General features: G+C 41.2%; 52 protein-coding genes (2 of these 52 running past the window's edge). 18 read left to right on the forward strand and 34 right to left on the reverse strand.

Going from position 1 to position 57,671, the window contains the following annotated elements; all coding sequences use genetic code 11:
* The 3 genes from ACFQ3S_RS12350 to ACFQ3S_RS12360 form a co-directional block, all read right to left on the reverse strand.
* A protein-coding gene (locus ACFQ3S_RS12350) for a glycosyltransferase family 4 protein (protein WP_377164822.1) crosses the window boundary here: on the reverse strand, positions 1-472 show its start. Its footprint begins 1,805 nt before the window's first position; only the first 472 of its 2,277 coding nucleotides appear in the window; the start codon lies at positions 470-472; its stop codon lies beyond the left edge, outside the window.
* Between the two features lie 436 nt (positions 473-908).
* Positions 909-1,826, reverse strand: coding sequence for a methionyl-tRNA formyltransferase (gene fmt, locus ACFQ3S_RS12355; protein ID WP_377164824.1), 918 nt, complete (start codon positions 1,824-1,826; stop codon positions 909-911).
* A gap of 89 nt (positions 1,827-1,915) precedes the next feature.
* Positions 1,916-3,178 (reverse strand): exo-beta-N-acetylmuramidase NamZ family protein, encoded by a 1,263-nt coding sequence (locus ACFQ3S_RS12360; RefSeq protein WP_377164826.1) that lies wholly within the window; start codon positions 3,176-3,178, stop codon positions 1,916-1,918.
* Positions 3,179-3,278: 100 nt separating this feature from the next.
* Between ACFQ3S_RS12360 and ACFQ3S_RS12365 the strand changes: the two genes are divergently transcribed.
* Complete coding sequence (locus tag ACFQ3S_RS12365) at positions 3,279-4,499, forward strand: ABC transporter permease (protein WP_377164828.1); 1,221 nt, start codon at positions 3,279-3,281, stop codon at positions 4,497-4,499.
* Positions 4,500-4,503: 4 nt separating this feature from the next.
* On the opposite strand, the gene ACFQ3S_RS12370 is transcribed toward ACFQ3S_RS12365, so the two are convergent.
* The 7 genes from ACFQ3S_RS12370 to ACFQ3S_RS12400 all read right to left on the reverse strand — a co-directional run bounded on the left by ACFQ3S_RS12370 (position 4,504) and on the right by ACFQ3S_RS12400 (position 10,604).
* Positions 4,504-5,934 carry a hypothetical protein gene (locus ACFQ3S_RS12370; protein ID WP_377164830.1) on the reverse strand — a complete coding sequence of 477 codons (1,431 nt, stop codon included), beginning with the start codon at positions 5,932-5,934 and terminating at the stop codon, positions 4,504-4,506.
* Entirely contained in the window at positions 5,927-6,481 is a 555-nt protein-coding gene (locus tag ACFQ3S_RS12375; protein ID WP_377164832.1) for an RNA polymerase sigma factor, read from the reverse strand. Before ACFQ3S_RS12375 ends, ACFQ3S_RS12370 begins: the two co-directional genes overlap by 8 nt.
* A 42-nt stretch (positions 6,482-6,523) precedes the next feature.
* Positions 6,524-6,961, reverse strand: a complete 438-nt coding sequence (locus tag ACFQ3S_RS12380; protein WP_377164834.1) for a hypothetical protein — start codon at positions 6,959-6,961, stop codon at positions 6,524-6,526.
* A gap of 69 nt (positions 6,962-7,030) precedes the next feature.
* Positions 7,031-7,834, reverse strand: a complete 804-nt coding sequence (gene mazG / locus ACFQ3S_RS12385; protein WP_377164836.1) for a nucleoside triphosphate pyrophosphohydrolase — start codon at positions 7,832-7,834, stop codon at positions 7,031-7,033.
* 217 nt (positions 7,835-8,051) lie between these two features.
* Positions 8,052-8,729 (reverse strand): tRNA (5-methylaminomethyl-2-thiouridine)(34)-methyltransferase MnmD, encoded by a 678-nt coding sequence (mnmD, locus tag ACFQ3S_RS12390; RefSeq protein WP_377164838.1) that lies wholly within the window; start codon positions 8,727-8,729, stop codon positions 8,052-8,054.
* A 9-nt stretch (positions 8,730-8,738) separates the two neighbouring features.
* Positions 8,739-10,148, reverse strand: a complete 1,410-nt coding sequence (locus ACFQ3S_RS12395; protein ID WP_377164840.1) for a rhodanese-like domain-containing protein — start codon at positions 10,146-10,148, stop codon at positions 8,739-8,741.
* An 81-nt stretch (positions 10,149-10,229) separates the two neighbouring features.
* Positions 10,230-10,604, reverse strand: coding sequence for a type II toxin-antitoxin system VapC family toxin (locus tag ACFQ3S_RS12400; RefSeq protein ID WP_377164842.1), 375 nt, complete (start codon positions 10,602-10,604; stop codon positions 10,230-10,232).
* 325 nt (positions 10,605-10,929) lie between these two features.
* Here ACFQ3S_RS12400 and ACFQ3S_RS12405 point away from each other — a divergent pair, with 325 nt between their 5' ends.
* Positions 10,930-11,442: a hypothetical protein gene (locus ACFQ3S_RS12405; protein ID WP_377164844.1), complete on the forward strand. Its 513-nt coding sequence runs from the start codon at positions 10,930-10,932 to the stop codon at positions 11,440-11,442.
* A gap of 207 nt (positions 11,443-11,649) precedes the next feature.
* Here ACFQ3S_RS12405 and ACFQ3S_RS12410 read toward each other — a convergent pair whose 3' ends face one another.
* Positions 11,650-11,850, reverse strand: a complete 201-nt coding sequence (locus tag ACFQ3S_RS12410; RefSeq protein ID WP_377164846.1) for a hypothetical protein — start codon at positions 11,848-11,850, stop codon at positions 11,650-11,652.
* 350 nt (positions 11,851-12,200) lie between these two features.
* On the opposite strand from ACFQ3S_RS12410, the gene ACFQ3S_RS12415 reads away from it, so the two are divergent.
* The 4 genes from ACFQ3S_RS12415 (at position 12,201) to prmA (ending at position 15,384) form a co-directional block, all read left to right on the forward strand.
* Positions 12,201-12,449, forward strand: coding sequence for a type B 50S ribosomal protein L31 (locus ACFQ3S_RS12415; RefSeq protein WP_377164848.1), 249 nt, complete (start codon positions 12,201-12,203; stop codon positions 12,447-12,449).
* A 60-nt stretch (positions 12,450-12,509) separates the two neighbouring features.
* A complete protein-coding gene (locus tag ACFQ3S_RS12420) occupies positions 12,510-13,691 on the forward strand; it encodes a putative sugar nucleotidyl transferase (protein ID WP_377164850.1) in 1,182 nt (393 codons plus the stop codon).
* 7 nt (positions 13,692-13,698) lie between these two features.
* Positions 13,699-14,463, forward strand: a complete 765-nt coding sequence (gene tpiA, locus ACFQ3S_RS12425) for a triose-phosphate isomerase (RefSeq protein WP_377164852.1) — start codon at positions 13,699-13,701, stop codon at positions 14,461-14,463.
* An 81-nt stretch (positions 14,464-14,544) separates the two neighbouring features.
* Positions 14,545-15,384 carry a 50S ribosomal protein L11 methyltransferase gene (gene prmA / locus ACFQ3S_RS12430; protein ID WP_377164854.1) on the forward strand — a complete coding sequence of 280 codons (840 nt, stop codon included), beginning with the start codon at positions 14,545-14,547 and terminating at the stop codon, positions 15,382-15,384.
* Between the two features lie 78 nt (positions 15,385-15,462).
* Here the strand turns inward: prmA and ACFQ3S_RS12435 are convergent, their stop codons facing one another.
* The gene (locus tag ACFQ3S_RS12435) at positions 15,463-16,110 is read right to left on the reverse strand and encodes an NAD(P)-dependent oxidoreductase (protein ID WP_377164856.1); all 648 of its coding nucleotides are present in this window, start codon (positions 16,108-16,110) and stop codon (positions 15,463-15,465) included.
* Between the two features lie 39 nt (positions 16,111-16,149).
* On the reverse strand, positions 16,150-16,557 hold the full coding sequence (locus tag ACFQ3S_RS12440; protein WP_377164858.1) for an RrF2 family transcriptional regulator: 408 nt from the start codon (positions 16,555-16,557) through the stop codon (positions 16,150-16,152).
* Between the two features lie 215 nt (positions 16,558-16,772).
* Here ACFQ3S_RS12440 and ACFQ3S_RS12445 point away from each other — a divergent pair, with 215 nt between their 5' ends.
* The 3 genes from ACFQ3S_RS12445 (at position 16,773) to ACFQ3S_RS12455 (ending at position 19,319) form a co-directional block, all read left to right on the forward strand.
* Positions 16,773-18,131, forward strand: a complete 1,359-nt coding sequence (locus tag ACFQ3S_RS12445) for a UDP-N-acetylmuramate--L-alanine ligase (protein WP_377164860.1) — start codon at positions 16,773-16,775, stop codon at positions 18,129-18,131.
* A 74-nt stretch (positions 18,132-18,205) separates the two neighbouring features.
* The gene (locus ACFQ3S_RS12450; RefSeq protein WP_377164862.1) at positions 18,206-18,547 is read left to right on the forward strand and encodes a helix-turn-helix domain-containing protein; all 342 of its coding nucleotides are present in this window, start codon (positions 18,206-18,208) and stop codon (positions 18,545-18,547) included.
* Entirely contained in the window at positions 18,513-19,319 is an 807-nt protein-coding gene (locus tag ACFQ3S_RS12455; protein ID WP_377164864.1) for a DUF1570 domain-containing protein, read from the forward strand. Before ACFQ3S_RS12450 ends, ACFQ3S_RS12455 begins: the two co-directional genes overlap by 35 nt.
* Positions 19,320-19,326: 7 nt before the next feature.
* Here ACFQ3S_RS12455 and ACFQ3S_RS12460 read toward each other — a convergent pair whose 3' ends face one another.
* From ACFQ3S_RS12460 to scpB, 3 genes are all read right to left on the reverse strand, one after another.
* Positions 19,327-20,445, reverse strand: coding sequence for a GNAT family N-acetyltransferase (locus ACFQ3S_RS12460; protein WP_377164866.1), 1,119 nt, complete (start codon positions 20,443-20,445; stop codon positions 19,327-19,329).
* A gap of 72 nt (positions 20,446-20,517) precedes the next feature.
* On the reverse strand, positions 20,518-20,709 hold the full coding sequence (locus ACFQ3S_RS12465; RefSeq protein ID WP_377164868.1) for a hypothetical protein: 192 nt from the start codon (positions 20,707-20,709) through the stop codon (positions 20,518-20,520).
* A gap of 109 nt (positions 20,710-20,818) precedes the next feature.
* Entirely contained in the window at positions 20,819-21,379 is a 561-nt protein-coding gene (gene scpB, locus ACFQ3S_RS12470; RefSeq protein ID WP_377164870.1) for an SMC-Scp complex subunit ScpB, read from the reverse strand.
* Positions 21,380-21,490: 111 nt separating this feature from the next.
* Here scpB and ACFQ3S_RS12475 point away from each other — a divergent pair, with 111 nt between their 5' ends.
* Both ACFQ3S_RS12475 and ACFQ3S_RS12480 read left to right on the forward strand, forming a co-directional pair.
* On the forward strand, positions 21,491-22,186 hold the full coding sequence (locus tag ACFQ3S_RS12475; RefSeq protein WP_377164872.1) for a ferritin-like domain-containing protein: 696 nt from the start codon (positions 21,491-21,493) through the stop codon (positions 22,184-22,186).
* Positions 22,187-22,213: 27 nt separating this feature from the next.
* On the forward strand, positions 22,214-23,110 hold the full coding sequence (locus ACFQ3S_RS12480) for a ferritin-like domain-containing protein (RefSeq protein ID WP_377164874.1): 897 nt from the start codon (positions 22,214-22,216) through the stop codon (positions 23,108-23,110).
* Between the two features lie 72 nt (positions 23,111-23,182).
* On the opposite strand, the gene mqnC is transcribed toward ACFQ3S_RS12480, so the two are convergent.
* The 5 genes from mqnC to argB all read right to left on the reverse strand — a co-directional run bounded on the left by mqnC (position 23,183) and on the right by argB (position 30,736).
* Positions 23,183-24,307: a cyclic dehypoxanthinyl futalosine synthase gene (mqnC, locus tag ACFQ3S_RS12485; protein ID WP_377164876.1), complete on the reverse strand. Its 1,125-nt coding sequence runs from the start codon at positions 24,305-24,307 to the stop codon at positions 23,183-23,185.
* 276 nt (positions 24,308-24,583) lie between these two features.
* Complete coding sequence (locus tag ACFQ3S_RS12490; protein ID WP_377164878.1) at positions 24,584-27,442, reverse strand: S9 family peptidase; 2,859 nt, start codon at positions 27,440-27,442, stop codon at positions 24,584-24,586.
* Between the two features lie 180 nt (positions 27,443-27,622).
* Positions 27,623-28,999, reverse strand: coding sequence for an aspartate kinase (locus tag ACFQ3S_RS12495; protein WP_377164880.1), 1,377 nt, complete (start codon positions 28,997-28,999; stop codon positions 27,623-27,625).
* A gap of 129 nt (positions 29,000-29,128) precedes the next feature.
* On the reverse strand, positions 29,129-29,941 hold the full coding sequence (gene proC, locus ACFQ3S_RS12500) for a pyrroline-5-carboxylate reductase (protein ID WP_377164882.1): 813 nt from the start codon (positions 29,939-29,941) through the stop codon (positions 29,129-29,131).
* Positions 29,942-29,944: 3 nt separating this feature from the next.
* Complete coding sequence (gene argB, locus ACFQ3S_RS12505) at positions 29,945-30,736, reverse strand: acetylglutamate kinase (protein WP_377164884.1); 792 nt, start codon at positions 30,734-30,736, stop codon at positions 29,945-29,947.
* A 108-nt stretch (positions 30,737-30,844) separates the two neighbouring features.
* Here argB and ACFQ3S_RS12510 point away from each other — a divergent pair, with 108 nt between their 5' ends.
* A complete protein-coding gene (locus ACFQ3S_RS12510) occupies positions 30,845-32,155 on the forward strand; it encodes an NAD(P)/FAD-dependent oxidoreductase (RefSeq protein ID WP_377164886.1) in 1,311 nt (436 codons plus the stop codon).
* Positions 32,156-32,546: 391 nt separating this feature from the next.
* Here ACFQ3S_RS12510 and ACFQ3S_RS12515 read toward each other — a convergent pair whose 3' ends face one another.
* The 5 genes from ACFQ3S_RS12515 to ACFQ3S_RS12535 all read right to left on the reverse strand — a co-directional run bounded on the left by ACFQ3S_RS12515 (position 32,547) and on the right by ACFQ3S_RS12535 (position 37,944).
* The gene (locus ACFQ3S_RS12515) at positions 32,547-33,509 is read right to left on the reverse strand and encodes an N-acetylornithine carbamoyltransferase (protein WP_377164888.1); all 963 of its coding nucleotides are present in this window, start codon (positions 33,507-33,509) and stop codon (positions 32,547-32,549) included.
* A gap of 43 nt (positions 33,510-33,552) precedes the next feature.
* A complete protein-coding gene (locus ACFQ3S_RS12520; protein ID WP_377164890.1) occupies positions 33,553-34,695 on the reverse strand; it encodes an aspartate aminotransferase family protein in 1,143 nt (380 codons plus the stop codon).
* A gap of 153 nt (positions 34,696-34,848) precedes the next feature.
* Entirely contained in the window at positions 34,849-35,916 is a 1,068-nt protein-coding gene (argC, locus tag ACFQ3S_RS12525) for an N-acetyl-gamma-glutamyl-phosphate reductase (RefSeq protein ID WP_377164892.1), read from the reverse strand.
* Positions 35,917-36,066: 150 nt separating this feature from the next.
* Positions 36,067-37,260, reverse strand: coding sequence for an argininosuccinate synthase (gene argG / locus ACFQ3S_RS12530; RefSeq protein WP_377164894.1), 1,194 nt, complete (start codon positions 37,258-37,260; stop codon positions 36,067-36,069).
* A 36-nt stretch (positions 37,261-37,296) separates the two neighbouring features.
* Positions 37,297-37,944: a GNAT family N-acetyltransferase gene (locus ACFQ3S_RS12535; RefSeq protein ID WP_377164896.1), complete on the reverse strand. Its 648-nt coding sequence runs from the start codon at positions 37,942-37,944 to the stop codon at positions 37,297-37,299.
* Positions 37,945-38,435: 491 nt separating this feature from the next.
* On the opposite strand from ACFQ3S_RS12535, the gene ACFQ3S_RS12540 reads away from it, so the two are divergent.
* Positions 38,436-38,942 (forward strand): 2'-5' RNA ligase family protein, encoded by a 507-nt coding sequence (locus ACFQ3S_RS12540; protein ID WP_377164898.1) that lies wholly within the window; start codon positions 38,436-38,438, stop codon positions 38,940-38,942.
* Between the two features lie 88 nt (positions 38,943-39,030).
* On the opposite strand, the gene ACFQ3S_RS12545 is transcribed toward ACFQ3S_RS12540, so the two are convergent.
* A complete protein-coding gene (locus tag ACFQ3S_RS12545) occupies positions 39,031-40,455 on the reverse strand; it encodes a CehA/McbA family metallohydrolase (protein ID WP_377164900.1) in 1,425 nt (474 codons plus the stop codon).
* Between the two features lie 303 nt (positions 40,456-40,758).
* Between ACFQ3S_RS12545 and ACFQ3S_RS12550 the strand changes: the two genes are divergently transcribed.
* The 4 genes from ACFQ3S_RS12550 to ACFQ3S_RS12565 all read left to right on the forward strand — a co-directional run bounded on the left by ACFQ3S_RS12550 (position 40,759) and on the right by ACFQ3S_RS12565 (position 47,535).
* A complete protein-coding gene (locus ACFQ3S_RS12550) occupies positions 40,759-43,755 on the forward strand; it encodes a SusC/RagA family TonB-linked outer membrane protein (protein ID WP_377164902.1) in 2,997 nt (998 codons plus the stop codon).
* 20 nt (positions 43,756-43,775) lie between these two features.
* A complete protein-coding gene (locus tag ACFQ3S_RS12555) occupies positions 43,776-45,371 on the forward strand; it encodes a RagB/SusD family nutrient uptake outer membrane protein (RefSeq protein WP_377164904.1) in 1,596 nt (531 codons plus the stop codon).
* Positions 45,372-45,452: 81 nt separating this feature from the next.
* Positions 45,453-46,532 carry a phosphatidylinositol-specific phospholipase C1-like protein gene (locus tag ACFQ3S_RS12560; RefSeq protein ID WP_377164906.1) on the forward strand — a complete coding sequence of 360 codons (1,080 nt, stop codon included), beginning with the start codon at positions 45,453-45,455 and terminating at the stop codon, positions 46,530-46,532.
* A 28-nt stretch (positions 46,533-46,560) separates the two neighbouring features.
* Positions 46,561-47,535, forward strand: a complete 975-nt coding sequence (locus tag ACFQ3S_RS12565) for a purple acid phosphatase family protein (protein ID WP_377164908.1) — start codon at positions 46,561-46,563, stop codon at positions 47,533-47,535.
* 66 nt (positions 47,536-47,601) lie between these two features.
* Here the strand turns inward: ACFQ3S_RS12565 and ACFQ3S_RS12570 are convergent, their stop codons facing one another.
* The 6 genes from ACFQ3S_RS12570 to ACFQ3S_RS12595 all read right to left on the reverse strand — a co-directional run bounded on the left by ACFQ3S_RS12570 (position 47,602) and on the right by ACFQ3S_RS12595 (position 54,538).
* Positions 47,602-48,879: a CehA/McbA family metallohydrolase gene (locus tag ACFQ3S_RS12570; RefSeq protein ID WP_377164910.1), complete on the reverse strand. Its 1,278-nt coding sequence runs from the start codon at positions 48,877-48,879 to the stop codon at positions 47,602-47,604.
* Positions 48,880-49,049: 170 nt separating this feature from the next.
* Positions 49,050-49,226: an alkaline phosphatase gene (locus ACFQ3S_RS12575; protein ID WP_377164912.1), complete on the reverse strand. Its 177-nt coding sequence runs from the start codon at positions 49,224-49,226 to the stop codon at positions 49,050-49,052.
* A gap of 54 nt (positions 49,227-49,280) precedes the next feature.
* Positions 49,281-50,918 carry an alkaline phosphatase gene (locus tag ACFQ3S_RS12580; protein WP_377164914.1) on the reverse strand — a complete coding sequence of 546 codons (1,638 nt, stop codon included), beginning with the start codon at positions 50,916-50,918 and terminating at the stop codon, positions 49,281-49,283.
* Positions 50,919-51,081: 163 nt separating this feature from the next.
* Positions 51,082-52,077, reverse strand: coding sequence for a fatty acid desaturase (locus ACFQ3S_RS12585; RefSeq protein WP_377164916.1), 996 nt, complete (start codon positions 52,075-52,077; stop codon positions 51,082-51,084).
* A 160-nt stretch (positions 52,078-52,237) separates the two neighbouring features.
* Positions 52,238-53,044, reverse strand: a complete 807-nt coding sequence (locus tag ACFQ3S_RS12590) for an alpha/beta hydrolase (protein WP_377164918.1) — start codon at positions 53,042-53,044, stop codon at positions 52,238-52,240.
* Positions 53,045-53,485: 441 nt separating this feature from the next.
* Positions 53,486-54,538 carry an NAD-dependent epimerase gene (locus tag ACFQ3S_RS12595; RefSeq protein WP_377164920.1) on the reverse strand — a complete coding sequence of 351 codons (1,053 nt, stop codon included), beginning with the start codon at positions 54,536-54,538 and terminating at the stop codon, positions 53,486-53,488.
* A gap of 164 nt (positions 54,539-54,702) precedes the next feature.
* Here ACFQ3S_RS12595 and ACFQ3S_RS12600 point away from each other — a divergent pair, with 164 nt between their 5' ends.
* Positions 54,703-56,196: a M28 family metallopeptidase gene (locus ACFQ3S_RS12600; protein ID WP_377164922.1), complete on the forward strand. Its 1,494-nt coding sequence runs from the start codon at positions 54,703-54,705 to the stop codon at positions 56,194-56,196.
* 155 nt (positions 56,197-56,351) lie between these two features.
* On the opposite strand, the gene ACFQ3S_RS12605 is transcribed toward ACFQ3S_RS12600, so the two are convergent.
* Positions 56,352-57,671 carry the 3' portion of a malate:quinone oxidoreductase gene (locus ACFQ3S_RS12605; protein WP_377165358.1) on the reverse strand. The gene runs 180 nt beyond the window's last position, so only the last 1,320 of its 1,500 coding nucleotides appear in the window; the start codon falls outside the window, past its right edge — the gene reads right to left on this strand; it ends in the stop codon at positions 56,352-56,354.

Here is a 57,671-nt window from a genome sequence, read left to right on the forward strand (position 1 = left end):
TAGTTAAAAACTCCACCGCACGGTTGCTCATCACAATAATTTTTGATGATTGCTCGGCAATTTCCCTTACAATAATTTTTTGTACATAACTAGGCTCACGTAATACGGTGTGTAAAATTGAGATCAATGGTTTTTCTAAACGGTTGAGCAAAGGCAAAATGTATATGCCGCTTTCGCCGCCATAAATGCCAAATTCATGCTCCATAATGCATACATCCGCAGTACTGGTATTGATGTAATTTGCTGCACGTATATAATCTTTCTGATGATTTTGCCTAATAATGTACTTTACTTCCTGTGGATATTCGTATTCCTGCAAATTCTCAGAGTCGTTAACGGCTACAACAAAACCACCTTGCGACAACGATTTTCTTTCGGGAAAATTAGCGCTAATGGCGCGCATTAAGTTTTGATTAAATGTTGCAATTCCGCACTCGCGGGGAGGGTAGGTGGAGATGTAGGCTATTTTCATTTTTGTAATATAGTATCAAGTAAAATTGTAATGTTATAATTAAAATTCAACAAGTAAAGCAGATTGTGTACACTGTTGACTAAAAAAAAGGGCAAATGCTTTTAAAGTACGCAGTTAATGTTATATAAATCCGTACTGAATTATCATACGTATATATGTGCATAAATTGTACCAAATTGCAAGCTAAATGGTGTGCTGTTTACACTAAGTATGAAAAGAATAAATAGGGAATAGTACGCTGTTATAACGTTTTAGCCAATATAGATCATTCAGCCTGTAATATACAACAAATAAGTTAAACACTTTGAAGCTATCTTTAACACTAACTTATTAGCTGTAATGAGTGTGCACAATCACTAAAACAAAACCAACTGTCGGAAAAAACAAAATCTGCAACTTGGCAATTGAAATGATGATTTAGATATTCCTGTGTTAACTACAGCTTAATACCTCTCAAAAATTCCTCTATTCCCATACGTTTTTTGCCTTCTAACTGTACATCGCTTACGGTTATAAAGCCGTTGCTGCAGGCAAATTTAAGGTAAGTTTTATTGTCGGTTAAATAAGTCCCCGGTTCACTGGCTGGTTGAGCTACTTGTTTTTCACCTTTGTATATTTTGAATGTTTTACCATTGAGTTCGGTAAAGGCCGCCGGATGAGGGCTTAGTCCGCGTATTAAGTTATACACTTTTTCAACCGGCTGGTTCCAGTAAATGCGACAGTCTTCTTTAAATATTTTGGGGGCATGTTTAAGTTCCAGTTCATCGGTTAGTTGTTGTTGTGGCTGCTCGGTGTAACGGCCGCTTTCAATAGCTTTAACAGTTTTTACTAATAAGCCCGCGCCTTTGTTCATCAGCCTGTCGTGGTATTCGCCAGCAGTAACATCGTCGTTTATGGTTATTTTTTCCATAAATAGCACATCGCCGGTATCAATTTCCTGTTTTAAAAAGAAGGTAGTTACACCGCTTTCCTTTTCTCCATTAATAATGGCCCAGTTAATAGGGGCAGCACCACGGTATTGCGGCAACAATGAGGCATGCAGGTTAATGGTGCCTTTGGCGGGCATGCTCCAAACCGCTTCGGGCAACATTCTAAAGGCTACAACCACCTGTAGGTCGGCGTTCATGGATTTCAGTTCAATTAAAAATTCGGGGTTTTTTAATTTTTCGGGTTGTAATACTTTAAGCCCACGCGAAACAGCATACTGTTTCACAGCCGATTCACTCATTTTTTGGCCACGGCCTGCAGGTTTATCAGGGGCTGTAATAACAGCCACTATTTCACTTCCTGCTTCCAACAAAGCTTCCAGTGATGCAACAGCAAATTCGGGCGTACCCATAAAAACGATTTTCATAGTAGTTAGATGTGTGGTCTGATGTCGGTTGTCTGTTATCTGAAATGAGGGTTGGAAAAATCCTTTAACTGTCAACCGAAAACTGACAACTAATTATACAATAAATATTTCTTCCTTACTGTTTTAAACTTGCTTAAAGCCGGTTCCCAGCTTAGACGGATCTGCCCTTCGGTTTGGCCGCCTTCTATTTGCTTGCGCAATTGTTCGCTACCGGCAAGTTTGGTAAAGTAGGCATTAAAGAACTTCGATTTATCGGGAAAGTTTTGATAAAATGTTAATAACCAGGATAAATTAAGTTTACCTTCTTTTTTAAGTAAATCAGTATCGTATTTACGCAGGTCGATACCAAAACACTCCATATTCTTTTGCGGCGGATTATCGCTCATGCCCGGAATACTTACTGGTATGAAAGAAAAATCATATTTTCCTTTTAACCCCGGGTGCCCCACTACGGTAAAGGGAAACTGCGTACCCCGGCCCAAGCTTAGCGTAGTGCCTTCAAACCAGCAAATATGCGGGTATAGTATAATGGATTGCTGCGTATTCAAATTAGGCGAGGGGTTAACCGGTAACTTATAATCCATATTACGGTTGTAGTTCGCTACCTTAATTATTTTCAACTTGCATTGTATGCGGTTCTTTAGCCATCCTTCGCCGTTTATCATCCGGGCATATTCGGCAATGGTCATGCCGTGTACGGCTGGTATAGGGTGCATGCCAATGAATGAGCGGTAGGCTGTGTCTAACACGGGCCCGTCAACAAAGTAGCCGTTGGGGTTAGGACGGTCCAGTATCATCAGTTCTACATTGTTTTCGGCGCAGGCTTCCATAACGTAGTGCAGCGTGGATATATAAGTGTAAAAGCGGGCACCCACATCCTGTATATCAAATACCAATAAGTTTACACCTTTCAAATCGGCTGCGGTAGGTTTAAACTTACCGCCATATAACGATACTATGGGTATGCCAGTACGTTTGTCTACACTATTAGTTACCGTGGCGCCGTCGCTGGCATCGCCCCTGAAACCGTGTTCAGGACCATAGATCTTTTTGATAGCCACGCCGCGCTTCAGCAGGCTGTCTACCAGTGTGGTTTTGCCATTACCAATAATGGAGGTTGGGTTAACCACCATTCCTACGTTTTTACCTTTAAGGTAGGGTATGTATAATTGCGTTTGGTTGGCCGCCGTAGTTATCAGTAAAGTTGATGTAGGTGAGGTAGCATATTTATTTTTGTTTACCGTTTGTTGAGGAGGGCGAGATTCCGAAGCGGCATCTTTAGGTAATTGTTGCCCGCAAGCTGCTGTAATATTTAATAACAACAGGTAAATACCTAAGCCAAGCTTATTCATATATGGTTTATTAAGAGGTAATTTAATGCAAATTTACGCCGGTGCTAAACATTCGGCATGAAATCTGCATATTTGCGAAAGTACAAAAAAACTGTTTGCCTTGAATTTTTCTTCCTTTATTGCTTCGCGGCTTACTTTTCAAAGCAAGCGCACCTTCTCTAAACTGATTGTGCGTATCGCTATTGTAGGTATTATGCTGGGTTTAAGTGTTATGATACTGGCATTAGCTATTGTAAAAGGCTTTAAACGCGAGATCACTGAAAAGATAAGGGGTTTTGCAGGCGATATTCAGATCACCAAGTTCGATAACAATTTTTCGTACGAGAACTCACCCTTTATGATTGATACCGGCTTTGTAGCGAAGGCCAAAGCCAACCCGTTAATAAAGCAAATAATGCCTTACGCTACCAAGCCGGCTATTATTAAAGCTAATAACGAAATTGAAGGCGTAGTTTTGAAAGGAGTAGACAAAACATACGATTGGGGGATTTTCAAGCGTGCGCTCATCACGGGTAATGTAATTGACTTTGCCGATTCGGTTGCGGCTCAAAAGCAGATCATGGTATCGAGCCATACAGCCGGTAGGTTAAAGCTGAAGGTTGGTGATGATTTTTTGATGTACTTTATTCAGGAGCCCATGCGTAAGCGAAAGTTTACTATTGTGGGTATTTTTAACATAGGGGTGGAGGATGTTGACAAAACCTTCGTTATCGGCAACTTATCGATCATACAACGGCTAAACGACTGGACCTACCGTGAAGCGGGAGGATATGAGGTTCAGGTGGTGGATTTTAAGCAACTGCAACCCGCTACCCAGCAATTGAATGAGTTTTTACCCACCTACCTGCGTTCGTTCAGGGTCGACGAAACTTACCCAACCATATTTGAGTGGCTTAAACTGCTTGATGTAAATACCCAGGTGATGCTAATTTTGATGCTGATAGTGGCTGTAATTAATATGATATCGGCCCTGCTTATTATGATACTGGAGCGCACTTCAATGATTGGTATGCTTAAAGCCATGGGGGCCACCAATTGGAGTATTCAAAAAATATTTTTATATAATGCTACCTATTTAATAGGAATGGGCCTGTTATGGGGGAACATTTTAGGTTTGGGTTTAAGCTACATACAAGAGCGTACACACTTGTTTAGGCTCGATCAGGAATCATATTATATGAACTTTGTGCCCATTGAGTTAAGTTTAACCGATGTATTATTGCTTAATGCAGGTACATTGGTTATTTGTTTAATAGTGCTGCTGATCCCCTCTATGCTGGTAAGTAAAATAACGCCGGTGAGGGCTATACGTTTTAAATAACGAGCTATTTTTTAACACTCTGAAATTTTAGCCTGAGGTTTACCCCTCCTGCGCCAAAGCGTATTTGCTGTGAACCTAAACCACTTAACGGGTACTTTAAAAATGGTTCTATCACCAGCCTGTTGTTCTTGGTGATTTGGTAACCCATTCCTAAAGATAAGTTTAACGTGCGGGCAAAATCGAACTTGGTAAAGCTTTTGCGCGTTGTAGCATCGGGGATGGCCGGAGTTGAAATTAATGAATTGATATTGTTTTCGTACCGGTAATTATAAGTTTCGTTGATGAACGTACCCGAACTTAAACCCGCCGAAATATAGCTGTCGCTTTTTTGAGGATTGAACTCATATTTGATATTAACTGGTACATCCAGCCCGGTTAGGCTTACATTGTAACCGGCCACTACCGGGTTAACCACCACTCTCGACGATACAAAGCCCAAGGTAGGTGTAGTATTGTATGCTGTAGCGTCATTGGCTTTTATACTGCTAACGCCTATAGCTTCTTGTAAAATACCGGCCAGGGTTGGCTGTTTGGCATAGTTAAGTGTATTTTTGGCTATGGCTACCCCGGTTGATAATTTAAAGTGACTAAATAATTTAATATCAGTACCAAAACCCGCACCGGTATTCATCTGGCTTTTGCTGCCTTCGGCATAATTAAAATAAGTAGCCGCGTAAACACTGTATAAAATGCGCTTATCGGCTGAGGCCTTTTCATTTTTCGTTTTTTTGCCGACTTCCTTTTTTCGCTCGTTAGCCAAAAATATGCTCATGCGCGATTTGCTTTCGTCGGCCAAAGAATCGGTTGGATTTACAGCCTCTGCCTTTTGCTGAGGTTTTACCGTTTGTTGCGCAAGTATGCTTTTGTTGGTGAGGGCAGTACTATCGGGTTTAGCGTTATTAGTTGCTGGCAGCAATGCTTTACCATCAGGCGTTGATGCTGGTGCTGTAGTGTTGTTGGTGCCTGCCAACTGCTGGTATTTAATAGGCAACACGTTTGCTGGTATTTTTTTTGCTGGTGGCAAACTTAATTTGATGCCTCTATCAACCGAAAGGTCCGTTGCGATCCCTACGGGCTTATTACCTGTGCCTGCAAACTCTTGCTCATGATTGTCCACAGGGTTTTTATACGGCGTTTGTAAAGGTACCCGTTGCGGTACAACAGCTGAATTGTTGGGTTTTAATATTTTACCAGCAGGTTTCACTGCTACTTGTTCCGTTTTTTGTGGCCGGTTATAAAACCACAAACCAAATAGGCTAAGCACTAATAATGTAGCCGCAACACTCCACCATAACGGTGCTATAGGGCGCTGTTTTTTGGCAGGGAATTTTTTACGCAGCAGCTCCCAGCCCTCCTGGGCAGAGGCGGTATCTTCATACTGCTCAAATACCTCGCTTATGCGTTTTCTTAGTTCATTATCCAGCTCTTCACTCATGGCTTTGTGCTTCTGTGGTTAATGCCTTACGTAATTTTTCTTTAGCCCGGCTTAAATACACCCTGCTCGAACTGGCGGGTATATTCAACATTTCGGCAATTTCGTCGTGGTTATAACCATCAATTTCATATAGGTTAAAAATAGCGCGCTGCATAGTGGGCAGGTTGTCCATCAATTTTAAAATATCTTTAGCGTTTAATTGCTGCACCGCGGTGTTGTTATGGCCAATGTGATTGGCATATTCCATATCCGTATGCAGTTGGTACTTCAAATCTTTGCGCCGCCGGTCTATAGAAGTATTAATGATGATGCGTCGCATCCATGCATTAAAAGAACGATCGGCATTATAGCTCTGTATGGTATTAAATATCTTAATAAATGAATCGTTAACCACCTCCAATGCATCGTCCCTGTTATCACAATAACGCAGCCCTATACCCATGGCATAGCCATAGAACCGCTTATACAGCTGTTCCTGGTATTTAATAGCGCCTGTTTTGCAATGCTGTATTAGTTCGTATTCAGCATTGCTTTTGGATTCAAGCATTCAGGAGGGTAGTATTTATCAAATATTTTATATTCGGTTAACTTACTTCTTTAATTTATAGATGTATATCAGCGTATCTATGGGGTAAGTACTGGCTGCAAACTCTAAACTACTGCCATTATAAACATATTGATATAGCCCGTGCAGGTGGTACTTAGGTAAATCCAGGCTGTTAGTTCCCACCGGAACAGTACTGTCAATCCATTCTATGTATGATTGGTTGTAGTTAAATGTACCCTTACTACCCGCATGTTTACTGGTGTCGCCTGTTATTGTAAAAGTATTACTTGTAAGATCCAATGTTAAGTTGGCCTTTATAGTGTCTTTTACCTGGGTAGTATTATTACGGTGTACCCTGTAATACTGGCCTGTAAATTTGCCTTGCGGCTGTATCACCGGTGTAGCATCGTCATTCCCTTTAATACACCCCGATAATGCTGCTGCAATGCCCAATAAAAAATATAGTAGTCTCCTTTTCATTATCCTGAAACTGTATGATGTAACCGATACGAAAAATAATTACCAAGTGTAACAGTTCCGGTTTAAAAATTACAGATTCTTTGCCTCGTTCCAATACACGTCCATTTGCGCAAGGGTCATGTCCTGTAATTTCTCACCGTTTTCTGTCGCTCGGGCTTCGAGATGCTGAAAGCGTTTGATGAATTTTCGGTTGGTTTTTTCCAGTGCATTTTCAGGATTTATGCCTACAAAACGTGCATAGTTGATCAGTGAAAACAGCAGGTCGCCAAACTCGCCCTCGGCACGTTCCTGATCTATTACGGTATCATCCTCGGCGTTATATTCCTGGCGAAATTCCTGCATTTCTTCTTCTACTTTTTCCCAAACCTGGCTTTTGTTCTCCCAATCGAAACCAATACCACGGGCTTTTTCCTGAATACGCGAGGCTTTCACCAAAGCCGGTAATGAGGAGGGAACCCCACCCAACACTGATTTGTTGCCTTCTTTGAGCTTGATCTGTTCCCAATTGCGCTTCACATCCTCCTCGTTATTTACATCGGTATCGCTATAAATATGCGGGTGACGATTGATCAGTTTATCGCAAATACTATTTAGTACATCGGTTATGGTAAAATCGTTGGTTTCTGATGCAATGCGGGCGTAAAAAACCAGGTGCAGCATCACATCGCCCAGTTCTTTTTTAATCTCTTGCATATCGTTGCCCAAAATGGCATCCGATAGTTCGTAGGTTTCTTCAATGGTGAGGTGGCGCAGGCTTTCCAATGTTTGTTTTTTATCCCAAGGGCAATTCTCCCGCAGGTCGTTCATAATGGTAAGCAGTCGGTCGAACGCTGTTAATGGATCAAGACCGGTATTTGGAGGGGTTAAAGGCATAGTTATGTTTTTTACAAAAGTAAGTATTGCTACATTGTTGATGTGGAAAATGATTGAATGAGCAAGGCGAATATTTTAGGCAATATGATTATTTCAAATTTAAGCATAGTGTCATGCTGAGCCTGTTGAAGCATTGGTCGTATTGCCAAGTTTTCTACAGGCTCAAACAGACAAAACAAATGAGATTTCCAGGTTATTGCTCGTAATAGTTTTTTTGTTAAAGCGCCTTAGTGGCCCGCAACATTTCGCGTTTACCGGGGGCGCCGGGGGCTTTTTCCACTTTAAAGCCTGCTGCTTTAAGCTGCCGTTTTAAGTTGCCGGTAATAGCGTAGGTTACAAACACACCGCCCGGTTTCAAGAATTTGATGGTATGCGCTATTGCTTGTTCGCTCCACATTGCGGGCTGGTGAAGGGCTGCGAAGGCATCGAAATAGATAATGTTAAATAGTTGATCTGTTGAATAGTTGAGCAGTTGTAAGTGTGCTGTGTGCAGTTGAACGTGCGTATTAAGCTGCACTGGTTGCTGTAATGATAGGGGATAGTTATCCAAAAAAGTTTGCCAAATTGTTGCCGGTACATAATCGTGGTAACCGGTTTGTGCAATCATCTCATCAGAAAGGGGATAGGCCTCTATTCCGGTATAAGTTAAAGCGATCTCCTTAGACGTGCAAAAATCTGCAGTTAACAAAAAGTTTAAACCGGTCCCTAAACCAACTTCCAATACCGATACTTCAGTAATTTCAGTACCCGCCAAAAAATAGCGTAACCCTGAGTTTAAAAACACATGCTGACTTTCTTGTAAGGCACCATGTTTAGAGTGATAGTTTTCGCCTATCTCGGCATTATAAATGGTTTTGGAACCATCGGCGGTGGGTACTATGGATAATATACTCATAAGCCCCGCTTAAATCCTCCCTGGGAGGGGGGACTTTAAATAATCTGTTTTGCCACCCTCCATACCGGTGAGGGAAGGGGTGGAATTGTTGAACTCCACTACCACATCACTTAAATCATACACTGGAACGTTGACAATTCGCTGCACAATAATACTCCTTGCTGCAGCAGAGCGGTAACCGGCGGCACAGTGTACCACAATGGGCTTATCGGTTGGTATTTCGTTTAGGCGTTTGCGTAGTTCTGGCAAAGGTATAGTAAGCGCATTGCTGAACAGTAAGCCTGCGTTAATTTCGTTCCAGTTACGGGCATCAATAATGGTGTAGCTTTCAGGATGGGCTTTAAATGCATCCAGGTCTAACTCGGCCGATGTTTCGGTAGCGTTTGTTGGCGATTGCAACACACCTTTGATTTGCTGTTCGTATCCAATTTTGGCAGAGCGGCTCAAGGCCAGTTCTAATTTTTCGTGATCGGCAGCTATGAGGTAATATGGTTCGCTGGGTTCCACCACAGTACCTAACCAAGTTTCAAATTTGCCTTGCAGTTGCAGGTTAATGGCATTCTTAATATGTCCTTGGTTAAAGGCAGCTTTTGTGCGGGTATCTATTACTAATGTGCCTTCATTAAGTTGGGCATCAGTATTTAAATGCGGTATATTGGCTATACTTTGGGCATAATCAGGAGCACCTTGTTTATTGAGTTCTACATCGTAACCAAAATATTGCGGTGCAAATGGCTGATCTGCGGTAAGTTCGTTTACAAAGGTTTGCTCATCCATGAGCTGTAGGGCGTAATTTTCGCGCAGTTCGCGGCCAATAGTGCTTTGCAGATCGGGGCTTATATTTTTGCCACAAAGTGTACCGGGACCATGCGCCGGATAAACCACCACATTTTGGGGCAAAGTCATTAACTTTTGACGGGTACTGTTATACATTTGCCTGGCCAGGTCTTCTTTTTTGGCGGTAATATTACCGGCTTCTTCCCGTAAATCGGGTCTGCCAACATCACCCACAAACAGGGTGTCGCCGCTAAATAGGGTAGTGGTTTGGCCGTTTTCATCTTCCACTAAAACACATATCGAATCGGGGGAATGGCCGGGTGTGTTAATAGCTTTCAGCTTCATATCGGCCAGGGTAATTTCGTCGCCATCATCGAAAGTTTGATGCGGATAGGTAGCGCCCAGCAGGTGGCTCACGTAAATAGTAGCACCAGTGGTTTGGTGTATTTCGAGGTGCGAACTTACAAAATCGGCATGGGGGTGGGTTTCAATCACGCCGGTAATATCGGCTTCGTGCTGCAGGGCAAATTCGTAGTAAGGCTGCGGGTTACGCGCCGGATCTATCACTATAATCTGGCCTGCCCGTAATATAGCATAAGAAGCATGAGCCAGATCGGTATCGTAAAATTGATGTATGAGCATGTAGCGCAAAGATAGAGAAAGCGCATAAGATGTAAAATTTTTAGAGACGTAGTTAATTGCAATATAACATTACTAAAACAATTAATAAGATAATACTACTGATTTTGGATCATCGATCTCCTTAAAACCTTTATCCATAGTGAACAAAGGTATGTCATAATAAATTGCGGTGGCCGCTATAACAGCATCAGGCAACTTTGTTTTGTATTTAGCCCTAATGTTAATAGTAATATCATTAATTGGACTATCTAAATTTATAAGATAACAATTTCCTGAAAAATCTTTTAGCAAGGATTTGTCATGCTTGGTTAAATTAGGGAAGCTCAAAACCTCAATTTCGGAAATAACAGAAACATATAGATTTCGGCTGGTGATTAACGGTAATATTTGTTCAATCCCATTAAACAAATTGATGACTAATAAAGTATCTATAACAATATTATCTCCACTTATCACGTACCTTTAGCTGATAGTCCAGGCCATTAGTTTAAAATCTATTTTCCCGAAATATTTTTTTAAGTCAATAGTTTGACGGTTACTTTTTAGCTTATCCAGTTCGTTCCTGCTAATGCTGGTATTAACTTCTATAATTTGCCCATAATCAAATATTTATCAAATTGATTTGAATTGTTTAAGATACTACAATTCATAGTTTAATTGGTTAACAAATGCCATAAAATTATAAGTATTTAACAACACAAACGCTTTTAAAAGCGTTTATACTTGTATTAAAAGCCAATCTTTGTGCTATAATGACCGGCTTAAACAATGCTAACCTGATATGATCAGATATACTGCAATTTTATTCAGCCTTGCCGCGTTTATGTTTGCCTCGTGCAGCCAGCAAATGAAAATGGTTAAAACTCCGAAAACGGATTCGTTAGCTGTAGCGCGCGTTTGGAAACAATATGTTAAAGGCCTGTCTACTAAAAACGTCCGCGTACTAAAAAAACTGTCGTTAACACAAGTATATTGCCAGCCTTGCGCCATACAAGCTGGTACCGGCGATTTGGTTACCGTGGATGCCTTCATCAAGAACATGATCGTAAACCTGCCAAAAACCAGTTTATGGCAAGCCGTTAAAAACGGCAAATACATCATGTTTACCGAAAAAATTAAAAACTACAAGCCCCTTAACCTGGATGTGAACAATGATGTACTGCATGTTTACGATATATGGTATGTAACCAAACAGCCCGGCAAAATTAAAGGGTTTGAAGGCCAGCGTTATGCTTTTCAATTTGTAAAGGAAAAAGGGCAGTACAAGTTTTTTGGTTTAACGGCAGTGCAGTAGTTTACCCATCAAAATATCAATAGTTATAAAGACCAAAAAAAACCCGACCAAATGGCCGGGCTCGGGATTTAAAATTAAGACAGGAATGCTCTTGCAGCTTACCAGATCCTAATGCGGTTTTCGGGCTTTTTGTATATTTTATCGCCCGGTTTTATGTTTTTTATCGATAGGATACCCATAGCGCTGGCATACAAAATCGCCAACACGCTATTGAAGGCTACCCTTAGGGGCCGAGGCAGGTTTGGCGCTCACTTCCTGAACAATACCCCGAATTTTTTTCTTGTTATCATCATTCAGGATGTTAAAGTTATCCCAGCGGGTTTCTTTGGCCGGAATGGCGTTGTTTTTCATCCAGCCACCGTTTGCAGCTAAGGCTTTAGCCGAAAGGCAAACTGTAGTTGCAAACATCAAATTTCCAAAATTCAATCTCCTATTCAAATTAAAGTTAACGCTAAATGTAATGAAATATAACATTATAAAACATTTACATGAGGTTTGTTACAAATGTAAATGCTTACTGATACAAAGTTTAAAGGTGTGAATTAACTCACAGATTAGGAATCGGTATTAGGTGTTTGTTATGCTAAATTATTGCTTACTATTATTTAATTAATTGTGAGAGAGAACCATTAAAATTCAGCCATTACCCTCTCCAAAACTTTACACTTAAAATAACTTATAAATATTTTAGTTCATCTATTCACAATTATGTAATAAATTACTATATTTGCACCTCTTTTGAAAGGAAAGTATATATAATGAAAAAAGACCTGCATCCATCAAACTATAGATTAGTTGTTTTTAAAGATATGTCTAACGAGTATTCTTTTATGACTAAATCATGCATTGATACCCGTGAAACCGTTAAATGGGAAGACGGCAATGAATATCCATTAGTGAAATTAGAAATTTCGCACACCTCGCATCCGTTCTATACCGGTAAAATGAAACTGGTAGATACTGCAGGTCGTATCGATAAGTTCCGTACCCGTTACAACAAAAAGTAATTGTACTAAACAAATATTTAAAAGTCTCCCCATACCGGGAGACTTTTTTTATTTTTGGCCATGGCTATCATTCTGTTCGACGATAACGCGCATCAAACTTTACTGCCCCTAACTTATACCCGGCCTGTAGCCAACCTGCGTATAGGTATTTTAACTATTGCCGAAAAGTGGGCTAAACACCTTCAAGCTAATTATTCGTTCCATACACAGGCTTACCTACAGGGTAAGTTCCCGTTGCACTTGTCGACACATAATTGGTTCATTAATGGTTCGGTTTGCCCTGATGAGCATTTGCTGGAAGCCATTGATAAGCTGCCTACCGGCGAAGCATTATATAGTAATAGCAATTTGCTGGCCGTAAAATTGACTGAAAGTGATGCCCGAAGTTTTTCACCCGATCAGAAATTTGACCGCGAACACCAATACGAACCTGCTATAATGAGCATTCGTTATCCCGAGGATATTTTTAAAAAAAACGATATTGAATTGCGCCGAGATTTTGCCTTGTTAACCAAAGGGCGAAGCAGCACGACTTTAAGCGCTTCCAACACGATTATAGGCGATGATTTTTTTGCTGAAGATGATGCCGTAGCTGAATGCTCTACTTTTAATACTCGCAACGGGCCTATATATTTAGGTAAAAACAGTGAGGTTTGGGAGGGTACGCATATACGTGGCGGCTTAGCCCTTTGCAACGATTCGCAGATTAAAATGGGCGCGAAAATTTATGGCGCTACCACCATTGGCCCTAAATGCAGGGTGGGTGGGGAGATTAATAATGCGGTACTGTGGGGGCACTCATCTAAAGGACACGAAGGCTATTTAGGTAATGCCGTGCTGGGCGAGTGGTGCAATATGGGTGCCGACAGCAATAACTCTAACTTGAAAAACAATTACACTGAAGTAAAGCTTTGGGATTATTCTACTCGGCATTTTCGCAAAACAGGTTTGCAATTTTGCGGCTTAATTATGGCCGACCATGCCAAATGTGGCATAAATACCATGTTTAATACCGGCACGGTAGTTGGAGTGAGTGCCAATGTTTTCGGCGCAGGCTATCCGCATAATTATATCCCCGATTTTTCCTGGGGCGGGGCCAATCACATGGAATTGTACAGGCTGAATAAAGTATTTGAAACTATTGAGCGGGTTTATGCCCGACGTAATATGCAGTTACACGAAACGGAGAAGCAATTGTTACAAGAAGTATTTAATTTAACCCAACCATACAGAAGATTTTAATATTATTATGAGAAAGAAAATAGTTGCCGGAAACTGGAAAATGAATTTGGATTATGCCGAGGGTATGTCGCTTTTTTCGGAGATTGCCAATATGGTAAAAGATGAAATTACCGGTCAGCAGTTAGCTGTAATATGCTCTCCTTTTATACACTTGAGCAGTTTAGTACAATTGGCCAAAAGTTATGATAAGGTAGCCGTTGGTGCACAAAATGCCCATCAATATGAGTCGGGTGCTTACACGGGCGAAATTTCGGCTAAAATGGTAAAATCGACTGGTGCGGCTTATGTAATATTGGGTCACTCAGAACGTCGTCAGTATTTTGGCGAGGATAACCAGTTATTAGCTCAAAAAACGCTTACTGCTTTAAACAATGGCTTAAAACCTATTTTCTGCATCGGCGAAACATTAAATGAGCGCGAAAGCGAGCAGCACTTTGAGGTGATCAAAACACAACTGGAAGAAGGCGTTTTTAGCCTAAGCACCGAACAATTTGAGCAATTGGTATTAGCTTATGAACCGGTTTGGGCCATAGGTACCGGCAAAACGGCAAGTTCGGAGCAGGCGCAGGAAATCCATGCGTTTATACGTGAACAAATTGCCAATAACTATACACAGGAAGTGGCCGATAACACCACCATTTTATATGGTGGTAGCTGCAATCCAAAAAATGCGGCTGATCTTTTTGCTCAGCCCGATATCGACGGCGGCCTGATAGGTGGTGCATCGTTAAAGTCTCGCGACTTTTTAGATATTGTAAAGGTGTTTAATTAATTATTAGCTGCCAGTTGCGGGTGATGGTGTTGCGTGAAAGCACATCTCTCGCAACCGATAACTCAAAACCCGTAACCAATCATGAATTATTACGAACTGATTTTTACCATTATGAGTGCAGAAAGCCATCATCAGGACCTGCTGATTAATGAGCTTGCTCAACTGGGTTTTGATACGTTTGAGGAAACTGATTTTGGGTTTAAGGCCTATATCCCGTCCGAAGATTTTGATAAAGGGCAGGTGGACGGTTGCCTGGAGCTTTATAGCGATATGATCTCGTTTTCGTATGAGGTTAACCTCATACCTCAAAAGAACTGGAATGAGGTATGGGAAAGCAACTTTAACCCGATTAGGGTGGGTAACCAGATCTATGTGCGGGCCACTTTTCATGAACCTAAGCCCGAGTTTCCGCATGAGATTGTCATCGACCCTAAAATGGCTTTCGGTACAGGTCACCATGATACTACCTGCCTGATGATGAGCAGTATGCTGGATACGAACCTGCATGGCAAAAATGTTTTGGATATGGGTTGTGGTACTGGCATTTTAGCTATACTGGCATCTAAATTAGGGGCCACAAACTTAACCGCCATTGATTACGATATGCTTTGCTACAAAAGTACATTTGAAAACACGGCACTTAACCGGGTAAAGGGTGTGCAGATCATTTGCGGCTCTAAAGAGGATATACCGGATGAAGAGTTTGATGTAATTTTAGCCAACATTAACCGCAATATTTTAACCGACCAAATGCCCCGCTACAGCGAGGTATTAAAACCCGGCGGCGAGATCTATCTTAGCGGCTTTTATGAGCATACCGATCTGGATATTATCAAAGAAGAAGCTCAAAAGCATGGACTGAATTATATTAGCCATAAAACCAGCAACCATTGGGTGGCTGCTAAGTTTGTAAAGGTATAACTCATCCCCAGCTCTCCCCAAGGGGGAGTGAGTTAGGAAAGGTTTTAAAGTCCTCCCTTTTGGGGAGGATTAGGAGGGTTAATATCCCAGCGTAAACCGCTGTTTAATAAATTGGCCTTTCTCCAGTTCATCAATTAACGCAACAACCAGATCTTCAACCGAAATATCATTTTCACCAGCTTCGTTAAATACAGGTTGATTGGTGCCTAAGCGAAAAATACCGGTACGCTGCCCAGGATGTAAGTTTATGGCCGGACTCAAAAATGTCCAGTCCAGCTCATTTTCCATGCGTAGCTCGTTCAAGTAATCTCGGGCAGCGGTAGCGCCAGGTTTGTAAGCCGCAGGAAAATCGGGCGTATCTACCAATTGCACATCGGGTTTAATTTCCAGGCTACCGGCACCACCTACGGTTATGTAGCGTTTAATACCTGCTTGTTTGGTAGCCGCTTGTATAGATTTACAGCCTTTTAAAAAATCATTATATAAGTTAGGGTTTGTCCAGCCGGCATTAAAGGTGCTTATTACTGCATCGTGACCCACCAGTAACGTGGCCAATATTTCGGTATCACACACATCGACTGATTGCTTTATTAGCCTCTCATTCTCAATGTCCAATTTTTCGGGTTTACGGGCAAATGCGGTTACCTCGTAACCCCGGTTTAACGCCTCTTCTACTACCTTAGGGCCTACAAAACCAGTTGCACCTATTATTGCTAATTTCATCATTAATGTAATGTTAAATATTACAGTTTGTATTAAAAAATTTTAATTGAATTGATTATTAAATTGAGCCAGGGTTTGTAGCCTTAATTTTTCAGTGATTAGCCCGATCATTTCGTGTTCCATAAAATTAAAATGATCGTTTATTTGCTTTCCAATAGGGCAGGCCGGGTTAGGTGTATTACGGGCTTTGCCTAAAATGGATTTTGCCTGAACAGCTTCATAAATATCGGCCAGTGTAATTTCGGTAGCAGGTTTGCCTAACATGTATCCGCCACTTTTACCCTCTTTACTGTCTACTAATCCAAATTTATTGAGGCTGCTAATTTCTTTGCGAATAAGCACAGGATTAATATTTACGCTCTCAGCTATAAAGTCGGACGAGATCACTTCATCGCCCGCGGCATGAAGCAACGTCATTATGTGAATTGCTATATGAAATCTTCCACTCATCTGTAACTATTATAATTACAGTACAAATATAATATATACTGCATTATTGTAATATAATTTGCCAACTATAACGTATATATTATAATTCTCATAATATGTTGTGAAATATATTGATAATTAAAGCAAAATATCTTAATTTCATTACGAGTATATTTGATGGCTTAGCAGTTTTTCGCTTTATTTGCAGGTAATTGCTCAATAGCTAATTGTTTTAAATGAAAGTACATTTTATAGCCATTGGCGGCAGCGCTATGCATAACCTGGCTATTGCGTTACATAAAAAAGGTTTTGAAGTCACCGGCTCCGATGATGTGCTGTTTGAGCCGTCAATTTCACGCTTATCAAGGTATGCTTTGTTACCTGATAAAAATGGCTGGTATCCCGAAAAAATTACTGATGACCTGGATGCCATTATATTAGGGATGCATGCCCGGGTTGATAATTCAGAGCTTTTAGCAGCACAGCGTCAAAACATTAAGATCTACTCATATCCTGAATATATATATGAGCAATCGAAAGAAAAGCTGCGTGTTGTAATTGGCGGCAGCCATGGTAAAACCACAATTACCTCTATGATCCTGCATGCTTTGCAGGCAGCCGGAAAGCAGTTCGATTACCTGGTGGGGGCGCAGCTAGAAGGTTTTGATACCATGGTGCAGTTGAGTGATGCCCCGCTTATTATTATTGAAGGGGATGAGTACCTGTCGTCGCCTATTGACCTCAGGCCTAAGTTTCACTTATACAAAGCAAACATTGCCGTTATAAGCGGTATAGCCTGGGACCATATAAACGTGTTTCCTACGTTTGAAAATTACACCGAGCAGTTTGAGATTTTTATACAAACCATACAGCCCAAGGGTACCCTGTATTATGCCGGTAATGATAGGATATTGCAACAGCTAATTGCCGATAACCGATCAGCCGTTGTTAAAACAGCTTACCAGTTACCACATTACGAAGCAGTTAACGGTATAACATCCATTATTAGTGAGCATAATAAGTACCCGCTACAGGTATTTGGTGAGCATAACCTGCTCAATTTAGAAGCCGCCCGATCTGTTTGTAATGAGTTGGGCATTAAGGCCAATGATTTTTACAGCAGCATGGTTACATTTAAAGGTGCCGCACGCAGGTTGGAGTTGTTAGGAAAAAGTGAAACCACCAATATTTATAAAGATTTTGCCCATTCGCCGTCTAAGTTAAAAGCTACCATACATGCGGTTAAATCACAATTTCCGCATCGAAAGTTGATTGCCTGTATGGAACTGCATACCTTCAGTAGTTTGAATAAGGAGTTTTTAAGCGAATATAACGGCTGCATGGATGAAGCCGACGAGGCTGTAGTATTTATTGATGCAAAAACCTTTGCTCAAAAAAAATTAAAACCCTATGATGATGCAGCCGTAAAAGCAGCTTTTAACATGGATGATCTTTTGTTTTTTGATAAGCCCCAAAATTTAAAGACATACGTAGAAGAGCAAGACTTAACTGGTAAAAATTTATTGTTAATGAGTTCGGGTAATTTCGGCGGCATTAATTTAAGTGAATTAACAGGAAATATATTAAATAAATGAAAAATTTATTTTTGATATTAAAATATTATTGTAACTTTATTAACTATTGAGAAACCCTTATCCTAAATTTAAAAATGAAAACACTGGGCAAAAAAATCAGATTATTAAGACATCAAAAAAGTTGGAGTCAGGAAGATGTAGCTAAAAGACTGGATATTTCTATACCTGCATTTTCAAAAATTGAAACGGGTATTACCGACATCAACTTATCGAGATTAGAGCAAATTGCTAATCTGTTTGAAATGTCAGTGGTTCAATTACTTACATTTAACGATGCCGAATACGAGCAAAAATATGTAAACGAGCTGGAGAACGTCAATAAAAAGCTAATGGATAGGGAGACCGAAGTTATTGACCTTCAAAAGAAAGTTATTGAATTGTTTGAAGAACTTAGACAAACTAAAGCAACCGCCTAAAGTTGCCACAGCCAGTAAATTAATTCTTTTACTGGCTGTTATATTTTTTAGCTTTATTTATTTTAATGCTTTTGCTCAAAAAATAACCATTAATGCTATTGGTTATAAATTAGCCGAAGCCGATACTGTTGCCCTTAACCGCTTGGTTAAGCAGGAAGCCAATTTGTATAACGGATTGTTTGATAATGCCATCCCCGATAGTTTACCGGTTGTAATAAACATTTATAAAAACCGTAAAGAGTTTTTACAAGAGTGGAATGATAATAAGGAAATTATGTTGCCAGGTGGATATTACAAGCCGACGAACCAGCAATGTTATGTTTACAAAGACGGCAATTATTTTTCGGTGATCTTACACGAAGTGAGCCATCGCTTTATGCACTATAATAACTATTCGGGCGTACCTAAATGGATAAATGAGGGTTTATCTGAGTTTTTTGAGGCTTTATATATTGCTGATAATAAAGGCATTTATGTGGATGAGCAAACACCCCGGTTGAAACGTGTTAAGGATTACCTGAAAGACAATCGATTGAATTTAAAAGAGTTTTTAAGTATAGATACACAACAGGCCTGGAATAAAAAGGATGATGTTACCCTGCGCTTTGATGTGGCCTACAGTATTCTATTTTTCATCATTAAAACTCATCCCGAATTTATTAAGCAAATTTTTGCTGCACTAAAGCAAGGCAAAGACTCATACACGGCATTGGGATTTGTTTATGGATCATATCAACTGTTTGAAACCCGCTTTAAGCAGTTTTATCGTTAAGTTGCGGTTAAAACATGCAGCGCATAGTAGCATGTTTTTTACCGAATACTCCACCCATGGCTTCGTGCAGGGCTATCATTTTTTCATTAAAATCGCCCACCCACGATAGTTCCATTTCATCATATTGCTTTAAAGGCAATACATACTCTTTAAGCTTAATAAATAGTACCGATTCTAACCCGTGTTTTTGATATTTGGTTTTAGTGCCCATTACAATAGCCCGCATGCGATGCACGCCTTTCCAGCGGTAATACAAAAATTTCATTTTACCAATTATATCAAGTTTGCCATTTAATGTTTTAATCATTTGGTTGGCATCGGGCAGTACTACTACAAAGGCTGCAGGTTCGTTGTCTACGTAGGCGAACCAAATCAGGTTTTCATCCATAATAGCTTTCATTTTTCTGAAAGTTTCATAGATAGTAGCCTTTTGTATCGGAACAAAATTTTCAAACCCACTCCAGGCATCATTATAAACTTCCATGAAATCGGCAGCGAATAACTCAATATGCGAAGTTTTTAAATGCTTAAAGCTGTATCCCGGTTTTTGAGCTACCCAACCAGCAATTTTGGTAAATCGCTCGGGGAAAGGTTGGTGTGCACTTATATGATTAGTGATCTGCTCGTATTGGGTTTTAAAACCGTAATCGTTAAAAAACTTTTTGTAGTAAGGATGATTATAATTCATACCGTATGATTGTGGTACAAAACCTTCTATGAGTAATCCCCAAAACATGTCGTTTTCGCCAAAATTAATAGGGCCATCCATAGCTTCCATTCCGTTCATTTGCAACCATGCTTTGGCCGTATCAAATAATAAATTAGCGGCCTGATTATTATCAATACATTCAAAAAAACCCATTCCGCCGGTAGGTTGTTCATAATTGTAAGCTTTTTTTTCGTTAATGAATGCCGCTACCCGGCCAATAAGTTCTCCATTTTCGTTAGTAAGGATCCAACGGATGGCTTTGCCAAATTCAAAAAAAATGTTTTTCGATGGGTCAAATACCGCCTCAATATCATTATCCAGCGGACAGATCCAATTACTGTCGTGCTTATAAATTAAACGCGCTGTGTCTAAAAATGCTTTTCTTGTTGCTCTTGTATTAACTTCGGTTATAGTCATTTAATAAATTCATATCAATAAAAAAGCATCCGGGAAAAACCGGATGCTGGGCAAATTTATAGTTTTATATCATTAAAAATCATCATCGTCTTCATCATCATACCGGTTTATGCCGTCATAATCCAGGTCATTTAACGTGTCATCATCAAAGTCGTTCTCAAAATCATCGTCTTCGTTAAAATTTTTACCGTTTTGCTCAGCCGGCTGGTTGGCGGCTTGGTTAGAAGCTGTGCTCTTACTTTCAGTTTTTTTTGGCATTTGCATGATGAATATTTTTAGGTTAATGTTACGCGGATAGTTAAAATTATTGTTTTAAATGTTATTGTATTTCAAAAATAGTGAAAAAACAAATTTTGTGAAAATGTCTGTAAAATTATTCTTGCTCATTTCCAATACTGTTAGCCATGCTGTTAAGTTCGGTTATGGCGGGTAGTTCGCTAATACTGTTAATGCCCATATAGTCGGCAAATTGTGTGCTGGTGGCATACAATAGAGGCTTGCCTACAGTTTGGGCCTTACCTACAATACTTATCAGTTCCTTATCCAACAATTTTTGTACGGAGTAATCGCAATTTACACCTCTTATTTGTTCTACCTCCAGTTTTGTAACCGGTTGCTTATAGGCTATAATGGCCAGTGTTTCTAAGGCGGCCTGACTTAATTTCTTTTTAGACCGCTGTAATTGCAGTTGACTGATAACCGAATGATATTTTTTTTTTGTTAAAAACTGGTACCCGTTATTAATATTCACCAACTCCATTGCAAACGCCGGATCGTTATACTTATTGTAGATTTTTTCAATGTATTTATTTACTTCAATTCCCTCAATATCAGTGCCTAATGCTGCCTGGAGGCAATAAATGATCTCTTCTATACGTATGCTCTGATCTGATGCAAATATGAGCGCTTCTATATGTTGTTCGATAGGTGTCACTTAACAAATATAGCAGTAAAACAGCAGGTTGTTGAAACATTATAAAACCGTGAAACTTAAATGAGCGTATATTGTAGTAAGTATAATCTAATAATCAACATTTATTTACTTATGAAAACAACAACACAAGAAAACATTGTTGCCAATGAGGGAATGGCCAGAAGGTCTTTCCTGAAATTTGCCGGTGCCGGAGCCATTGCAGCGGGAGTTTTAGCAACAGCCGCATCGTGCCAAAAGCATGGTGGAGTAGTAGGCGACCCTACAAACATTGATTTAGGTACTGGTGATATAGCGGTATTAAATTATGCGTATGCGTTAGAGCAACTCGAAGCAGCTTTTTACATTCAGGTTATTGCTACACCATACACAGGTATGACCGCTACTGAACGTGCCATGCTAACAGACATTAGAGATCATGAAGTTATTCACCGTGATTTTTTTAAAACAGCTTTAGCGGGTAATGCTATCCCGGGTTTAACTCCAAATTTTTCCAAAATCAATTTTGCTGATAAAGCATCAGTTTTAGGAGCTGCCAAAGCTTTTGAAGATTTAGGCGTTGCAGCTTACAATGGTGTTGGTTATCGTATTCAAACACTTGATTACTTGGTGCTTGCGGGTAAAATAGTTTCCGTTGAAGCTCGTCATGCTGCTTATATACGTTTCTTATTAGGCCAACCATTTTTAGATTCAACTGTAGTTACTACTACAACCAGTATCGAGATCTCAATGACACCTGCACAGGTGCTACCGGTAGCAAATTCATTTTTATCGGGCTTACCATTAGTGGCTCCAGCTTTAGGTGCTTAATTTATCAACTTATTAAAAATAGAAAACATGAATCTTCTTAATCTTGTATCAGATATACAGACGGCTGACCCAGAATTTGCTGACAGAATCAGTCCTCGCCGTGCTGCCATAAAAAACATAACCAGCTTTGGTTCAAAAGTAGCTGTTGCTGCTTTACCATTTGCTTTTAGCACATTATTCAAAAAAGCTTATGGTCAAACCGCAACCCGTTCGGTAGCCGATGTATTAAACCTTGCTTTAACTGCAGAATTACTTGAGGCTGGTTTTTACAGAACAGGTTTAGCCACTACTAACTTAATTGCATCAGCAGATAGAGCTAATTTTCAAATTATTTCTAACGATGAAAACAATCACGTTACATTTTTGAAAAGTTTACTTGGTTCGGGTGTTAGCGCAACCAATGCTACATTGGGTAATACTGCAAACACTGCTGCCCCAACATTGGTTTTTGACTTTGCCGGTAATAAAGGAAATCCTGTAAATGCACCATTTCCTACAGTATTCACCGATTATCAAATATTTTTAGCAGTTGCTTCAACTTTTGAAGATTTTGGTGTACGTGCTTATAAAGGCCAGGCAGGTTTCTTAAAAGGTTTGCAAACAGAGTTAACAGTTGCTTTAAATATTCATTCTGTTGAGGCTCGTCATGCGTCTTTTTTACGTAGGTTACGTGCCAGTTATGCTACTGGTGCCACTACGCTTAAACCTTGGATTACTGCCGATGGTAATACTGCAACTGGTTTAACCGGTACTGGTTTAGCCGCAACAACCGCAGCTGCCGTTTATTCAGGTGAAGCTAATACTACTCAAGCAGGTGTTAACTTAACTGCAATTGGTACAGCTGCAGCAGTTCAGGAGTCATTTGATGAGCCTATTGATACTGTTACAGCACAAACAATTGTAGGTTTGTTCGTTAGAGCATAACATACACGCGAAGTATAAAATAAAGCAGACTGTAAACAGTTCTGCTTTTTTTATGCTTATATATTTGCAGCGTTAGTAATTAATTACCTGCTCTTCCAATTGTTGGGGTACATCACGCCATTCGTATTTCTGATTGCGCAATTGCGGTTGAAAGCCAGCCTCGGCAATAGAATTTTGAATGCCTTGCGCAGTAAAGCGGTGGGGGGCCCCCGCAGCCGAAACTACATTTTCTTCAATCATGATAGAACCAAAATCATTGGCTCCCGCATGCAGGCATAACTGGGCAACCTGCTTACCAACTGTAAGCCACGAAGCCTGAATGTTTTTAATATTAGGAAGCATAATACGGCTCAAAGCTATCATGCGTAAGTATTCATCGCCGGTAACGTTATTGGTTATACCACGCACTTTTCTTAATAAAGTTCCATCATCCTGAAAAGGCCACGGAATAAATGCCGTAAAGCCGTAATGGGCTTCGGGTTTTTCAGATTGAACCTCACGGATCCAAACCAGGTGTTCAAAGCGCTCCTCAATGGTTTCCACGTGGCCAAACATCATGGTGGCCGACGTGGGTAAATTAATCTGATGAGCGGCACGCATTACATCAAGCCACTCTTTACCACCACATTTCCCCTTAGATATTAAACGGCGTACACGGTCGTTCAAAATTTCGGCACCTGCTCCCGGTAATGAATCTAAACCTGCTGCTTTCATGGCGGTAAGCACATCAATATGGCTCATGCCTTCCAACTTGCTTACGTGTGCAATTTCGGGTGGACCTAAAGAGTGCAATTTGAGGGCGGGGTACAATTCTTTAAGCTGTTTAAACAGATCGGTATAAAAAGAAAGGCCCAGATCGGGGTGATGTCCGCCTTGTAATAACAACTGGTCGCCACCCAACCGAAAAGTTTCTTCTATCTTTTGCTTGTAGGTTTCAATATCAGTAATGTAGCTGTCTTCATGGCCGGGTCTGCGAAAAAAGTTGCAAAACTTACAGTTAGCTATACAAACATTGGTGGTATTAACATTACGGTCTATTTGCCAAGTAACTTTACCATGCGGAACCTGTATTTTACGTAACTCGTTAGCCACGTACATCAATTCGGGGGTTGATGCGTTGTGATACAGGTAAACGCCTTCATCCATATTCAAAAAGTTGAATTGGAGTGCGCGTTGAAGCAGGTTGGCAGTGTTCATGTACAAAGATAAGCCCTAAACCTGGTAATGACAATTGTTGCCCCGGTTTAGCCTTAATATGATAATTTACTGATAGAAACGTAAATTGAAATATACAGAATAATATGAAATGGACTATGTTATAACACATCGGGGGCTATTACATTCGCCTGATAAAATTATTCTCCATAATATAACCGAAAAATAAAAGAAGAAGCTGATCATCACTAATGATACAGCCTCCTCTTGTTAAGCGGCAACTACTCACTACGTACCTAATTTATTACTCAATACCCTTTACTTATTTCCATCGCTCAAGGCCAGTCCCCAGTCTTTGCCTTTATCAACTGCGGGAACGCCTTTATCCATCCATACAGGCATAGGGGCACCTTTCAGGAAGTGGTCAAAAAACTGCGCTTCGCGGATGGTAATGTCTTTACGGTTACGGCGTTGTACCAGGTTATGGGCTTCATCGTTGTATTGTAGCAGCCAAACCGGTTTGCCTAAACGGCGCAGGGCGGTAAACATCTCAATGCCCTGGTACCAAGGCACGGCACCATCGGCATCGTTACTCATAACAGCAACAGGTGTATGCACTTTAGGGAATTGGAAAATAGGAGAGTTCTCCATATATAATTCGGGTTTATCCCAAAGGGTGGCACCAATACGGCTTTGCGTTTTTTCGTACTGAAACTGGCGATTTACACCACTTTCCCAACGGATACCCCCATAAGCCGAGGTCATGTTCGCTACCGGGGCACCGGCCCAGGCTGCGGCATACATATCAGTTTGGGTAATTAAGTACGCTACTTGGTAACCGCCCCAACTCTGTCCTTGTATACCAATGTGCTTCCCATCTACCCAAGCGTTTTTCTTTAAGGCTTCCACACCTGAGTTAACAAACTCAACAGCAGATGGACCGGGGTGACCTATTTCGTAACTAATGTCGGGTGTAAACACCAAATAACCATTACTGGTAAAGTAGGTGATAGGCAAGCGCGAAGGTGTAGGCGCGGGCGATTGGTATCCGTATAAAGTTTCCGATACCTTCTCATAAAAATATACCAGCATCGGGTACTTCTTAGTTGGGTCAAAGTCTTCCGGCTTATATAATATGCCTTTTGATTTGTAACCTTTAGGTGTGGTCCATTCTACCAGTTCGGCGGTCAGCCAGTTGTATTGCAACTGCTGCGGATTGATAGCGCTTAGCTTAACCTCTTTTTTAAGATCAGCCGATACATACAGATCGGGCGATTTATCGAAGCTTTGTTTGGTATAAATATAAACATCGGCATTTTTAGCTTTTTGCAGGATGCCATAGCTGTAAGGTGCCGAAATAATTTTTTCGGGGGCATTGCTTGAACCAAATGCTTGTTTGTAGTAACCCCATTGCTTGTTATCCTCGTTTTGCGTTAATAACCAAAGCGGTTTTTTTGTGGAAATATATTTATCTTCATCGTCACCGCTTCCACCAGATAAGGCCGCAAAACGACCGCCGCCAGGCATAGGGTAACGGAAAATAAGGTGATTTTTGCGGCCAGCGCCGTCGGTGAAGTTTTTAGCGATGCCAGTTGCGGGGTCAATGCTCCAAATATCATAACGGTCATATATCAGCACGTTCTTATCATCGGCTGTCCAGCCGGCAATTCCGTAGGCGTTCGCATCGTCGGGAACATCGTTATCTTCTTCGCCCAATTTAACGCCGGTAGCTTTGGTGAGATTTACTTTTTTACCGGTTTCCATACTATAGCTATAATAGTTTTGGTCTTTGGCATCAAACCATATCACATATTTACCTCCTGTACTAAATTGGAAACGTGCTTTGGTACGGGGTATAATCTTTTTGCGTTCGCCGGTTTTGGTGTCAACCAAATAAGCTTCCTGGTTGCCTCCGCCTTCCCATTGAGCTTGCACACGGGTACCGGTATCGGTTGTAGCCAATACATAGCGCGAATCATTACCCATCGGTTGCGATATGTTCTCAATATATTTATTGGCCAGCTGTATTACTTTTTTATCTGTCTCTGCAGGATGTATAACCGCCAGGTAGCTGCGGCGCAGGTCGCGTTGCAAAGTTTTCAACTGCTGTGGTTGCAGGTACTCGTCTTTATAGTTCCATATGTCCAGCTTAGCGGTCTCAAAATCTACTAACGTGGTATCGGCTGGTTTAGGTATTGGTGCGGTACCAAAAAACAAGTTGCTACCGCTTTTGCTGAAATAAACACGACCATCGCCACTTACCGCCCATTGAGGGGTGATGCCTGCCATGGCCGGACCGGCAATAGCAGTTGCGCTATCTTTACCCAAAGTATAATAATACAGTTTAAACGGTTTTACAGGCGCACGCTCCGGGTTTTTTTCGGCCACAAAGGCCAGCTGTTTGCCAGTTTCATCAAAAACTAAGTTACGATAAGTTCCACGTCCGCTGCTAATCGGTTTTACCAGGTCTTTCTCCACATCATAAACATATACACCCGATTGTGCTTCTTTGGAACGACGTGGAGCGGTTACCGCGTAAACCATCATTTTACCATCTTTGCTCAGCTGATATTCAGATACAAATTTGAAAGTACGCTGTTTGCCGCTTACCAGTTGTTTCAGGGTAAGGTCGGCACCTTCGCGTGTTGGCGGGGCAATGGTGGTAGCAACTGCGCGACGGGAGGTATCAGCCGCAACAGGTTTTTTAACCGTATCAGAAGGAGCCAGGTAAGCTATAACCGGAGCTTTTTCGGCTATCTTAAATGAGCGTACACCCGGTACTTTTGTGATAACGGTACTGCCTAATGTTATTAACCCCAAAGTATCCTTAGGCATTTCATCAGGTTTTTTCTTTTTAATGCGCGCCATTCGCGTAGCTGCATAAAACGGCCTGATGAGGAATACGGCATATTTAGAATCGTTGGTGAAACGGGCAGTATCGGCACGCGGAACGATGATCTTGCCGGTGTTTTGTGCTGTGGTTAGTACCATATTGGCATCGCCCTGCTGTGGTTTAACTACATAAACCACCCATTTGCCATCGTTGGTAATATTTTGATTAGAAACGGCTTGCCAGGTATCATAAACAGAGTGATCGAGCGGCTTTTTACCCGTTTTTTGAGCAAAAACGTTAAATCCTGCTGCCGAAAATAAACTTATCAGTAAAATTTTATGCATTATTTATCAGTTTGAAATTAAATCAATTAAAAATGCATAAAAAAACAATGCAAATGTAGCTAAGTTATGAAAAAGTTACATTGTTGGCATTTAATAAGCGATGAATAATTGATTGGTTGAATAGTTAATAGTATAAACTTTTTGGAATAATGAAGCGGGGTGCTACCAATCACTCACTACTTATGCCATTCCCTTATTTAATGCGATAACAGCTGTATCAAAATCTTCGCGGTTAACAACAAATTGTATATTTACCTGGCGTAATGCAAAGCCCGCGCTTTTGATGTTGATGCCGGCGGTAGCTAAGGCCTGTGCGGCTTTAGCTAATAAACCGGGCTGATCCATGTTAGAACTGATCAAACATACCATTGCCACTTTTTCAACGGTTACTTTTTCAAATTTGGATTGCAGTTCGTAGAACAGGGGATCGGTATAATCTTTTTCCCAAATTACAATAGAGATACTGTTGGCACTGGTAGCTTTAAAGTTATAACTCACGTTGTGGTGCGCAAATATCTGCATGATCTGCAAATCGGTACCTACGTTGCCCACCATAAGCGGGTCGTAAATATCAACCATTACCAGCTTATTGGTACCGGTAATCACCTCTACCTTTTTTTCGGGCGATACATATTCCCGGGTAATTAAAGTACCAGGATGCTCCGGCTCGAAGGTGTTTTTAATACGTAAATTTATACTATTAATTTCCAACGGTTTAGATGCCTTTGGGTGAATGGCTTCCATGCCCACATCGGCCAGTTGGTCGGCCACGTCGTAATTGGTAAAACCAACCGGGCTGCAATGGTTTACACCCACCAGCATCGGGTCGGCCGAGCATAAGTGGTATTCTTTATGGATGATAGCCTCCTGGGGTTTCACCGCAACAGCGATCTTACTGAAAGTGACCTCGGAGTACCCGCGGTCAAACTCGCGCATAATACCTTCGGTACCTTTGGTATAACCGGTAGTTATGCATATCGTATCAGCAAAATCAATATCTTTAAAAGCCTGTTTAATCCGCTGATCTATAGTATAAGGTTCATGGTCATGAAAGCCGCTCAGGTCAACCAGGGTAGCGTTAATACCTTTGTTCTGCAAAATATTGGTAAACACATAAGCCGAATGAGTTTCACCAATAGAAGCTAAAATTTCGCGTGCGGCTTGTAAAATCCCTTCGGTGCTCACGTAACCCGAAGCTAAAATACCAGTCAGGTTTATCAGAAAACCTTCGGCATGCCTAATATGCTTTTCTATAAAAGCGTTTGCGGCCACCACATCCAAACCCAGTATTTCGTACTGTTTATTAAGTTGTTTAAGTTTAATAATAAGATCGTTAAGGGCATCTTTAAAATCCAACTGTTTAGCCACTAAGTGATAAACACCCGGTTCGCCGGTCTTTTTATTCTCTAATAAAATATTAGTTACGCCCGAAAACGCCGATACCACAAATATGCGGTTATAAAGCTCTTTACCGGTGCGGTTATATTGAATGATATTTTTAATTACATCGCTCAGGGCACTCATAGAGGTGCCGCCAATTTTTTCTACAGTTAACATGAATAAGTTTGTATGTTATAGAGTCCGTTAGTCAATAAGTAAAACTTACAGCAAACGGCTCTTAAATTGATATTTTAAAACCCAACAAATATAAAAGTTTGTTCCGATTAACGGACTTACGACTCCCAACTACTCCGACTTCTTATATAGCACACCTGCTTTTTCGGCAGATAGCTTGATGCCCTTAATCATGGCCGAACTGAAGCCATGATGTTCCATTTCGTTTAAACCCGCAATGGTACAGCCTTTAGGCGAGGTTACTTTATCAATTTCCTGCTCGGGGTGAGAGGCTAATTGCAGTAAAAGATCTGCAGCACCTTTGGCCGTTTGAGCCGCCATTTTAAGGGCATCGTGCGCATGGAAACCAATTTCGGTACCACCTTGCGATGCGGCACGAATGGAGCGTAAAAAGAAAGCTATACCACAGGCACATAATGCCGTGGCCGAAGTCATGAGTTCTTCGTTGATTTGCACGGTAATACCCACCGTATCGAACAATGATTTTACAACGTTTATGTTTTCGGCAGTTGCTTTGTCGGTACCAATGCAGGTCATGGATTGGCCTATGGCAATAGCGGTATTAGGCATAGCCCTCACCACTTGTATATCTAACCCTAAATACTTACGTATATCCTCGCAATTTACGCCCGATACTACTGATATAAACAGCTGTTTATGAATATTAATAGCTGGTTTTATCTCATCTAAAAGTTTATTTAATTGTTGTGGTAAAATAGCCAAAACTATAATATCGGCTTCGCTTACGGCTGCAGCATTATCAGATGTGGTAACTGACCCTGCTTCGGCCAGACCGGCCAGTGCGGCCACATTACGACGGGTTAAAATAACCTGCTTTGGTTGATATTTGTTGGCTTTAATTAACCCTTTAGCTAATGACAGGCCAATGTTGCCGCTGCCCAATATGGCAATTTTATTACTCATGGTCTATTTACTTAATCGTGTTCCAAATATTTGGTTTTGCTGTAATTTGCTTAATTCGTCCGATTTGCCTATAACCACCGCTTTAACGCCACAGGCTATGGCCTTAAAGGCGTTGTCAAGCTTAGGCAACATACCGCTATGAATGATCTGCTCTTTTTTAAGCACTTCGTAACTTGCCGGATCTATATCCTGTATCAGCGACTCATCATCGTCAATATTCTTTAGGACGCCTTTCTTTTCAAAACAATAAATGAGGATGGTTTCGTATTGCCCGGATAAGGCAACAGCCAGGGCAGAGGCAATGGTGTCGGCATTAGTATTAAGCATTTGTCCATGGCCATCGTGCGTTAAGGCACAAAAAGCAGGGGTGAAACCGGCTTCTATAAGGTTGCTAATATTTACAGCGTTAACCGATGTTTCATCAAGATCGCCCACAAAGCCGTAATCAATAGTTTTAACAGGGCGTTTAACCGCTTTTATAAAATTACCATCGGCACCGGTAAGCCCAATGGCGTTGGTGCCGAAACGTTGTAACTGGGCAACAATGTTTTTGTTGATCAAACCTGCATACACCATCGTAACCACACGCAGGGTTTCAATATCGGTTATGCGACGGCCATCAACCAGGTTGGATTCGATACCCATCTGCTCCGAAATTTGAGTGGCAATTTTACCACCGCCGTGTACCAGGATCTTGTGGCCATCGAGCGCGGTAAAATCTTTTAAAAAATGATACAGGTTTTCAGAATTATCGATGACGTTGCCGCCTATTTTTATAACGTAAAGAGGTTTCATGATGTATAGGGATAAAAGTACTATTTTCGGCTAAAATATCTACTGTTTTTATAGTCTTTCAAACATAAGATATGGCAACGGGTTCTATTGATAATTTAAATTGGGATAATGGCAGAAATGTATTTAGGTAAAACGTCCAACAAACCACGGGTGGTTATTATAGGCGGTGGATTTGGCGGCATTAATTTAGCTAAGCAATTAAAAAATAAAGAAGTTGAAATTGTGATGGTTGATAAACACAACTACCACACTTTTCAGCCTTTATTGTACCAGGTAGCTATGGGCGCTATAGAAAGCGATGCTGTTGGCTTTCCTATCCGCCGTACATTTACCGGTCAAAAGAACTTTAGCTTTCACATGGCCGAAGCGCAAAAGATCAACCCGGTTTCTAATACCATTAGTACCAGTTTAGGCGATATTCATTATGATTACCTGGTTGTGGCCACTGGAGCCAGTACCAATTTTTTCGGAAATAAAGAAATTGAGCATTTCACTATGCCAATGAAGAATATTCCTGAGGCTTTAAATATCCGCAGCATGATCCTGCAAAACCTGGAGAAGGCAGCCGTTACTACAAATTTGGCAGAGCGTGACGCTTTGCTAACCTTTGTTATAGTAGGTGGTGGACCAACCGGTGTGGAACTGGCCGGGTCTTTAGCCGAAATGCGCTTACATATGCTGTGCAAGGATTATCCTGATTTGAAGGCCGATGATATGAAAGTATATATAGCCGAGGGTAAGCCACAGTTAATAGCTGCAATGAGTGACCAGGCATCAGCAAAATCAAAAGACTTTTTGACCGAAATGGGAGTAATTATTTATAATGATGTACATGTAACCAGCTACAACGGATACGACTTAACGATAGATAACGGCATTAATATAAAAACACGTAATGTATTTTGGGCGGCGGGTGTTAAGGGCGAAGTACCCGAAGGTATATCACAGGAAGCCGTTGTACGGGGTGGTCGCATACAAACTGACGAAATTAGCCGTGTTAAGGGTTACCAGAATGTTTTTGCCATTGGAGATGTAGCTGCTATGTTAACAACCGAGTTTCCAAACGGGCATCCGGGTGTGGCACCAGCAGCAATACAACAGGGTGGTCATTTAGCTAAAAACATAATTCATTTAATTAAAGGCGAACCTACGGTGCCTTTTAAATATCGCGACAAAGGTTCGTTAGCTACTATTGGCCGTAATAAAGCCGTAGCAGATTTGGGTAAACTGCATTTTCAGGGATTTTTTGCCTGGCTAATTTGGATGTTCGTTCATGTGATGTCGTTAGCCGGTTTTAGTAATAAGCTGGTGGTTTTTTGTAACTGGATCTTCAATTATTTTACCAAGAACACCGACAACAGGCTTATCATCCGTTATTTTGATACTGAAACCATGATGACAGATCCAAAAGCGAAATAGTTATTGTTTAATTAAATACACTGTTAATTAAATTTATTTAACAATAGTTGTTTGGTTGTTAATAAAGAAATAAACAACTAAAACAAACTAAATTATGCCGACAAATTCAAATCCGCAACATAGCGAAGGGCCATTGGCTAAAGCTATTGAACAACAAATAGCCAAATTGCCATCCGACCTATTTCTATGGGCAGCAGTGGGTGCAATAGCAGCTTCTGCAGTATTAAAAAATTATGAAAAAAGACACAGACGCTTTGTTTGTAGGCCAATGGCCTGCACCATTCCTGCTACTTGGCTTGTATAATAAATTAGTTAAGTTAGAAGGTAGCGAGTAAGACACACTGCTAAAAACAAATAAGCCGGTTAATGTTGAATTAACCGGCTTATTATTTTACTGATTTTCCAAATTTTCCAACAATTGCTTTAATACTGCCTGTGCAGCCCATACCCGGTTTCCTGCTTCATGTATCACTATAGAATGAGGGCCGTTTAAAATCTCGTCGGATAGTTCGAGGTTGCGACGTACAGGTAGGCAATGCATTACTTTGGCATTGTTGCTACTTATTAATTTATCGTTAGTGAGCATCCAGTTATTGTAATTATCCAAACCGGGCATTTCGCCATAAGGCTCGTAAGCCGACCAGTTTTTTACATACACAAAGTCTGCAGTGGCCAGGGCTTCATCCTGGTTATGAGTTATGGTAGCACCTAAAGTAAACTCTTTGCTCAACTCATAACCTTCAGGATGTGTAATCACAAAATCAACATCGGCACGGCACATCCACTCTGCAAAAGAATTAGGCACGGCTTGGGGTAAAGGCTTAATATGCGGAGCCCAGGTTAATACAACTTTAGGGCGGGCAACGGTTTTTAGCTCGGTTATGGTAATAAGATCGGCCAGGCTTTGCAACGGATGGCGGGTTGCGGATTCTAAACTAATTACAGGTACGCCGCAATATTCTACAAATTTATTAAAGATAGCTTCGCTGTAATCCTCTTCACGGTCTGTCAATCCAGGGAAAGAGCGCACCCCTAACAGGTCCACATACTGACCCAATACTGCAGCAGCCTCACGCACGTGTTCTACACTGGTACCATTCATCACAGCACCATCTTGTAGTTCTAATGCCCAGCCTTCTTTATCAATATTAAGCACCATAGCGTTCATGCCCAGGTTGAGTGCTGCCTTTTGCGTACTCATGCGGGTACGTAAGCTTGGGTTCAAAAAAACGAGACCTATGGTTTTGTTTTTTCCCAATTGCAGAAAAGCATAAGGGTCTTGCTTGAGTTGCAAGGCTTCAGCTACCAGTGCATTAATATCGGTAACGTCGTGTACGGAGGTGAATTGCTTCATTGATGTTATTTGGTTCGCCCTAATGGATGGTAATGAATTTTAATTATGCTATAACTGCTGTAGCTTTTAAAGTTTGTGCAAAAGCTTCCAAAAACTGGTTAGCATGAGCCTTGGTTAAATTTAATGCTGGTAATAACCTGATGACGTTTGGTTTGGCTTCACCTGTAAATATGTGATGTTTATATAAAAGATTTTTGCGCACACTGCTTAACTCTTCGGGGAGTTCAATACCTATCATTAAGCCACGGCCACGTACCTCTTTAACTTGTTCAAACTTTTTTAGTTCATCAATAAGGTATTGACCAATTTCGGCTGCGTTTAGCATGAGGTTGTATTGCTCTATTTCTTCCAATACGGCTAAAGCAGCGGCGCAAGCTAAATGGTTACCGCCAAAGGTGGTACCAAGCATGCCATACGATGCTTTAAATTTGGGAGCAATGCTAATGGCACCGATAGGGAAACCATTACCCATACCTTTAGCCATGCTATAGATATCGGCATCAACACCGCCAAAATCATGCGCGTAAAATTTGCCGGTACGGCCATAACCACATTGTACCGCATCGGCAATGTAAACGGCGTTATACTGGTCGCACAGCGAGCGAACTTTTTGCAGAAAATCCACAGTAGCAACTTGTATTCCACCTACACCTTGTATGCCTTCAATTATTACCGACGAAATTTCATTACTGGCAAAGGCCTGCTCTAAAGCAGCTTCATCGCACCAGGGTAAAAAGATCACGTTATCGGTTTCATTTATCGGTGCAACAATTTTAGGATTATCAGTAACGGCAACAGCTAATGAAGTACGGCCATGAAAAGCTTTGCGAAAAGCAATCACTTTCTTTTTACCATTGTAAAACGAAGCCAGTTTTAAAGCATTCTCATTAGCTTCGGCCCCTGAGTTACATAAAAACAACTGGTAATCGGTTTTGCCCGATACCTGCCCTAACTTTTCGGCCAGTTCTTTTTGCAAGGGAATTTCTATCGAATTGGAGTAAAAGCCTATCTGATGCAACTGATCTTCTAATCGCTTTACATATCGTGGATTGGTATGACCAATAGAAATTACGGCATGACCGCCATACAAGTCAAGGTACTCGGTACCTTTGTCGTCATAAACCAAACTGCCAACACCTTTTACGATATTGATGGGATTAATAGGGTAAACGTCGAATAGTTGCATTTTTATTAAGGTTAATTAAGAGCCTGTTTTTATTTAAAATAGCTTATCACGAGAGACACAAAGTATTGTGCCTCTACATTTGATTTTTTTAATAACGCATTTATATGTCATAGAGGCACAATACTTTGTGCCTCATTTTTTGTTGAGCGTAATTTAAAATGCGGCAGCTTTTAAACGCAAGCCCATTGTTTCATCAAGTCCAAAAATTAAGTTCATATTTTGCACAGCTTGACCGGATGCTCCTTTAAGTAAGTTATCCATTATGCTGATAATGAATATTTTATTATATTTTTTCTGCACTTGTATAAAGCATTTGTTGGTATTAACTACTTGCTTTAAGTCGATATTACGATTGGTAACATGCGTAAAGGGATGAGCAGCGTAATAGTCGGTATATAATTTAATCGCTTCTTCTTCCAACAAGTCACTGTTTAAATAAATGGAAGCAATAATACCCCGTGTAAAATCACCACGGTAAGGAATGAAGTTTACTGGTTTATCAAAACCGGGTTGTAATTGCGTAAGCGATTCGCCGATCTCGTTCAGATGCTGGTGATCGAAAGCTTTATAAACCGACGCATTGTTATTACGCCAGGTAAAGTGCGAAGTAGCCGCCAAACTCTGACCCGCACCTGTTGAACCCGTAGTGGCTGTAATATGAACCTCGCTGTTTAAATTGCCGCTGGCTGCCAATGGTAGTAAGCCCAATTGTAAGCAAGTGGCAAAACAACCAGGATTCGCAATGTTATCAGCTTGCTTAATAGCTTCGCGGTTTAATTCGGGTAAGCCGTACACGAAGTTGCGAGGTGTGGGGTTTTGGGTTGCGGGATAAGAAATGGAGGATTTATCTTTCAGCCTGAAATCCTGGCTCAGATCAATGATCTTCACGCTTGCAGGGAAGGGGTTAGCCTCTAAAAACTTGCGGGCATCGCCGTGACCAACGCATAAAAACAAAACATCAATATCGTAAGATAACTTGCCGGTAAATTGCAGGTTGGTGTCGCCGAAAAGATCGGTATGTACCTCGTATATATAATTACCCGCATTACTGTTGCTGTGTACAAAGGCGATCTCTATTGCCGGGTGATTAACCAATATGCGCAACATTTCGCCACCTGTATAACCGGCACCGCCAATAATACCTGCACGTACCACAGTTACAGCCCCCCGGCCCCCTGAAGGGGGAGTAGAAGTTGTGGCTTGATTTTTAGATTCGTCCATTTAATTTCTTACTAATGAGTATAATCTTAAAATTTCTGTCATTTCGAGTGATAACGAGAAATCTTGTTTAAAGAGCATAGGTCGCCTACTTTGCATATTTAACAGGATCTCTCTCTATCGTTCGAGATGACAAACGGCTTTTAGATGTAGCTAAGCTTTACCGTTAACTTTATTATAAATCATTACCTGGTTACCAAATATTTTAGAAAAACCTTTAACGTCTTCACCACTCCACGCATTGTTCATTTCGCCGTAGGTGCCAAATTTGTTCGACATCAGGTCATGGTCCGATTCAATACCGGTAACCATAAAGCGGTAAGGGTGCAGTTCAACAAAAACTTTACCGCTCACAGTTTGCTGAGCATCCGTTAAAAAGGCCTCAATGTTACGCATAATTGGGTCATGAAACTGACCTTCGTGTAACCAGTTGCCGTAAAAAGAAGATAACTGGTCTTTCCATGATAATTGCCATTTAGTTAACACATGTTTTTCTAATGTGTGGTGTGCCTTAATAATAATCATTGGTGCTGCGGCTTCAAAACCCACACGGCCTTTAATACCTATAATGGTATCACCCACATGAATATCGCGGCCTATGCCGTAAGGTTGAGCAATAGACTGCAACGCTTGTATAGCTTTAGCCGGATGATCGTAGTTAGTACCATCAATAGCAACTAATTCACCTTTTTCAAATACCAGTTCTAAGTTTTTAGGTTCAGTTGAGGTAACCGGCGTAGGCCAGGCATCTTCAGGTAAACCCAGGTTTGAAGTCAGGGTTTCTTTACCACCAACCGATGTTCCCCAAATACCTTTATTAATAGAGTACTTGTTCTTTTCAAAGTTCATTTCCACACCGTGATCTTTCAGGTACTGAATCTCTTCTTCACGGCTCAATTTCAAATCACGGATAGGGGTCATGATCTGTACATTCGGCACCAGGATATTAAAGATCATATCGAAACGAACCTGGTCATTACCGGCACCGGTGCTGCCATGGGCTACGTATTCGGCACCAATTTGCTTGGCATAGTTAGCAATAGCCGTAGCCTGGCTCACACGCTCGGCACTAACAGAAAGTGGATAGGTATTATTTTTTAATACATTACCATAGATCAGGAAGCGAACGCAGGTGTTATAAAAGTTTTCGGTTTCGTCGACCAAATGGTGTGAAGTTACGCCCATTTTGTAAGCGCGTTCTTCTACCTGTTTTAGTTCTTCATCGCTAAAACCACCGGTATTTACAATAACCGAGTGTACTTCCAGGCCTAAATCCTGCGTTAAGTAGATGCAGCAAAATGAGGTATCTAATCCGCCGCTATAGGCTAAAACTACTTTTTTCTTCATGGAGTTTGGGTTAACCAAATGTGTGTGACTGGTAAATTAAAATATAACTATTTTCACGCTGTTCTTAATAGCGTTCTCTATTCGCTCCAGCAATGTAGCCTTGTGCGATAATTTTTTCATTCTTTCTTCGTAATCCTTTTGTTTTTCTGCCGGGTCCCAAAGCATGGCAGTACACATGCAATTCTTACGCTCCTTCATGGTTAAAATATCGTAGTTCACACAACTGCGGCAGCCTTTCCAAAAATCTTCATCCTGTGTTAGTTCCGAGTAGGTAACCGGCTCATAACCGAGTTCCGAATTGATTTTCATGACGGCCAAACCGGTAGTTAAACCAAATATTTTTGCGTTGGGATATTTTTTGCGTGAAAGATCGAAAACGGCGAATTTAATGGCCTTCGCTAAACCCACTTTCCTAAATTCGGGGTTAACAATAAGGCCTGAGTTAGCTACAAAATCGCCGTGGCTCCAGGTTTCTATATAAACAAAGCCGGCCCAGGTGCCATCCTTATGCAGGGCGATAACGGCTTTGCCCTCCAGTATTTTATTGGCCACATACTCGGGCGAACGCTGGGCAATACCGGTACCACGCGCTTTAGCCGATGCTGCCATTTCATCGCATATTTGCGTGGCATAATCAACATGTTGTTCGGTGGCAACTATTATATTAAAATCTTGTAAGGTCATGAGTGTTAAAACGTACTAACGTTAAACTATTGGCTTACAGCCTCTATGTAGTTAATGGAATTTGTTAAAAGAAGTTTGAAATAACTTCAGTTGGGTTGCAGTGAATGGCTATTACCTAATTCAAACCCGGGGGATATACAATCGTCGTCGAGACGGTGAGCAAACAAATACAACAGCGTTAAAAGCAGCGGCAAACCTGGCAGTAAGTACTGCAGTTAAGGGTTTGTTGATGCTTTGTATATTCATTTCTATGTTATTGTTTTTGAATGCGCTAAAATTTTTTGCAAAGTATTCAAATAAATTTTATTTATGCAAGTAAAAAGAATAATATAAAGTTATCCTATTGTAAAGAAACGAAAGATGAGTGCCCTAATCAATGATAAGTATAATTGGCATGTTAAATTAAGTAATAATAATTCCTATGCATTGTTTCTTTATTATTTGCTTTGAAATACAGCTAAACAGTTGTCCCTAATTAGCGTTGTAAACGAATGCCCAATGCACCTTTGATCCTGACGTTGATGCTGGATGCCAACAGTCAATTTTTTTTTAATACGCTCCGTAAGCAACATTTTCCACCCGAACGCAATTACCTGGATGCGCACCTGACCTTGTTTCATCATTTGCCGGCCAACGAGCCTCAACTTATTGAAGATATAGCGATAGCTTCGCAAAACTATACCGCCATGCAGCTTAACGTAACCGAAATTAAAAGTATTGGCAATGGCGTAGCTTATAAAATTAAATGTGATAAACTGCTGAATTTACATCAAAAAATGCAACAGCAATGGGCAAAATGGCTGATTCCGCAAGACAGACAAAAGCTTTGGCCGCACATCACCATACAAAATAAGGTAGAGCCTAATCTGGCTAAATCACTTAAAGAAGAATTGGAGCAGTCGTTTGAACCTTTTACTGCTACCGGTACTGGTTTAAGCTTGTATGAGTATGTGGGTGGTCCATGGAATTTTATACATAATTATAAGTTTGCTCATTGATGAAGATACCTGTAAGGTTGCAAGTGAAATGATACAATGATGTAAGCTGTACTTGTTGTAATATATTTCAAATGCGTTGATGTTATCGTTACTTATTATTCCTAATAATCCATATTGGGTTTGTCATAACCAACAATTGGCCTTCTTCGTTTTTTATTTCCAGCCTTATGTAACTTAGGTTTTCTGCATCAATCAGCCATTCTTGATTTTGCTCCGTAGCTTTAACTGATTTAACAACACCTTGCGACCCAATTATAGATATAACCGAATTGGGCAGGGGAGATACCGATAAATTTAACGTCACTTGTTCATCGCTAATAACCGTTAACTCATCCCCAATACCGGCTACCTTATTTCTGCATTTAGCAGTCATTGAAAACTTTAGATCGGGCACTATGGTTATGTAAGCCTTCCCACTCTTTAACCCTTGCAAAATTCCCTTTTGTGATAAGGATGGTGCATATACCACCGTTTGCGGCGTACCCAGGTTATTTGGTGATCCGCTGCTTTTGTGCGTATCACTCGCGCCAATGGCCAGCATGCGTTTCCCGGTTTTTAAAATACTGTCCCACCACTTTAACGCAAGCGCATCCAAAATGTCCCAGTTACCATTCCAAATTTCAATGCCATCGAAAAGGTTAGGATCAAAACCAAATCCATTAGTAAGGTTCTTGGTGTAGAACGGATGATTAATGATACACAAGCCTCCGTTATTATGTACCTGATCAATATATTTCTTAATCACATTATCCTTTGGATTATATCTCCACTCTATCCAGCTTTGAGGTTTCAATCCAATGGCGTTCCAGTGGCCGTAAGTTGTGGTGGTAACCTCTTCGCCGTTGATAATTAAAAGGTCTTTCTTTTCATATTTACCCCACATTAGGTTAGCGCTATTAGTGTTGTGTTCAGTAGAGATGATGTAATCAAGGCGTTTGCTTGATGCCTCATCAGTCAGTTCCTGCTGTGTTCGTTTACCGTCCGAGTGCAGGGTGTGCATGTGCAAGTCGCCTTTATACCATCCGGCTTTATTATTGATTTGCTCATTGGCTGTAACCATTTTAAAAGGTCGTTTATGTTGACCCGAAACCAGTTCAACTTCTAAGGTCCAATCAATTCCTTCCTTAATAATACTCGACGGGTAAATCAAAATATTCCAGGTGCCTTTATAAATATTGCCAGGAATATAGCCGGTTGAAGCTTCTTCTTCATTAATGAAAAATGAGGTTTTTGCACCACCAGACCATCCCCGGAAACCAGCTGCATTACCTAAATCATAACCTTGCGGCCCGAATACCCCAAGGTTTAAAACGTTTTTACCTTCATTAGAATACTTCTCTTCAACCTTAATTTCGGTTATGCCGGCCGGAATGTTAACGGAGACATAACATAATTTAAAGATATCAGCCGAGTCTATATGCCCCGACATTTTAATGACCCTGGTTTTTTGGGCTAACAAACTGAATGATTGAAGGATAAGTAATAAAGCAAAGGCCAGTCGAAATATTTTCATCGGAATGATTTAATGCGGGGCAATATATAGGATATGTATCCTACACAGACTGTATTACTGTTAAGCTTATATGAATTATGTATTATCCTACAAAATTAATAGAAATGAATTGATATTTTACATAATATATTGATTTTCAAATATTTATGTATTTAATTATATCAATTTTTATAAAAAATTATTTTTAAAATTTGTAAATAATGTAATAGATCATTGATGATTTGATAATAACAGTTCGGTTGATTTGCAGAATTATTAATTGCTATTAATTCACTCCAAACAACAACAACACAATTAAATTTTATGAAAAAACTCTACAATGATTTTTTCAAGCCACTATGTAAGCATCGTTTATGTGGTGTGCTGCTATTATTACTCATTAGCGCTGTGCCCGCGTTTGCACAAGAGCGTACAGTAACAGGTACGGTTACTGATGAAACCAGGCAAGCACTTCCGGGTGTTACGGTTACTGCCAAAAACAGTGGACGCGGTACAATTACCGACGCTAACGGAAATTTCAGCATCCGTGTTAGCGGCGGAACAGATAGCGTAAAATTTGCTATGATCAGCTTTACATCACAATCTTTAGTGGTGGGTGGCAACAGCACTTTAAACGTTAGCTTACAGCCCGACTTAAAACAACTGAAAGATGTGGTAGTAATTGGTTACGGAACTTCAACCAAGAAAGATCTGACCGGTGCTATTACAACTGTAAAAGCCGAAGAATTTAACGTTGGTGTACTTACCACGCCCGCACAGTTGTTACAAGGTAAGGTTGCTGGTTTAAACGTAACCAAAAGCGGCGACCCCAATGCTCAGCCAACCGTATTGTTAAGAGGCCCATCAACATTGCGTACGGGTGCACAAACGCCGTTTTATGTAATTGATGGTGTACCAGGCGCATCTATCGACTTGCTTGCACCTGCCGATATTGAAAGCATTGATGTGTTAAAGGACGCATCGGCTACTGCAATTTACGGTTCGCGTGCGGCTAATGGGGTAATTATAGTTACCACCCGCAGGTCAAAAGCGGGCCAAAGCCGTTTAAATTACAGCGCTTATGCTGCTACCGAAAATGTATCAAAACAAATTGATATGCTTAGCGGCGATGAACTGCGTGAATACCTGCGAAGTAACGGGCAAACGCTGATACCTGTACTCAACGATGACGGTTCAAATACCAACTGGCAAAAACTGGCGTTGAAACGCAGCTATTCGCAAAATCATAACCTATCTTATGGTGGTGCAAGCGCAACAGCCGAATATGGTGCCAGTGCTAATTTTTTAAAAAATGATGGGATCTTAAAAAATACTTCACTGGAGCGCACTATATTAAAGGGGTATATTAACCAGCGCTTTTTTGATAATCGCTTAAAATTAAATATCACCTTAACCAATAGCCAAACTACCAACAAAGATGTGGTGCAGCAGGCAATATTACCTGCTATACTTTTTTACTTGCCAACAGTTAGTCCGTTTAACCCAGATGGTACTTACAAAGAATTCTATAATAGAACGGGTAGTGGTACTTTAAACCCATTGTCGCTTATTGATAATAACTTTATAAAGGTTGATAACAATAAAACCTTGATCAACGGTTCGGCCCAGGTTGACATTTTAAGAGGTCTTAAATTTACCTTGAACGGATCTGTACAGCGCGATCAAAACAATTACAACCGTTATTATAATAGCGCTTCGGGGTTGGCAGTTAATTTTAATGGTCAGGCTAACCGTTCCTCAAATTTAGATAAAAGTACGGTTGTGGAGTCGTTTTTAAATTATGACCGCGAATTCGGTTCACATGATATTAAATTACTTGCAGGTTATTCTTTTCAGGAAAACCGTACAAGTGATGGGTTTGGTGTAACCACCCAAAATTTCTCTAATGATTATTTAACTTATAATAATCTTTTCCTCTCTAACCCATCGTTGCTTTCACAAATATCTTTTAACGATAATCCTATTTCCACATTGCGCATATTGTCATACTACGGACGGGCACAGTATCAGTATAAAAAGAGGTATTTGTTACAGGCGTCTTTAAGAAACGACGGATCATCGGCCTTCGGTATTAACAACCGCTGGGGATTATTTCCTGCCGTATCTGGAGGCTGGCAAATTATTGAAGAAGATTTCATGAAAAAACTACCCGTATTCAGTGATCTGAAATTGCGGGTTGGTTATGGTGTTTCGGGTAATAGTGAGGGCTTCAATGCGTTTTCATCGTTATTGGTATACGGAACACAGATTGTAAACGGCAGTAGCTCTAAGTTTATTTATAACGGTAATGTTACCAATGCCATTGGTCCTGTACGTAACGATAATCCAAACCTTAAATGGGAAAGTACGGCTACAACCAACTTTGGTTTAGACTTTGGTTTTTTTAAAGATCGTTTAACAGGTTCGGTTGATTACTACATCAAAAAAACATCCGATCTGATCACCAGTTACAATGTTTCTACAACGCAGTTTTTTACCAATACTATTAATGCTAACGTTGGGGATATTAAAAACTCGGGTATAGAGGTTACCTTAAATGCTAAGGCTGTAGCTACAAAAGATTTCAGATGGACCACAAGTTTGAATTTTTCTCACAATAAAAACGTTGTAGAGAGATTATCAGATGAGATCTATGCGCTTAACTTCATTCAAACATCACAGTTAGGTGGTAAAGGCCAATCGGGTAACTACAGCCAAATTATTCAGCCGGGTTATCCTATTGGTACATTTAATTTATGGCACTATTTAGGTAAAAATGAAAGAGGTGTTAGTACCTATCAAAAGGCTGATGGTTCTACAACAGCGGCACAGCCTTTGACAACCGATGCCATGATTGCAGGTAACGCTCAGCCTAAATTAGTTTATGGTTTCAGCAATACCTTCAACTATAAAAACTTTGATCTTAACTTTTTAGTACGTGGTGTGCTGGGCAACAAAATACTAAATGCCACCTTAGCCAACCTGAACAACCCGGTGGATTCAAAAATTCAAAACATACCACGCTTTACTTTAAACGAATCATATAATGATATTAACGGCTACCTGATATCAGACCGTTTTCTGGAAAGCGGCTCTTACCTGCGTTTAGATAATGCTACTTTGGGTTATTCTATTAAGCCTAAGGTTCAGTCAATTAAAAATATTCGCCTATACCTTACCGCCAACAACCTGTTTGTTATTACCAAATACCGTGGTATCGATCCCGAGATCAACGCCGGTGGAGATATCCCTGGTGTTGATAACAATAATTTTTATCCTAAAACACGCACTTTCATTTTTGGTTTAAACGCTTCATTTTAATATTCATAATTATTACAGATATGAAAAAAATACAAACATTATTATCAGCAATGGTGATATTGATGGCTATAAGCTCTTGCACAAAGCTGGATGTGCCGGTTGAGTCGCAATATGTAAAGGAAAATTTCCCCACAACCAATGCCGATTATGCCGCTTTGTTCGGTACCATGTACTCCAACTTATCTTCGCGCTATGCGATAGATTACTGGCGTATGCAGGAACTCTCTACCGATGAAGCCATTATCCCTGCTCGCGACGGTAACTTTGACGATGGTGGCCAATACCGCCAGTTGCATTACCATACCTGGACCATTGACCACCCCAATGTACGGAGCATTTGGGAGTGGGGTTTCGGTGGTATTAATAACTGTAACCGGCTAATCGTTTTAACTAACGCTTCCCCGGCTACCGACGCCAGCAAGGCTTCCAGTATTGCCGAGGTAAGAGCAATGCGCGCATTGTATTACTTTTTTATGATGGAAACTTATGGTAATGTGCCTATCATTTCCCAGTTCCCGGTAAATGAATTGCCAGCTACGCAGCCTCGTGCCAAGGTTTTTGAATTTATTGAAAGCGAATTAAAAGCTGTTACACAGCAATTGCCTGCAAAATCAACTGCAGCAGCCACCAATATACAGCAGTACGGGCGCCCTACCAAGGGCATGGCATTTGCACTATTAGCAAAAATGTATTTAAATGCTGGTGTGTACACCGGAACAACCCGTTACAATGACGTAGTTGCCATGGCCGATAGTGTACAAAAGAATCCTACCTATACGCTCGATGCCCGTTTCCGCGACATCTTTTTACCTAACAACGGCCCTGCAATTAATGAGACTATTTTCGCCGTACCTTATGATCAGCAAATACCCGGCAACCAGTTTACCCGTTTCGGTTTCTTCCCGGCTTTGGCACCATCTTACGGCTTTAGTGTGGGGTTAAGTATTGCTATGAGCACTACGCCAGAGTTTTATAACCGCTTTAATCTTACCAATGATGTGCGTAAAAACACATGGCTGGTAGGCCCGCAATTTATACCCGATGGTAACGGGGGTTTTACATCGCAACCGGCCAATTACCCCGGCACAACCAGGCAAATTGTACTTACGCCTAACCTTGTATTAATTACTACCAAGCCAATGGACGTGGGTAATACCGAAGCCAGCCAGGCTATGGGTGTACGTTCTATCAAATATTACCCCGATGTAAATACTATACAAGCTACACGCTTAAACAGCAACGATGTGCCGGTGTTTCGTTTGGCTGATGTGTACTTGATGAAGGCCGAAGCTATATTAAGAGGTGCAACCGCAACCACCGTTGGAGGCGTTTTACAAACACCCGACTTTTTGGTTAACCGACTGCGCGTCCGTGCCAATGCTACACCCTTAGCCAGCAATATTACGCTTGATGAATTGTTGGACGAACGCGCCCGTGAATTATCGTGGGAAGGATGGAGACGTAACGACTTGATCCGTTATGGTTTATTTGAAAGGGAGTATCCGCTTCCTAACGATAACTTGACCATGAATAAAGACGTTACCCGCAGGTTATTCCCGGTACCAATCTCAGAGATCAGGTTAAACTCTAAACTGGTTCAAAATCCAGGCTATTAAATAACAATCAAACAATCCCTTTACTTCAAAAACGACCGGACAGTGTAACAGCTACCGGTCGTTTATTTAATTTAAACAAGTATGAAAATTCTTTTTGGTGTACTGCTGCTGCTGGCCGCGCCATTATTAAAGCAAGGTAACATTGATGATTTACCGATCAATAAAATCCAGGTGATAGGCTCACATAATAGTTACAAGCAGGCCATTGCGCCATCGTTGTTTAAGGCCTTTCAAAAAATGGATTCGGTATCGGCCAGTAAGATCGATTATGAGCACATCAGCCTTACCGATCAGCTGAACATGGGCTTGCTTAACCTGGAAATAGATGTATATGCTGATGCAAAAGGAGGTAAATACGCCCATCCTAAAGGGCTCGACTGGGCAAAAGAACAGCCCGCTTATGACCTTAAAGGCGAAATGAAAGAGCCGGGCTTTAAAGTATTTCACGTAGTAGATTTGGATTTTAGGAGCCATGCTTTAACTTTTAAAGACTGCCTTCAGCAGTTAAGGTCATGGTCTGATGCTCACCCAAACCATCATCCCATTTTTATAACCCTCGAAGCTAAAGACCAGCCTTCTAAAAACCCAATGTTAACCGTCCCCGAAGTATTTACACAGGAAACCTTTACCGAACTGGATAAGGCCATTATGGATGGCCTTGGCAAGAAACATCTGATAACTCCCGATGCAGTACGTGGAAAATATAAAACGCTTGAAGAAGCCGTGTTACACAATAACTGGCCTACATTAAAGCAGGCAAAGGGCAAATTCCTGTTTGTGTTAGATGATGTTAAAGAGAAAAGAGCTTTGTATATAGCCGGTCATACATCGTTAAAGGAGCGTGTATTATTCGCTAATGCCGAACCGGGTACACCTGAAGCCGCTATGATGATCAGAAACGACCCAAAGGATGCTGCCATACCAAACCTGGTTAAAAAAGGATATATCATACGTACCCGTGCCGATGGCGACACCCAACAGGCGCGTGTAAACGACAGATCTGGCTTAATAGCTGCTTTTAATTCGGGCGCACAAATTATTACCACCGATTACTATTTGAAAAGCACGCACTTTAAATCGGATTATGTAGTAAGCTTCGAGGGTGATAATAAATACTTCCGGGTTAATCCGTTATTTACCACTTCAAAAGTTAGCCAATAATTACACCTCAATATCAAATAAAGCAGGTATGGATCGTAGGAAATTTGTTAAAAACACGGCACTAAGCGCAATCGGCGCTTCTTTGTTAGCACCGCTGGAAAGCCTTGCCGACAATCAGGCCACCCATCTAAAAAGCGAAGATCTGTCTTCAACAACTCATGCAGACCCAACATACAATCTGCATTTTATTGCCCTGGGAGATTGGGGCCGCAATGGTGAATACCTGCAAACGGAGGTAGCCAAACAAATGGGTCAATGGGCAGCATCGCATCCCAATAATTTTGTGATATCGGTAGGCGATAACTTTTACCCGAAAGGCGTAGTAAGCGAGCATGATCCATTGTTGAATTTTTCATTTGAGAACGTGTACACGGCTCATTCGCTGCAATGCGATTGGTACCCTATTTTAGGAAATCATGATTACGGTTCGGAACCCGATGCGCAGATCCGCTACAGCAAAGTAAGCCGCCGCTGGAATATGCCCTCACGGTATTATTCTAAAGAGGTTTCATTAGGTGCCGATAATGGAAAGGTGCTGTTCGTTTTTATTGATACACAGCCTATTGTGTATGATATAAAAGACCAGGAACCTCAAAAGCAGTTGGAATGGATCAGGCAAACATTGAAACAGGTATCGGCCGATGTCAAATGGAAGGTAGTGGTAGGCCATCATCCGCATTATACGGTTGGGCCGCGTATTAAAAATTATGATACGCTGGAGATTAGGAAAGCCTTATCGGTGATTTTAGAAGAAAATAAAGTAGATATTTATTTAACCGGCCACGAACATTCCCTGCAGCACATTAAGCCTGAAGGGCATACGCATTTGTTTATTTCGGGAGCAGGATCGGAACTTACACCGGTAACCAGCGGCGTAAATTACAGTCGTTTTGCAGCATCAGAGAACGGCTATATGTATTTTGCCGTTAACGCAAAGCAGTTTAACATGAAAGCGGTAAGCTACAAAGGCAATGTTTTATACGAAACTACGCTGAGTAAATAAGCTACTCACAAAGTGATTTAATATTAACGGGTATTCATCAAGAAAATGAATACCCATTTTGTTTTGTTAGAATTTAGGATCGAAGTTGAAATAGATAGGATTGGATAAGCCCACCATATTACCGTTCAGCGTAGCGGCTTGAGGAACCTGCGGATAAGCAGTAGGAGGGCCTTCTACCACAACACGATAGTAGGTACGTCCGGTTGTTGCCGGTGTATCGGTGAACTCGTAGTAAGGCGTTTTGCCGGCAGTAGCCTGGAAGGTACCAAACGTGCCACCATTCTTTATCACTTTAATGGTATAAGCAGCGGTATCTGCAATATTGCCTGTGAGTTGCACTCTAAACTTTACCGGTTTACCAGTTGATTTTACGTTGTCGCCCATCATCATATCCATTTTATTATCCTGGTTAAGGTCGGCGTAAAACTCCACGCGTGGCGCGTAAGGGTTGGAGCTGATAGAAACCCGGCCATTGGTAAGCGCGTTTATCACCGCTTGCGAAGTACGTGCCGATGCAAATACCCAGGTAGTTGGGGTGCCTACGTAATTAGCTTGTGCCTGTTTGCTGTTTGGCGTTGCCTGTTCAGGGGTTTCGGGCACGCCGTGATGTGCGTCGCTGCCGCCTCTGCCGGTCAGCTTACGACCCGATGACAGCATATCGTCCCAGATCATGATCGCTTCTGCATTTTTAGACCAAAGAACCGAGTTCCATACTTCAAGTGATTGGATAATATCATAAGAATAGCCGAAATGATCTTTGCCGCTGGGATGGTTGGCAGATAGGTGAATTCCTAACTTGTTTTTCACCCTTCCAATTAGCGTATCACGCTGATCGCGCACATCATATAGTTGCTGATGATCATAAGGCTTTGCCGAAAATACATTCCCATGCCCACGGGTAGTGGTCCACTCCGCACCATAGAGTAATAGTACCGATTCCGACTTAAAGTCGGGATCGGCCCAGGTGTTGTGCGCTACATCGCCATCCACATGATTATCATGGTCGGTAATACACAAATAATCCATGCCTACCGACTTGGAAAAAGCGACGATTTTAGCCACCGGGTTGTTAGATGACTCTTTACTGTGCCTCGAGTGAACATGCAGATCACCTTTAAGCCATACGCCATTGATAATGCTGGCCGCTGTTATAGGTGTATTTGCATTAGAAGGAGCCCAGGGATTAACGCGAGCAACCTGACCGAATGCAGCGCCGCTAATGCAAATGGCTACTGCAGCTAACAGCTTACCTAAATGCTGGCGCTTAGGCGTCGAAATTGTTGCAGCATGATCCTGATGTATAATATGGATACTTTGTGGCTTACTACCATGTTGTTGTTTCATAAAAAATTTGCATTACTGCTAATAAAAGGGAATTGTTTGAAGCTGTAAAGCTATAATACAGGTGTTACGGCAATGTTCGGAACCTGTTAACTTACAGCATAAATGCATTAAATAGTAACTTGTTCAACATCAAACTATTTTCAATATGAATAACCAAATCACCTTAAATGCTATTTTGATTTTGAGATAAGCTGCAGAATTTTGTGGTAGATCTCGGTGTTTTGATAGGTGCCTTTGAAGTTTTGTGAACCCGGACCATAAGCATATACCGGCACATTTATACTGGTATGATCGTTTGTACTAAAGTTGCCTAACACCATACCCTGTTCGGTAGAAGCATCAAGCAAGGTAAGGCCCCCGGTTTCATGATCGGCTGTAATGATAACAATCGTTTCACCATCTTAATCGGCAAATTTTAAAGCCTCTGCTATAGTTTTGTCAAAATCGTGTAATTCGGTAACAACGTAAGGCAGGTCATTGGCATGGCCGCCATGATCGATCTGCGCACCTTCGGCCATTATAAAAAAGCCTTTTTTATTGGCATATAATTTTTTAATTGTTTGTTGCAGTGATACTTGAAGCATATCACCTCTACCGTTTGTAATTGAACTTGTACGCAAATCGTTCAGTAAAACCAAATGCTTGCCTTGATCAGCTTTGGCAAAATCGGTCAATGTGGTATCTACGTGGTATTGCTCTCTTTGTAATTTAGCTATCAATTCCTGATCGCTATTGCCGAAGAAGCTTTTTTGATTAGAGCCAATCAATATATCTACGTGGCTTTTTAGTAAATCGATTGCTATGGCTTGTGTAGAAGTACGCTCTGCCTCATGAGCATAAAAAGCCGCAGGGGTAGCGTCGGTAATATCACCGCAACTGATGATGCCGCTTTTAATACCATAGTGCGCCAGCGTATCGGGTAAATTTTTCAAAGGCATACCTTGCGGGTCAACTCCTACAAAGCGGTTATTGGTTTTAATACCACAAGCCATTGCGGTTGCACCAGCTGCGGAGTCGGTGTTATCCGTATTAGCCGCACGGGTTTGTGATGAACCTACGTTACGGCATTGCAGCATATTCAACTGGCCATAGTTAGCCGTTAACCCGGCCTGAATTTGCGCGGGACCCATACCATCACCAATTAACAGAATTACATTTTTAACTTTTTTGGTACTTCCATCGCTTTTATAGGTGGGCTTATATACGTTATATGGGGACGGATTAATAAATAGAAGTTTTGCCCTGTTCAGGTAAAAGTCATGCACTTGCTGCGGGTGATCGGTGTTCATCCAGTCGACCCCAAGTTTTTCTAACTGGATCCAGGTGTTCGGACTGTCCTGCGTTGCCCAAAAGCGAAACGGTTTTTGATAAGCATGCGCTGCAATAATTACGGTTTTGACCTTTAGTGAGTCTACCTTAGTTAGCGCCCCTTTACCATTCCATGTGGTGTAATTAGCTAAATTATCGCTTATCATTCCTATATGTTTCAATTCATCAGGCTGATAGGAAATGTTAGGGCGGCCATCAAAATAAATGTAATCAGGATAATCGGAAAAATGGGCGGGAGAGGGCATGTTACCACTAAGAACTATTTTTACGGCATGCTTATTAGCCGGATAATTAAAAATGTTCAGGTACGGTTTTAGATCTTTAATTAATTGCGGTATCACATGTATATGGTCTTCCTTAATATCAACAACCAGTTGCAGTGTTTGCAAAGAGTCGGCATAAGGTCTTTTACCATTTTTGTTATACAGCGCGGCTAAAGGCTTCAGGTACAACTCTGCTAATGTACGGTCTTCAGCAATTTCCTTTTTTTCATGCGCTACATACAGCTTGCCGTTTAACAAGTAAACATCGGCCTCAATTGAACCGGCTCCGGCATAATAAGCCTGCAAAAAAGGTATATTTTGTTTATAATCGTTATGGCTATGTAAGCGGATGGTGCTGGTTGACTGTGCATGTCCGTTTGTAAACAGTATGCAAAAAATAAGCGTACAACAATTGGAGGTAAACTTCAAGAAACGGTCTTTAAACATTCAATAACTTTTGGAAGCTAAAATATGGTCGTAATGTAAACTGAACGTTAGCACGGTATCAATTACAACGCAAATTATTTATAATAAAAACTATACCACCGTCTTTAAATAAAAAAGGCCTGTATGCGAATCATACAGGCCTTTCTATTATTGTTTTATAAAACTATGCTACTAATGCTTCGTTGTTAAGTGGTTTGGCAACAGGGGCACTAATTTTGCCACGATTGGTTCTTGCTGTACGTGAGAAAACTGAAAGTTCGCGGTTGAATAAAAATTCAAATAGCAAGCGAGTGTACGAAGTATGATAACCCAAAGTATCATAATGCTGACCGGCAATAGCCTTAATTTTAGGCAGGTTATTCCATGGTACTGATGGAAAATCATGGTGCTCATTGTGGTAACCTACGTTAAGGTTGGTTACGTTTAAGCGACCGTAATAACTTTTGGTTTCTTGTTCGCCGTGAGTTAAGAAGTGCTCCTGAACCCAACGTGCGCCCAGTGGGTGTAAACCAACTGAGAAAAAGAAGCTTAATGCCAGATATAATATGGCTTTAGGGCCTAAAAATATAACCACTGCTGCTGTAAAAGAAATTTGAACAGCCCAATTAACCAGCGTCCAGCTATCAAATAAATTAATTTCTTTTAAGCGGAAAGGGCGTAGAGCCTGAAACACCGGGTAAAATAATAACCACATGGCTTTACCGAATGAAGAGTTGTTGATCAACTTAGCTTCCCATACAAATGGCATATCAGCATCTAACGCCTCCACACCCTGAAATGAGTGGTGTTTTAAGTGATATTTTTGGAATGATACCGAACTTGGCAACAGAGTAGGCAAGTTAGCAAATATACCTGCCCAGGTATTGGCAACACGATTTTTAAAGATGAGGTTATGTGCACATTCGTGTATGCAAACAAATAACGAATGGCAGGCAAAGGCACCAATGCCATAAGCAGCCAGGGCAACCCAGTACCAAGCCGCGTCTTTAAGCAAATAAGCAGTCACCAATTGCACACCCACACAAAAAGCAATAACCAAAATAGTATAGGGGTTACGGCCAATCAATTCCCTTATTTCGGGATGTTGTTTAATGATAGTTCTTGTTCTTAATTTATGCGGCTCAATTTCGTCGCTCCATCTGAAACTTTTTTTCTTCATACGTTGTGTATAGCTTAATTACAGTAAATATAAAGGTAAGATATTTATATAAATAATCAGAATATTTATCTTTACAATGCAGTTACCAATCATAAATAAATTCGTGAATTATCCTATAACGAAATTCACAAGGTAAAATTACAGATCGGAATTATTATAATTAATTAATTTTGATAGGAGTGGTATCAAAAGCAGGTGCATTTTCTTTTTGTTCAATCCAGTTTGCTACAAAGCTTAACACTTCTTCATATCCCGGTTCATAGCATATAAAATGACTGCGGTTGTTAAAGGTACGGTGGTCAACAAAGCTTATCTCGTCGGTATAGGCTTCGGCATTCTTTTCGCAAAGTTCATAAGGTATAATCTCGTCCTTTTCACCGGCAACAAATAATAGGGGAACATGTGGCAGGTCCAAATCAACCTTGCCGTCATCGCCCAGGCAGTCGCGCAGCACATTGCGGCTATCGTGCGTGGCGGTTTGTTCAAACGGTACTTTTGCGGCTTCTAACGTTAAAGTATTGGCAAAGGCACCCTGAAAACCTTCCAAATCCATAGTAAATATTTCGTCGCCTTTAAGCGGGTTCATGATCATAGCGCTATTTTTAGCAAAACCCCAGTCTAACGAGATCATGCCATTTGGCGCAACTGAACTAATGGGTACGCCTAATTTGGCCAAGCCTTCATTAACCAATATTTGGGTAATTAAACCGCCTACAGAGTGACCTATAATAATAGGCTTTTCGGTTTGGCTGGCAGCTAACTCCCGGTATTTTTGAGTAATTGTAGCCAGGCGCAATTCGCCTAAACCCACTGGTGGATTAGCGCGCAGGTCGGCTGGTTCACCTTCGTGCAACGGCCACGATTCGGCAATGCAATTATAGCCTTTTGCTGTAAAGTATTCTACCCACTTGCCCCAGCTTTTTGCGTTCTGGAACATACCATGGATGAAGATGATGGTGCTTTTCATAGGGTCTGTTTTAATTTTTGGTAAATTGTTTACACTTCAAGTTACAATCAGCATGATAGTTTTGTTGAAATTTGTTTACAATGGCAGGTTGTAGAAAGATAACATACTTAGAAAACTTCGTTGCAGTAGATTATTGGCGTCCCTTATTAAGGTGAACACACATACTACTACAGTTAATTCAAATTAGTATTAACTTGCAAATAGTGTAAACTTTTTTAGGACGGGACACGACATGACATAGCAAAAAGCGTTTACAAACCTGTTCATGAGTGAACACTTTTTCAATAATTTCTACCCGAAATTCTCATTCTCTCTTCTACAAAAATCTAATTAAATGAAGAAAAATGAAGTTTTTTGAAGTTATTAGATATTACTGAGCACTTTAAACCTGAACAATTTAGCTAAGAATTGTAGCCGTTGACAGGTAAGTAAACCAATTTATTAAGCCTTATAAAACTCCCGGAACCAGCTTACAAACCTGTCTATCCCGCTTTGAATATCGGTTTTCGGGTGGTACTGAAACTCCGTTTCCAAATCGCTCATATCGGCGTCGGTAGAGAGCACATCGCCTGCCTGCATAGGCAGCAGGTTAATCACCGCTTTTTTACCTATAGCGTTTTCCAGCGCCTCAATAAAGTTCATGAGCTTAACCGGCGATGAATTACCGATGTTATACAACCTGTACGGTGCGCTTGAGGTAGCAGGGTCGGGGTTATTGCTATTCCAGTTTGTGTTGGGTGTAGCAGGACGGCCGAGCACACGAATAATACCTTCTACAATATCGTCAACGTAAGTAAAGTCACGCTGCATTTCGCCATTATTATATACATCTATAGGGGTACCTTTAATAATAGCATCAGCAAACTTAAAGTAAGCCATATCGGGCCGTCCCCACGGACCATAAACCGTAAAAAAGCGCAAACCAGTGGTGGGTATATTATATAAATGGCTATAACTATGTGCCATCATTTCGTTGCTCTTTTTGCTGGCCGCATACAAACTTACCGGGTGATCGGCTCCCTGGTGTACCGAAAACGGTGTATTGCTGTTCAACCCATACACACTCGAACTGCTGGCATAAACCAAATGCTTCACCTGTATGGTGCGGCATCCCTCCAAAATATTTAAAAAGCCGGAGAGGTTACTCAGGGCATAATCATGCGGATTGGTAATGGAATAACGCACACCAGCCTGTGCAGCCAAATGGCAAACAGCATCGAACTGGTAAGTGCTAAACAAGTTCTCCATTTGGGCACGGTCGGCAATATCCAGTTTTATGAAACAGTAATTAGGGTGCAGCGTACTGCAAACCGGTTGGTTATCCTGCAAGTTGGCGGTATTAATGCCCGATGCTTCTAAGCGGCCATATTTTAAGGCGGTATCATAGTAGGTGTTAATATTATCTACCCCTACAATATCGAACCCCAATTTAGCCAGCTTTTCAGCTACAAAAAATCCAATAAAACCAGCTGTGCCTGTAACTAAAATCTTCATAAACTATATACTGCCAGCCTTACGGCCGCAAGCGTGCAAAGGTAAATTATTTTTCATGATTTAACAGGCCACTAACTACTAACGCCAATTGCAGGCTTAAAACATATTTTGTAAACATTAAGGCATAAAAAACATATATTAGGCTTGATAATCAGTGTGAAAAAATGAAAAAAATTGTCATCATTAACTTGTTTTTAGGCGCAGCATTGCAGGGTTATAGCCAGGCAAAATTACAGGTAATTAATCCGCCGGCTTTGGCATCCATAAAAGAAACCGATTTAAAGCGGGATATATTTGAGTTGGCCGGCGATGCTTTCAGGGGCAGGCGGGCTGGGTCTGTTGATGAAATGAGGGCAGCGGCTTGGGTAGCGCAAAAAGCACAGGAAGCCGGCCTGAAACCTGCCGGAGACGATGGTACTTACTTTCAGTACTTTAATTTGCGTCGTACACGTACTGCCGATAGGAGCCTGTTAGAAATAGGTGGCCGCCCCTTAAAAATGGGTGAAGATTTTTGGCTGACTCAACCTGTTGACGCACATTTGAATGGAACCATTATTTCTTTAAATTCCATGGCCGATACCGCTACCGCCGATTTAACCGGTAAAATTGTGGCCCTTAAAATTGAAGCGCCCAAACCGCTGCCAGCAGCAGGTATGAGCCTATGGGAATTTCGTTACACTTCATCAGCTATTCGGCAGCAAAGCACGGTATTACGGCGTAAGGGTGTAGCTGCCGTTATATTTATAGCAAACGATATCACCGAAAAAGGCATCGCTTTTATTGGTCATAATTATGAAGATGGCTCTTATCAAAACGTAGGTTTAGCAACGGCAAACCGTAATAACAACCGAAACACTATAAGTAAACCAATTCCAATCATATTGATACGTTCGGGATTGGAAATACCGGGCAAGCAAGCGGTAAGTTTAAAGGCCGACATTTATATGGAGACTTACCTGTATCCATCGGTTAATGTAATTGCGAAAGCGCCGGGGGGTGATTTAGTATTGCGCAACGAATATGTGCTGTTTAGCGGGCACCACGATCATGATGGTATTGGCAACCCGGTAGGTCTGGATTCGATATGGAATGGTGCCGATGATAACGCGTCGGTAACAGTAGGCATGTTAGCCATTGGCCGTGCATGGGTAGAAAAGCCTGGCAAACGTTCGGCATTATTTGTATGGCATGGTGCCGAGGAGCGTGGCCTGCTGGGTTCGCGCTGGTATGCTGTTAACCCAACGGTTAAAAAGGAAAGTATTGTGGCCGTTTTAAATGGCGATATGATTGGCCGTAACAGTATAGATTCGGCCGCGTTGCTGGGTTCTATCGCACCGCACCGAAACTCAATTGCACTGGTAGATATGGCCATGCAAGCCAATAAGCAGCTCACCAAATTTACCATTGATACCTCATGGGATGTGGCCTCACACCCCGAAAACTGGTATTTTCGCAGCGATCATGCACCTTATGCACAGGCCGGTATGCCGGCTATATTTTTCACCAGTTTACTACACCCCGATTACCATACACCAAAAGATGAGCCGGAACGTATCAGTATTCCTAAGCTCACTAAAATGACGCGCTGGATGTATGCCACAGGCTGGCTGGTATCGCAAACGGTAATGAAGCCTGCGTTGGATGTAAAGCCACTTTAAAAGCACAAAAGCTCACGGGCAGCATTAAAATTAAAATATGGTTAATCTCACTTGCAAAATTAGATCCTTCTGAATTAAACCACTATTGCCTAAAAAGCAATAGTGGTTTAATTATTTTAAGTGATTTAAAGCAAGAGTAAACATACTATTACAGACTATGCCAATTCTAATACTTTGCTTGTATGTGCTCGCGTTTCGTTAGCCAACTGGGCGTTTTTAGAAAGCGACTGACCGTAAGAAGGGATCATGATTTTTAGTTTGGCTTGCCATTCGGGTGTTTTGGCTTGCGCTTTAAAACAGCGCTCTATAAGCTGCACCATAATAGGTACCGATGTTGAGGCACCCGGCGAAGCGCCCAGCAGGGCAGCAATGCTTCCATCGGCAGCCGTTACCACTTCAGTACCAAACTCCAGCACACCACCGCGTTTAGGGTCTTTTTTAATAACCTGCACACGCTGGCCTGCAATGTCCAGGTCCCAGTCCTCTTTTTTAGCGTTAGGAAAGTAATCGCGTAGAGCGGCCAAACGGTCATCTTGCGATTGAGTAACCTGACTAATAAGGTACTTGGTTAGCGGAATATTATCTACACCAGCTTTCATCATAGGAAAAATGTTGCCGGGCTTAATAGAAGTGAACAGATCTAACAGGGAACCGTTCTTTAAAAACCGGGTTGAAAAACCGGCATAGGGTCCAAATAACAATGATTTTTTTCCATTGATCATCCGGGTATCCAAATGTGGAACCGACATTGGCGGCGAACCAACAGATGCCTTACCATAAACTTTTGCCTGGTGACGCTCAATAACAGCCGGGTTATTACAAACCAGCCATTGCCCGCTCACAGGGAAACCACCAAAGCCTTTACTTTCGGGTATGTCGGATTTTTGCAGCAAATGCAAAGCGCCGCCACCAGCACCCACAAATACAAACTTAGCTTTGAGTTTACGCTTACCGCCATTGGCCAGGTCCTTAACCCGTATGCGCCAGCTTTGGTCCTTATCACGCGTTAAGCCGCGAACCTCGTGATTGAGGTGCAGGCTAACGCCGGGTTGTTGTTTTAAATAGTTGAACAAGCTATTGGTGAGTGTACCGAAGTTAACATCTGTACCCAAATCCATGCGGTTAGCCGATACTTTTTCGCTCTTATCGCGGCCTTCCATCACCAGCGGGATCCAGCTTTGCAGAGTTTCCGTATTGTCCGAATACTCCATGGCCGAAAAAAAATGGTGCTTTACCAGCGCTTCGTAACGTTTTTGCAGGTACGATACATTTTCATCGCCCCAAACAAAACTCATGTGAGATACCGGCGTTATAAAAGATTTTGGCGGTGGTATAATCTTTTGTTCAATTAAAAACGACCAAAATTCTTTCGACACCTCAAATTGTTCGGCAATTTTAATAGCCTTTGAGATATCAACGGTACCATCCTGTAATTGCGGCGTATAATTTAATTCGCAAAAAGCAGAGTGGCCGGT

Source organism: Mucilaginibacter terrae (genome assembly GCF_042679325.1).
GTDB classification, from domain to species: Bacteria; Bacteroidota; Bacteroidia; order Sphingobacteriales; family Sphingobacteriaceae; genus Mucilaginibacter; species Mucilaginibacter terrae.

Bases quoted from the DNA above. Each gene is read 5' to 3' on its own strand.
- fmt (WP_377164824.1), bottom strand. From the start codon at position 1,826: ATGAAAATCGTTTTTATGGGTACGCCCGAATTTGCTGTTGCATCACTG.
- ACFQ3S_RS12360 (WP_377164826.1), bottom strand. From the start codon at position 3,178: ATGAATAAGCTTGGCTTAGGTATTTACCTGTTGTTATTAAATATTACA.
- ACFQ3S_RS12370 (WP_377164830.1), bottom strand. From the start codon at position 5,934: ATGAGTGAAGAGCTGGATAATGAACTAAGAAAACGCATAAGCGAGGTA.
- ACFQ3S_RS12375 (WP_377164832.1), bottom strand. From the start codon at position 6,481: ATGCTTGAATCCAAAAGCAATGCTGAATACGAACTAATACAGCATTGC.
- ACFQ3S_RS12380 (WP_377164834.1), bottom strand. From the start codon at position 6,961: ATGAAAAGGAGACTACTATATTTTTTATTGGGCATTGCAGCAGCATTA.
- mazG (WP_377164836.1), bottom strand. From the start codon at position 7,834: ATGCCTTTAACCCCTCCAAATACCGGTCTTGATCCATTAACAGCGTTC.
- mnmD (WP_377164838.1), bottom strand. From the start codon at position 8,729: ATGAGTATATTATCCATAGTACCCACCGCCGATGGTTCCAAAACCATT.
- ACFQ3S_RS12395 (WP_377164840.1), bottom strand. From the start codon at position 10,148: ATGCTCATACATCAATTTTACGATACCGATCTGGCTCATGCTTCTTAT.
- ACFQ3S_RS12405 (WP_377164844.1), top strand. From the start codon at position 10,930: ATGATCAGATATACTGCAATTTTATTCAGCCTTGCCGCGTTTATGTTT.
- ACFQ3S_RS12410 (WP_377164846.1), bottom strand. From the start codon at position 11,850: ATGTTTGCAACTACAGTTTGCCTTTCGGCTAAAGCCTTAGCTGCAAAC.
- ACFQ3S_RS12415 (WP_377164848.1), top strand. From the start codon at position 12,201: ATGAAAAAAGACCTGCATCCATCAAACTATAGATTAGTTGTTTTTAAA.
- ACFQ3S_RS12420 (WP_377164850.1), top strand. From the start codon at position 12,510: ATGGCTATCATTCTGTTCGACGATAACGCGCATCAAACTTTACTGCCC.
- tpiA (WP_377164852.1), top strand. From the start codon at position 13,699: ATGAGAAAGAAAATAGTTGCCGGAAACTGGAAAATGAATTTGGATTAT.
- prmA (WP_377164854.1), top strand. From the start codon at position 14,545: ATGAATTATTACGAACTGATTTTTACCATTATGAGTGCAGAAAGCCAT.
- ACFQ3S_RS12435 (WP_377164856.1), bottom strand. From the start codon at position 16,110: ATGATGAAATTAGCAATAATAGGTGCAACTGGTTTTGTAGGCCCTAAG.
- ACFQ3S_RS12440 (WP_377164858.1), bottom strand. From the start codon at position 16,557: ATGAGTGGAAGATTTCATATAGCAATTCACATAATGACGTTGCTTCAT.
- ACFQ3S_RS12445 (WP_377164860.1), top strand. From the start codon at position 16,773: ATGAAAGTACATTTTATAGCCATTGGCGGCAGCGCTATGCATAACCTG.
- ACFQ3S_RS12450 (WP_377164862.1), top strand. From the start codon at position 18,206: ATGAAAACACTGGGCAAAAAAATCAGATTATTAAGACATCAAAAAAGT.
- ACFQ3S_RS12460 (WP_377164866.1), bottom strand. From the start codon at position 20,445: ATGACTATAACCGAAGTTAATACAAGAGCAACAAGAAAAGCATTTTTA.
- ACFQ3S_RS12465 (WP_377164868.1), bottom strand. From the start codon at position 20,709: ATGCAAATGCCAAAAAAAACTGAAAGTAAGAGCACAGCTTCTAACCAA.
- ACFQ3S_RS12475 (WP_377164872.1), top strand. From the start codon at position 21,491: ATGAAAACAACAACACAAGAAAACATTGTTGCCAATGAGGGAATGGCC.
- ACFQ3S_RS12480 (WP_377164874.1), top strand. From the start codon at position 22,214: ATGAATCTTCTTAATCTTGTATCAGATATACAGACGGCTGACCCAGAA.
- mqnC (WP_377164876.1), bottom strand. From the start codon at position 24,307: ATGAACACTGCCAACCTGCTTCAACGCGCACTCCAATTCAACTTTTTG.
- ACFQ3S_RS12490 (WP_377164878.1), bottom strand. From the start codon at position 27,442: ATGCATAAAATTTTACTGATAAGTTTATTTTCGGCAGCAGGATTTAAC.
- ACFQ3S_RS12495 (WP_377164880.1), bottom strand. From the start codon at position 28,999: ATGTTAACTGTAGAAAAAATTGGCGGCACCTCTATGAGTGCCCTGAGC.
- proC (WP_377164882.1), bottom strand. From the start codon at position 29,941: ATGAGTAATAAAATTGCCATATTGGGCAGCGGCAACATTGGCCTGTCA.
- argB (WP_377164884.1), bottom strand. From the start codon at position 30,736: ATGAAACCTCTTTACGTTATAAAAATAGGCGGCAACGTCATCGATAAT.
- ACFQ3S_RS12510 (WP_377164886.1), top strand. From the start codon at position 30,845: ATGGCAGAAATGTATTTAGGTAAAACGTCCAACAAACCACGGGTGGTT.
- ACFQ3S_RS12515 (WP_377164888.1), bottom strand. From the start codon at position 33,509: ATGAAGCAATTCACCTCCGTACACGACGTTACCGATATTAATGCACTG.
- ACFQ3S_RS12520 (WP_377164890.1), bottom strand. From the start codon at position 34,695: ATGCAACTATTCGACGTTTACCCTATTAATCCCATCAATATCGTAAAA.
- argC (WP_377164892.1), bottom strand. From the start codon at position 35,916: ATGGACGAATCTAAAAATCAAGCCACAACTTCTACTCCCCCTTCAGGG.
- argG (WP_377164894.1), bottom strand. From the start codon at position 37,260: ATGAAGAAAAAAGTAGTTTTAGCCTATAGCGGCGGATTAGATACCTCA.
- ACFQ3S_RS12535 (WP_377164896.1), bottom strand. From the start codon at position 37,944: ATGACCTTACAAGATTTTAATATAATAGTTGCCACCGAACAACATGTT.
- ACFQ3S_RS12540 (WP_377164898.1), top strand. From the start codon at position 38,436: ATGCCCAATGCACCTTTGATCCTGACGTTGATGCTGGATGCCAACAGT.
- ACFQ3S_RS12545 (WP_377164900.1), bottom strand. From the start codon at position 40,455: ATGAAAATATTTCGACTGGCCTTTGCTTTATTACTTATCCTTCAATCA.
- ACFQ3S_RS12550 (WP_377164902.1), top strand. From the start codon at position 40,759: ATGAAAAAACTCTACAATGATTTTTTCAAGCCACTATGTAAGCATCGT.
- ACFQ3S_RS12555 (WP_377164904.1), top strand. From the start codon at position 43,776: ATGAAAAAAATACAAACATTATTATCAGCAATGGTGATATTGATGGCT.
- ACFQ3S_RS12560 (WP_377164906.1), top strand. From the start codon at position 45,453: ATGAAAATTCTTTTTGGTGTACTGCTGCTGCTGGCCGCGCCATTATTA.
- ACFQ3S_RS12565 (WP_377164908.1), top strand. From the start codon at position 46,561: ATGGATCGTAGGAAATTTGTTAAAAACACGGCACTAAGCGCAATCGGC.
- ACFQ3S_RS12570 (WP_377164910.1), bottom strand. From the start codon at position 48,879: ATGAAACAACAACATGGTAGTAAGCCACAAAGTATCCATATTATACAT.
- ACFQ3S_RS12580 (WP_377164914.1), bottom strand. From the start codon at position 50,918: ATGTTTAAAGACCGTTTCTTGAAGTTTACCTCCAATTGTTGTACGCTT.
- ACFQ3S_RS12585 (WP_377164916.1), bottom strand. From the start codon at position 52,077: ATGAAGAAAAAAAGTTTCAGATGGAGCGACGAAATTGAGCCGCATAAA.
- ACFQ3S_RS12590 (WP_377164918.1), bottom strand. From the start codon at position 53,044: ATGAAAAGCACCATCATCTTCATCCATGGTATGTTCCAGAACGCAAAA.
- ACFQ3S_RS12595 (WP_377164920.1), bottom strand. From the start codon at position 54,538: ATGAAGATTTTAGTTACAGGCACAGCTGGTTTTATTGGATTTTTTGTA.
- ACFQ3S_RS12600 (WP_377164922.1), top strand. From the start codon at position 54,703: ATGAAAAAAATTGTCATCATTAACTTGTTTTTAGGCGCAGCATTGCAG.